47 protein-coding genes (1 of these 47 running past the window's edge) are annotated in these 57,671 nt (G+C 49.8%); 30 read left to right on the forward strand and 17 right to left on the reverse strand.

What is annotated here, in order from left to right; genetic code table 11:
* Positions 1–93 precede the first annotated feature (93 nt).
* From rsxD to nth, 4 genes are all read left to right on the forward strand, one after another.
* Positions 94–1,140 carry an electron transport complex subunit RsxD gene (gene rsxD, locus ABT56_RS16645; protein WP_047880036.1) on the forward strand — a complete coding sequence of 349 codons (1,047 nt, stop codon included), beginning with the start codon at positions 94–96 and terminating at the stop codon, positions 1,138–1,140.
* Positions 1,141–1,149: 9 nt separating this feature from the next.
* Entirely contained in the window at positions 1,150–1,782 is a 633-nt protein-coding gene (gene rsxG / locus ABT56_RS16650; protein WP_047880037.1) for an electron transport complex subunit RsxG, read from the forward strand.
* 2 nt (positions 1,783–1,784) lie between these two features.
* Positions 1,785–2,477, forward strand: coding sequence for an electron transport complex subunit E (locus ABT56_RS16655; RefSeq protein ID WP_047880038.1), 693 nt, complete (start codon positions 1,785–1,787; stop codon positions 2,475–2,477).
* 113 nt (positions 2,478–2,590) lie between these two features.
* A complete protein-coding gene (nth, locus tag ABT56_RS16660) occupies positions 2,591–3,232 on the forward strand; it encodes an endonuclease III (protein WP_047880039.1) in 642 nt (213 codons plus the stop codon).
* A 60-nt stretch (positions 3,233–3,292) separates the two neighbouring features.
* On the opposite strand, the gene ABT56_RS16665 is transcribed toward nth, so the two are convergent.
* Together ABT56_RS16665 and motY are read right to left on the reverse strand one after the other, a co-directional pair.
* The gene (locus tag ABT56_RS16665; protein ID WP_240478340.1) at positions 3,293–3,649 is read right to left on the reverse strand and encodes a hypothetical protein; all 357 of its coding nucleotides are present in this window, start codon (positions 3,647–3,649) and stop codon (positions 3,293–3,295) included.
* Between the two features lie 149 nt (positions 3,650–3,798).
* Positions 3,799–4,656 (reverse strand): flagellar protein MotY, encoded by an 858-nt coding sequence (motY, locus tag ABT56_RS16670; protein ID WP_047880148.1) that lies wholly within the window; start codon positions 4,654–4,656, stop codon positions 3,799–3,801.
* A 231-nt stretch (positions 4,657–4,887) separates the two neighbouring features.
* Here motY and rnt point away from each other — a divergent pair, with 231 nt between their 5' ends.
* The 4 genes from rnt (at position 4,888) to ABT56_RS16690 (ending at position 11,527) form a co-directional block, all read left to right on the forward strand.
* Complete coding sequence (gene rnt, locus ABT56_RS16675; RefSeq protein WP_047880041.1) at positions 4,888–5,556, forward strand: ribonuclease T; 669 nt, start codon at positions 4,888–4,890, stop codon at positions 5,554–5,556.
* Positions 5,557–5,947: 391 nt separating this feature from the next.
* Entirely contained in the window at positions 5,948–7,207 is a 1,260-nt protein-coding gene (locus ABT56_RS16680; protein WP_047880042.1) for an outer membrane protein transport protein, read from the forward strand.
* Positions 7,208–7,240: 33 nt separating this feature from the next.
* Positions 7,241–9,682 (forward strand): VolA/Pla-1 family phospholipase, encoded by a 2,442-nt coding sequence (locus ABT56_RS16685; RefSeq protein ID WP_047880043.1) that lies wholly within the window; start codon positions 7,241–7,243, stop codon positions 9,680–9,682.
* Between the two features lie 522 nt (positions 9,683–10,204).
* Positions 10,205–11,527, forward strand: coding sequence for a Na+/H+ antiporter family protein (locus ABT56_RS16690; protein ID WP_047880044.1), 1,323 nt, complete (start codon positions 10,205–10,207; stop codon positions 11,525–11,527).
* Positions 11,528–11,658: 131 nt separating this feature from the next.
* Here the strand turns inward: ABT56_RS16690 and ABT56_RS16695 are convergent, their stop codons facing one another.
* Entirely contained in the window at positions 11,659–11,994 is a 336-nt protein-coding gene (locus tag ABT56_RS16695) for a Grx4 family monothiol glutaredoxin (protein ID WP_047880045.1), read from the reverse strand.
* A 295-nt stretch (positions 11,995–12,289) separates the two neighbouring features.
* Between ABT56_RS16695 and sodB the strand changes: the two genes are divergently transcribed.
* Positions 12,290–12,874, forward strand: coding sequence for a superoxide dismutase [Fe] (gene sodB / locus ABT56_RS16700; protein ID WP_047880046.1), 585 nt, complete (start codon positions 12,290–12,292; stop codon positions 12,872–12,874).
* Positions 12,875–13,055: 181 nt separating this feature from the next.
* Here sodB and asd read toward each other — a convergent pair whose 3' ends face one another.
* Positions 13,056–14,171 carry an aspartate-semialdehyde dehydrogenase gene (gene asd, locus ABT56_RS16705; protein ID WP_157037888.1) on the reverse strand — a complete coding sequence of 372 codons (1,116 nt, stop codon included), beginning with the start codon at positions 14,169–14,171 and terminating at the stop codon, positions 13,056–13,058.
* 895 nt (positions 14,172–15,066) lie between these two features.
* On the opposite strand from asd, the gene nhaC reads away from it, so the two are divergent.
* From nhaC to fldA, 7 genes are all read left to right on the forward strand, one after another.
* Positions 15,067–16,509: a Na+/H+ antiporter NhaC gene (nhaC, locus tag ABT56_RS16710; RefSeq protein WP_047880048.1), complete on the forward strand. Its 1,443-nt coding sequence runs from the start codon at positions 15,067–15,069 to the stop codon at positions 16,507–16,509.
* Between the two features lie 616 nt (positions 16,510–17,125).
* Positions 17,126–17,854, forward strand: coding sequence for a nucleoside recognition domain-containing protein (locus tag ABT56_RS16715; RefSeq protein ID WP_047880049.1), 729 nt, complete (start codon positions 17,126–17,128; stop codon positions 17,852–17,854).
* Entirely contained in the window at positions 17,854–18,315 is a 462-nt protein-coding gene (locus ABT56_RS16720; protein ID WP_047880050.1) for a YjiG family protein, read from the forward strand. Before ABT56_RS16715 ends, ABT56_RS16720 begins: the two co-directional genes overlap by 1 nt.
* Before the next feature lie 76 nt (positions 18,316–18,391).
* Positions 18,392–19,513, forward strand: a complete 1,122-nt coding sequence (locus tag ABT56_RS16725; protein ID WP_047880051.1) for a M20 family metallopeptidase — start codon at positions 18,392–18,394, stop codon at positions 19,511–19,513.
* Positions 19,514–19,730: 217 nt separating this feature from the next.
* On the forward strand, positions 19,731–21,080 hold the full coding sequence (gene hcp, locus ABT56_RS16730) for a hydroxylamine reductase (RefSeq protein WP_047880052.1): 1,350 nt from the start codon (positions 19,731–19,733) through the stop codon (positions 21,078–21,080).
* A gap of 106 nt (positions 21,081–21,186) precedes the next feature.
* Positions 21,187–24,813, forward strand: coding sequence for a pyruvate:ferredoxin (flavodoxin) oxidoreductase (gene nifJ, locus ABT56_RS16735; protein ID WP_157037882.1), 3,627 nt, complete (start codon positions 21,187–21,189; stop codon positions 24,811–24,813).
* A 69-nt stretch (positions 24,814–24,882) separates the two neighbouring features.
* Positions 24,883–25,377 carry a flavodoxin FldA gene (gene fldA / locus ABT56_RS16740; protein ID WP_047880053.1) on the forward strand — a complete coding sequence of 165 codons (495 nt, stop codon included), beginning with the start codon at positions 24,883–24,885 and terminating at the stop codon, positions 25,375–25,377.
* An 83-nt stretch (positions 25,378–25,460) separates the two neighbouring features.
* On the opposite strand, the gene ABT56_RS16745 is transcribed toward fldA, so the two are convergent.
* From ABT56_RS16745 to yejK, 3 genes are all read right to left on the reverse strand, one after another.
* Positions 25,461–25,820 carry a nitrous oxide-stimulated promoter family protein gene (locus ABT56_RS16745; protein WP_047880150.1) on the reverse strand — a complete coding sequence of 120 codons (360 nt, stop codon included), beginning with the start codon at positions 25,818–25,820 and terminating at the stop codon, positions 25,461–25,463.
* Between the two features lie 110 nt (positions 25,821–25,930).
* Positions 25,931–27,115, reverse strand: a complete 1,185-nt coding sequence (locus ABT56_RS16750) for an Hpt domain-containing protein (protein WP_047880054.1) — start codon at positions 27,113–27,115, stop codon at positions 25,931–25,933.
* A gap of 270 nt (positions 27,116–27,385) precedes the next feature.
* Positions 27,386–28,399 carry a nucleoid-associated protein YejK gene (gene yejK / locus ABT56_RS16755; RefSeq protein WP_047880055.1) on the reverse strand — a complete coding sequence of 338 codons (1,014 nt, stop codon included), beginning with the start codon at positions 28,397–28,399 and terminating at the stop codon, positions 27,386–27,388.
* A gap of 84 nt (positions 28,400–28,483) precedes the next feature.
* On the opposite strand from yejK, the gene ABT56_RS16760 reads away from it, so the two are divergent.
* Both ABT56_RS16760 and ABT56_RS16765 read left to right on the forward strand, forming a co-directional pair.
* Positions 28,484–28,702: a YejL family protein gene (locus ABT56_RS16760; RefSeq protein WP_047880056.1), complete on the forward strand. Its 219-nt coding sequence runs from the start codon at positions 28,484–28,486 to the stop codon at positions 28,700–28,702.
* Positions 28,703–28,748: 46 nt separating this feature from the next.
* A complete protein-coding gene (locus ABT56_RS16765) occupies positions 28,749–30,593 on the forward strand; it encodes a DUF3413 domain-containing protein (RefSeq protein WP_047880057.1) in 1,845 nt (614 codons plus the stop codon).
* A gap of 96 nt (positions 30,594–30,689) precedes the next feature.
* Here ABT56_RS16765 and ABT56_RS16770 read toward each other — a convergent pair whose 3' ends face one another.
* The gene (locus ABT56_RS16770; protein WP_047880058.1) at positions 30,690–30,974 is read right to left on the reverse strand and encodes a hypothetical protein; all 285 of its coding nucleotides are present in this window, start codon (positions 30,972–30,974) and stop codon (positions 30,690–30,692) included.
* A 461-nt stretch (positions 30,975–31,435) separates the two neighbouring features.
* Between ABT56_RS16770 and ABT56_RS16775 the strand changes: the two genes are divergently transcribed.
* Positions 31,436–33,061: a GGDEF domain-containing protein gene (locus ABT56_RS16775; protein WP_047880059.1), complete on the forward strand. Its 1,626-nt coding sequence runs from the start codon at positions 31,436–31,438 to the stop codon at positions 33,059–33,061.
* 100 nt (positions 33,062–33,161) lie between these two features.
* Here the strand turns inward: ABT56_RS16775 and ABT56_RS16780 are convergent, their stop codons facing one another.
* The gene (locus ABT56_RS16780; protein WP_047880060.1) at positions 33,162–35,156 is read right to left on the reverse strand and encodes a DNA topoisomerase III; all 1,995 of its coding nucleotides are present in this window, start codon (positions 35,154–35,156) and stop codon (positions 33,162–33,164) included.
* 179 nt (positions 35,157–35,335) lie between these two features.
* Between ABT56_RS16780 and ABT56_RS16785 the strand changes: the two genes are divergently transcribed.
* Positions 35,336–36,103 (forward strand): glucosaminidase domain-containing protein, encoded by a 768-nt coding sequence (locus tag ABT56_RS16785; protein WP_053062532.1) that lies wholly within the window; start codon positions 35,336–35,338, stop codon positions 36,101–36,103.
* A gap of 72 nt (positions 36,104–36,175) precedes the next feature.
* Here the strand turns inward: ABT56_RS16785 and mnmH are convergent, their stop codons facing one another.
* From mnmH to ABT56_RS16805, 4 genes are all read right to left on the reverse strand, one after another.
* Positions 36,176–37,264: a tRNA 2-selenouridine(34) synthase MnmH gene (gene mnmH / locus ABT56_RS16790; RefSeq protein WP_047880061.1), complete on the reverse strand. Its 1,089-nt coding sequence runs from the start codon at positions 37,262–37,264 to the stop codon at positions 36,176–36,178.
* A 2-nt stretch (positions 37,265–37,266) separates the two neighbouring features.
* Positions 37,267–38,307, reverse strand: coding sequence for a selenide, water dikinase SelD (selD, locus tag ABT56_RS16795; RefSeq protein WP_047880062.1), 1,041 nt, complete (start codon positions 38,305–38,307; stop codon positions 37,267–37,269).
* Positions 38,308–38,451: 144 nt separating this feature from the next.
* Entirely contained in the window at positions 38,452–39,000 is a 549-nt protein-coding gene (locus tag ABT56_RS16800) for an NAD(P)H nitroreductase (RefSeq protein ID WP_047880063.1), read from the reverse strand.
* An 83-nt stretch (positions 39,001–39,083) separates the two neighbouring features.
* A complete protein-coding gene (locus ABT56_RS16805; protein ID WP_047880152.1) occupies positions 39,084–41,096 on the reverse strand; it encodes an NADPH-dependent 2,4-dienoyl-CoA reductase in 2,013 nt (670 codons plus the stop codon).
* 249 nt (positions 41,097–41,345) lie between these two features.
* Here ABT56_RS16805 and sppA point away from each other — a divergent pair, with 249 nt between their 5' ends.
* The 3 genes from sppA (at position 41,346) to ABT56_RS16820 (ending at position 45,140) form a co-directional block, all read left to right on the forward strand.
* Positions 41,346–43,202 (forward strand): signal peptide peptidase SppA, encoded by a 1,857-nt coding sequence (gene sppA, locus ABT56_RS16810; protein WP_047880064.1) that lies wholly within the window; start codon positions 41,346–41,348, stop codon positions 43,200–43,202.
* 85 nt (positions 43,203–43,287) lie between these two features.
* On the forward strand, positions 43,288–44,298 hold the full coding sequence (gene ansA / locus ABT56_RS16815; protein ID WP_047880065.1) for an asparaginase: 1,011 nt from the start codon (positions 43,288–43,290) through the stop codon (positions 44,296–44,298).
* 173 nt (positions 44,299–44,471) lie between these two features.
* Entirely contained in the window at positions 44,472–45,140 is a 669-nt protein-coding gene (locus tag ABT56_RS16820; protein ID WP_047880066.1) for a glutathione S-transferase family protein, read from the forward strand.
* Between the two features lie 29 nt (positions 45,141–45,169).
* Here the strand turns inward: ABT56_RS16820 and ABT56_RS16825 are convergent, their stop codons facing one another.
* Positions 45,170–45,469 (reverse strand): YeaC family protein, encoded by a 300-nt coding sequence (locus ABT56_RS16825; protein WP_047880067.1) that lies wholly within the window; start codon positions 45,467–45,469, stop codon positions 45,170–45,172.
* A gap of 202 nt (positions 45,470–45,671) precedes the next feature.
* On the opposite strand from ABT56_RS16825, the gene ABT56_RS16830 reads away from it, so the two are divergent.
* Positions 45,672–46,514: a DUF2989 domain-containing protein gene (locus tag ABT56_RS16830; RefSeq protein ID WP_047880068.1), complete on the forward strand. Its 843-nt coding sequence runs from the start codon at positions 45,672–45,674 to the stop codon at positions 46,512–46,514.
* 112 nt (positions 46,515–46,626) lie between these two features.
* Here ABT56_RS16830 and msrB read toward each other — a convergent pair whose 3' ends face one another.
* Positions 46,627–47,025, reverse strand: coding sequence for a peptide-methionine (R)-S-oxide reductase MsrB (gene msrB / locus ABT56_RS16835; protein WP_047880069.1), 399 nt, complete (start codon positions 47,023–47,025; stop codon positions 46,627–46,629).
* A 347-nt stretch (positions 47,026–47,372) separates the two neighbouring features.
* On the opposite strand from msrB, the gene gapA reads away from it, so the two are divergent.
* Together gapA and ABT56_RS16845 are read left to right on the forward strand one after the other, a co-directional pair.
* Entirely contained in the window at positions 47,373–48,368 is a 996-nt protein-coding gene (gene gapA, locus ABT56_RS16840; protein WP_047880070.1) for a glyceraldehyde-3-phosphate dehydrogenase, read from the forward strand.
* A 401-nt stretch (positions 48,369–48,769) separates the two neighbouring features.
* On the forward strand, positions 48,770–49,648 hold the full coding sequence (locus ABT56_RS16845; protein WP_047880071.1) for a D-hexose-6-phosphate mutarotase: 879 nt from the start codon (positions 48,770–48,772) through the stop codon (positions 49,646–49,648).
* Between the two features lie 48 nt (positions 49,649–49,696).
* Here ABT56_RS16845 and ABT56_RS16850 read toward each other — a convergent pair whose 3' ends face one another.
* Positions 49,697–50,077, reverse strand: coding sequence for a VOC family protein (locus ABT56_RS16850; RefSeq protein ID WP_047880072.1), 381 nt, complete (start codon positions 50,075–50,077; stop codon positions 49,697–49,699).
* A 560-nt stretch (positions 50,078–50,637) separates the two neighbouring features.
* Between ABT56_RS16850 and ABT56_RS16855 the strand changes: the two genes are divergently transcribed.
* Genes ABT56_RS16855 through ABT56_RS16865 form a run of 3 tightly spaced genes read left to right on the forward strand, consistent with a single transcriptional unit; the run spans position 50,638 to position 55,431 of the window.
* The gene (locus ABT56_RS16855) at positions 50,638–52,572 is read left to right on the forward strand and encodes a PrkA family serine protein kinase (protein ID WP_047880073.1); all 1,935 of its coding nucleotides are present in this window, start codon (positions 50,638–50,640) and stop codon (positions 52,570–52,572) included.
* 35 nt (positions 52,573–52,607) lie between these two features.
* A complete protein-coding gene (locus tag ABT56_RS16860) occupies positions 52,608–53,879 on the forward strand; it encodes a YeaH/YhbH family protein (protein ID WP_047880074.1) in 1,272 nt (423 codons plus the stop codon).
* 22 nt (positions 53,880–53,901) lie between these two features.
* Entirely contained in the window at positions 53,902–55,431 is a 1,530-nt protein-coding gene (locus tag ABT56_RS16865; RefSeq protein ID WP_047880075.1) for a SpoVR family protein, read from the forward strand.
* A gap of 141 nt (positions 55,432–55,572) precedes the next feature.
* On the opposite strand, the gene fadR is transcribed toward ABT56_RS16865, so the two are convergent.
* Complete coding sequence (gene fadR, locus ABT56_RS16870; protein WP_047880076.1) at positions 55,573–56,424, reverse strand: fatty acid metabolism transcriptional regulator FadR; 852 nt, start codon at positions 56,422–56,424, stop codon at positions 55,573–55,575.
* Between the two features lie 557 nt (positions 56,425–56,981).
* On the opposite strand from fadR, the gene nhaB reads away from it, so the two are divergent.
* A protein-coding gene (gene nhaB / locus ABT56_RS16875; RefSeq protein ID WP_047880077.1) for a Na(+)/H(+) antiporter NhaB crosses the window boundary here: on the forward strand, positions 56,982–57,671 show its 5' end (the start). The gene runs 903 nt beyond the window's last position; only the first 690 of its 1,593 coding nucleotides appear in the window; it begins with the start codon at positions 56,982–56,984; its stop codon lies off the right edge, out of view.

A 57,671-nucleotide genomic window follows, 5' to 3' on the forward strand; every position in this document is an offset into this window, starting at 1 on the left:
CCCGAAAAAAGCGGCCGTCGCTGCTGCGGTTGCCCGTGCCAAGGCTCGCAAGGCGGAGCAGCAAGAACAAGAAAAAAATGAGGAAAATTAACTGTGGCTTTTAACATCGCAAGCTCTCCCCATGCCCACAGTCGCCGCAGTACAAGCAGCCTGATGCGTACTGTGATTCTATGTTGCTCACTGGGCGTTGCCGCCCAGTGGTACTTCTTTGGCTGGGGCGTGCTAATCCAGATAGCATTGGCAGGTATTGTTTCGGTCATGGCAGAAGCACTAGTGCTAAAACTACGCCACCGTCCTGTTGTCCCTTATATTCGCGACAACAGTGCCTTGCTAACCGGTGTCCTTATCGGACTTTCAATCACACCTCTGGCACCGTGGTGGATCACAGTTATCGGCTGTCTTTTTGCCGTTATCATTGCCAAACATCTGTACGGTGGACTAGGTCAGAACCTGTTCAACCCAGCAATGATCGCCTATGTGGTGCTGCTGATCTCATTCCCTCTGCAAATGACGACCTGGCTGCCGCCTTCGTCACTTTCTGCTGAGCCACTGAGTATCGCAGATGCCCTATCGGCTATCTTTACCGGCTTCACCACTGATGGCTTCAGTGTCCATCAACTACGCCTGTCTGTCGATGGCGTCACAATGGCGACACCGCTAGATACGCTCAAGACATCACTGACAACGGGTCATACCGCAACTGAAATCCTGTCTGGTCCAGTATTTGGTATCGTCGGGGGGATCGGTTGGGAATGGGTGAATCTCGGCTTCTTGATCGGTGGCCTTATTCTTCTGAAGCAGCGTGTTATCCAATGGCACATTCCGGTTGCCATGCTTGCGGCACTGTTCGCCTTCAGCTCAATTGGCTTTTTGGTCAGCCCAGACAGTACAGGCTCTCCGTTGTTCCACCTATTCTCGGGAGCCACTATGCTGGGGGCGTTCTTTATTGCCACTGACCCGGTTTCGGCCTCAACCACGGTAAAAGGCCGCTTGGTATTTGGCGCAATGATCGGGGCACTCGTATACCTAATCCGAACCTTCGGCGGGTTCCCTGACGGTGTCGCTTTTAGCGTGCTCATTGCCAATATGTGCGTGCCGCTAATCGATTACTACACTCGTCCACGTACGTTTGGCCACTAAGGAACAACCATGATCAATGCAATGAAAAAAAACGGCGGCATTTTGGCAATCTTTGCCTTGATGTCGACCTTGCTGGTTGCCCTTACCCATGTAATGACGGCCGACAGAATTCAAGAGCAACAACAAAAAGAGCTGCTCAAGGTACTCAACCAAGTCATTCCGGCAGATAGCCATGACAATGTACTATTCAAAAGCTGTACTTTAGTGCAGAACGAGCAATATCTTGGCACCAGCAACCCGATGCCTGCCTACATTGCCAAAAAAGACGGGCAAGACACAGGTATCGCCATAGAAGCTATCGCACCAGACGGTTACAGCGGTGCAATCAAACTGATCGTGGGGCTTGATAAAGCCGGCGTTGTTAGCGGTGTACGAATCCTAAGCCACAACGAAACGCCTGGACTGGGCGATAAAATCGAAACACGCGTCAGCGACTGGATCTACAGCTTCACCGGCAAGCGTATTAATGGCGACAAGGATCCCCGCTGGGCCGTTCGCAAAGACGGCGGCGAGTTTGACCAATTCACCGGTGCGACCATTACACCACGCGCAGTTGTCGGGGCAGTCAAAAAAGTCGCCCTGCTTTACCAACAGCAGCAAGCCCAGCTCTACAGCCAGCCGCTGAACTGTGAGGGAGAGTAATCATGAATAAAGAATTGATGAAAAATGGCCTGTGGGTCAATAACCCAGCGATAGTCCAGCTTCTCGGGCTCTGCCCGCTGCTGGCCGTCTCTTCGACCGTAACCAACGCCCTTGGTCTCGGTCTGGCCACCACAGCCGTGTTGGTAGGCTCAAACCTAACAGTCTCTCTGGTACGTCAATGGGTCCCTTCTGAGGTCCGAATCCCGGTTTTCGTGATGATCATCGCGGCGCTGGTGACCTGCGTACAATTGCTCATGAATGCCTATACGTTTGGCCTGTACCAGTCATTGGGTATTTTCATCCCGTTGATTGTAACCAACTGCATCATCATCGGCCGGGCAGAAGCCTTTGCCTCGAAAAATGATCCTGTACCCGCTCTGCTAGATGGCTTGTGGATGGGACTCGGCATGACCGCTGCACTGGTTGTGCTCGGCGCGATGCGTGAATTACTCGGAAACGGTACGTTATTCGATGGTGCAGATCGCCTGCTGGGCGATTGGGCCTCAGTACTGCGAATTGAGGTCTTCCACTTCGACAGCAGCTTCCTGCTTGCAATTTTGCCACCGGGTGCTTTTATCGGTGTTGGCTTCATGATTGCGCTGAAAAATGTTATTGATAAGAACCGGGAACGTAAAGCGACGAAGCCAGATGATAAACCTGTTATCGAGCGCGCCCGAGTCACGACAACAAACTAAGTACGACACACGGTCAAGGATGGCCTGTAGATACTTATTACCCTAGCGGCTGGCACCACAGAGCGAGTCGCTAGGGTACACAATAACAATATTAGCCATACTGGAAGTCATATATGAATAATGAAAAACGCGTCCAGATCCTGGAACGTTTACGAGCACAAAATCCCCACCCTGAAACAGAGCTCAACTGGAGTACCCCGTTTGAATTGCTGATCGCCGTACTGCTATCGGCACAGGCGACGGATGTCAGCGTCAACAAGGCCACCGACAAGCTCTACCCCGTAGCCAATACCCCACAAGCCTTGCTTGATCTCGGCGTCGACGGGGTGAAGGAATATATCAAGACAATTGGCCTGTTCAATTCCAAGGCCGAGAATGTCATCAAAACCTGCAGAATCCTTGTCGAACAGCATGGCGGCGAAGTGCCGGAAAGCAGAGAGGCTCTAGAGGCCTTGCCGGGAGTAGGCCGAAAGACCGCCAACGTGGTACTCAATACAGCCTTTGGCTGGCCGACAATCGCCGTGGATACCCATATTTTCCGCGTATCCAACCGTACCAAATTCGCGGTGGGCAAAAACGTCGACCAAGTGGAACAAAAACTACTGAAAGTAGTGCCAAAAGAATTCAAAGTCGATGTTCACCACTGGTTGATCTTGCACGGCCGCTATACCTGCATCGCACGAAAACCCCGCTGCGGCAGCTGTGTGATTGAAGATCTGTGCGAGTACAAAGACAAAATCTACCCCGACGAATAAAACAAAACAGGCTACTTTTCAGTAGCCTGTTTGATTTTCACCATAATGCACAACAATACACTATTCGACCTTGCCAAAATATTCGGTCACAACGGCCTTATAGCTCTCATCGTCACTGGTAGGATCATTAAACTCAATGGAATAATACGGCATGATGCTGTCTTTGAGTTTCTCGGAAATTTGCATCCCAAGATTATCAACGCTCACCGTACTGGTCACCTCATATGTCTCAGCTCGATTAAGCTCCATCTCTTTGGCCTGCTCCACCGTGATCCGCTCAGCTTTTACCTCAGCAGCCAACACCTGAGTCACTTTGGTTACATCACTGTCAACAACAACGTCATTACCTGCAGCTACACTACCTGCCACCAGTAATGACCCTGTAGCCAACAGTGTCATCCATACTCTTTTTTCCATTGCCACTACCCTTCTTTTGATTTCGTTGCTATGTCTATTTCTTCCCTTCTAACTCTAGCCAGTTTATGGCGGTGGCAAGGTTCAAAAATTAGACTGTATAAAAATCAAACTAGTAGCAACAAAGCGGCAAATAAACTGTGTACGGTAAACTACATAACCATACGTCCCAGCGAGATCACAACCCGGCGGTTGCGGTTCTTACCAATCGGCGTTGAGTTATCAGCAATCGGGCGACGTTTACCGAAAGCATGCACCTGAATTCGGTTTTTCGGTAATCCCATCGCCATGAAGTACTCTTCAAGCTTTTTGGCACGCTTATCGGAAAGCGCCTGATTGACATTTTTGCTCCCCGACGAATCGGTAAATGTAGCCACCAGCACCAGATCGACATCATCGCTATAACGTACGAAGTCCGCAATCTGTGCCAATCTCTTCTGCGAAGATTTATTTAGCTCTTCACTGTTAATATCATAATGCAAAACGGTAAAGGCGATATCATCAAAGCTGTAAGGCAACAGATTATTAATACAGGTACTAAATTGGTTATAAGCAGACTGGAAAGCCACCGCAGACAGCGCGACATCAATCCGCTTATCACTATGCTGCCAATCCTGATAACTAAACGTCGGATAACGGCCGACCTCTAGCTCCGAAAGCATTGACCATGAGGTTTGTCCACCTACGTAACCATTGAACTGCTTAAAAAATTTCAGTTGGGTAATCGGCTCCGCGGCTTCACCGGGCATCCAACGCGGCGGCATGGAAACCAAGCTCACGTTGCGGGTCTGACCCATAGGCCGTTTCATCTTCAGCTCAAAATCCAGATTGATTTTCTTACTGGCACGAGATGTAAACTGAGCCTCTCCAAAATTGGGGATGGTATGAAGCATACGGCATTCAAGTGGCGTATCGACTGCAACCTTCCACTGTGAAAGTTCAGGTTGCGCTACATAATTCACTTGCGAGGCATACACCGATCCCGCTGCCGCTAGGAATAACACAGCCATCGTGGAACGAAAAAAAGGGTTAAGGGCCATAAAACACTCACTGTATGCCTAAATCAATCATCTGCGTGCCGGATTAACCTCTCTATCTTGGTGATCAACGGGCTAACGCTTGGCTATTGTATCGTAAAAAGCGGAAAAAACTTTAGTTTATGAAGACATTTCTTCCCAGAGGTTTAGGTGAGGGGGCGAATCTGCGATAATAGCCAATTGTCTTTTTTTCAGCACAGTCTTATGAGCCAAGATAACGAACTCAATACTCTAAAACGTCGCTTTCGCGGCTACTTCCCCGTCGTCATTGACGTCGAGACCGCAGGCTTTAACGCAAAAACCGATGCACTGCTAGAGATCTGTGCCGTCACGCTCCAGATGGACGAGGAAGGCTGGATCAAACCCGCGACAACCATGCATTTTCACATCACCCCGTTTGAGGGGGCGGTGATCCACAAAGAAGCATTGGAATTTAACGGTATCCGTGACCCATTTAGTCCGCTACGCGGTGCGGTGTCAGAAGAAGCCGCATTAAAAGCGATCTATAAGCAGATCCGCAAAGAGCAGAAAGACACTGGTTGCTCACGCGCAATCATGGTTGCCCACAATGCTAACTTCGATCACAGCTTCGTGATGGAAGCCTCAACCCGAGCCAAGCTCAAGCGCAACCCTTTCCACCCATTTGCCACCTTTGACACCGCAGCACTGAGCGGCTTGGCCTTCGGCCAGACTGTTCTGGCCAAAGCCTGCACGACCGCAGGGATCCCGTTCGACAATAGAGAAGCTCACTCTGCACTTTATGATACCGAGCGGACAGCAGAGCTTTTCTGTGAGATTGTTAACAAATGGAAAACATTAGGTGGCTGGCCACTTATTGATAATCAAACAGAAGACACTGACGGCAGCGTTTAATTCAAACAAAGAACAACTCATCAGACCTCTGACCAAGCCTAGATAAAACGGGCTTGGTCACAGTTTGAAACAAACATATCAGCCGATTTAAACGTTTAATTAAAACATTCCTTAATTGAACGGCGAACAATAACGCTATTTCTTATAAAACAACATGTTACACTAGGTTAACATTTCTAAATCCTCGCCATATACTGCTTCCATCTGTTTCATACAACGTCTTGGCAACGCAGTTTTAACATCGTGAGCTGGCTATTCTGCCGCCGTTACCTATTTTGTCCGAAACATATCGAGATAACGGCACCAAGGCGCACCGGTGAAGCAGGTTTCATTTGTTTTTCTCCATGGATTGAAGAACGAGAAGCAAATCAACCTAAGAGGTACCATAATAATGTCCAAAAAAATCACCTACACTGCCCTCGCCGTCTCAGCTGCCCTTCTTAGCCTACAAACTCAGGCGGCTGGCTTTCAGGTCAACGAGCACTCTGCCTCAGGCCTAGGACGCGCATTTGCTGGCGAGGCTGCGATTGCAGACAACGCATCGGTTATTGCCCGTAACCCGGCCGCCATGACCCGTTTCGACCGAATCGAAATTTCAGGCAGCCTCTCTTTTATCGAACCATCCGTCGATATTGAAACCGTCGGCTCCTCCCCGGCACAGCAATACAATGATGTTGCGCCAATCGCCTTCGTACCCGCCGGTTACTTTGTCATGCCAATCAATGACCAGTTAGCCTGGGGTGTTGGCATGTTCTCCAATTACGGCTTTGCCACCGACTACCCGACCAATGCAAACTTTGGCGCATTAGCCGGCATGACAGATCTGCTGACTCTCAATGTCAATCCAAGTATCGCATGGCAGATCAACGACCAATTTAGCGTGGGTGCCGGTGTTTCTCTCGTCTATGCCGATGCAGAGCTCAACCGCCACTTTGGTAGCCTAGCTCCACTGTATGGCACAACACCGGATAAAACACTGCTCAACCTACAAGGTGACACATGGGAATTTGGCTGGAATATCGGTGCCTTGTGGGAGCTTAACGAAAATAACCGCTTCGGCCTTAGCTACCGGGCAAAAGTCGACCTCGACTTCGATGGCAAATTTACCGACTATTCAGGCACCGGCGTAAGCGGCTCAAACCCGATGGCACCAAAAACCGTTGACGGAAAACTCTCCGTACCCCTGCCTGCGATTGCAGAATTTGGCGGCTTCCACCAGCTCAATAATCAATGGGCTATCCATTACGGTGTCCAGTGGACCCAGTGGAGCGACTTTACCGAGCTCAAAGCCACCAGTGAGGACTGTATTAACAATACCTGCCTGCTAAAAGAAGAAGAGTTCGATGACAACTACCGCTACTCTATCGGTGCCACCTATACCCTTTCCCAAGAGTGGGAATTGCGGGCCGGTTTTGCCTTTGATGAACAAGCTGGCAAGGCAACCCTCAGCATCCCAGATACGGATCGCTACTGGTACTCAGCAGGCTTCACTTACACCTATAGCCCTGATCTCACCGTTGATGTCGGCATCACCTACCTATACGGCAAGAGCAGCCACTTCAAAGAAGAATACGTAGACATGCGTGAATATGACTTCTACGCCAAAAACTTCGCTTGGCTCGGCGCCGCCCAGCTCAACTACCGCTTCTAACCATTTGAGCTGAATAGGAATAAGGACATCAATATGAACAAGACATTACTAGCAATCCTAATCGGCGCCTCGCTGACCCTTGCCGGGTGTGGCGACGATACCAATATGGGCGGGGAGCCTACGCTGGATCCTTCCATTGGTGAGAGCCTGAAAGCCGAAACCAAAATCAATTTCGATTTGGTCAGCGACCCAAGCAACCCAATCATCGTAACCCCAACTTACTTGGCCATGGACTCTGCCGACGGCACGATCAAGACAGATGGAGATGTCGGCATGCCGGGTTACTCAACCGATATCGCCGATCCGTCAATCGCTCTCGGCAAAACGGATGGCTGGAGTACCAACCAGCCAATCATCATTGAATTCACGGGCAATGATCTGGATCCGACCAGTGCGGCAGCTGGCTTCTACCTACTGGAAACCGGTGATCCAACATCATCAGACTACGCTAATATTCCTCCCGTTCCATTAAGTGCTGCCGCTGGCGACTTTTTGGTGACGGCATCAGGCAAAAAACTGATTGTCACCTTGTTGAAGCCACTCAAACCGGCTAGCCAGTATCAATTTGCCGTGACTTCCGATCTCAAAGATAGCAAGGGCAATCCAGTGGGCATGAGCAAGACCTATGCCCTGCTCAAGTCAACATCCCCGACCCCTGATGCTGCCCTTGAACCCGCCCAGCAACTGGCACACCTTGGCGAAGCCACCTTTGCCGCTATAGGTGTCGACAAGGACAAGATCATTTTCTCCAACTGGTTCACCACCGCTTCTGCCGGCGATGCCATGTACGCCGCCAAAGCCGCCACGGCGCTAGCACTGAAAAACGGGGCAGAAAACGTCTGGCAAGGCACCGCAATTAGCAGCGATGTCCAACCAGCCGAACTCGACAAGCTATTTACCATGAGCGTCAACTCGGAGACTTCCGCCACTCCTGCCGGCAACCTTGTTATGACCGGCACCGTCTCGCTGCCATACTACCTCGAAAACGATGCGGCAAGTTTTGCTTCGACACCTTGGCAAAGTGCAATGCCGAGCTTGGCAGCTATCACGTTCGTACTGGAAAATGGCTCTGATGCCGACAAGTCCATCGTCATGGCCAAACTGACCGAGCTAGGGATCACCCTTGAGGATTTGGCTAACATCGCAACGGATCCAGCCACCCAGCTGCGCGTCCTGCCTTTGCTAACAGGCCAGCAAATCATTCTGTCCAACGGCAAACCGCTCGATGAAGAACGCCTGATCACCCGCTATAGCCCTGTGCCGATGCTCAAATCAGTTGAGGATGTGGAATACACCCTGATCCTGCCGCAAAATGCGGCCTGCCAGAATGTAGCGGCCAACACGGTGACTATTTTCCAGCATGGTATTACGTCTAACAAAGAGACCCTCAAAGAGAGCACATTGCCTGATGAACTGATTGGCACGGACTGCCGGGCGATATTCGCGATTGACCTGCCTTTGCATGGTACGCGCGGGATCGAAATTCCGGGACAAGGTATGGTCAATGCGTCTGACGACCCAAGTATCTACCTGAACTTGAAGTACCTTCCCGTGGCTCGTGACAACGTCCGCCAGAGTGTTACTGACCAAATCAACCTACGCGCTGCCATCGGCCGTCTGTTCATTAACATTGCGGCAGGCAACGGTGGTGCAATGGGCCCCCTCGGCTGGCTGAACCCGGCACAGGGCGTGGACTTTGTCGGCCACTCACTCGGTGCTATCACGGGTATCGATCTCGGCTACGTGGCCAACCGTACCGTCGACCCTGACAGCGACCCTGTACTGTTCAACATCAACAAGCTTGCCTTGGCCAACCCCGGAGCAGGGATCCCATACCTACTACTGGAATCCAAATCATTCGGCAACTTCGTCAAAGGCAGCCTGCTTGCTGCAACCAGCAAAGAGTTTGCCGCCGTATGCAAAGACCCTGGGCTAGTTGAAATGACAGTGTGCTATGGCCTGTACGAGAAAAGTCTGGCTGATAACGGTAGCGAGGCGTCACTCACCCAGCTTTCGACTATCTATGGACTGTTCAGCGAATTCGCGTTCGCTTCCCAGACCATCCTCGATACTATCGACCCTCTCAACCACGCACCGCTGGTAAGTGACAGCACTCCGGTCTATCTCTCGCTCACTGAGGGTGACGCGACGATTCCGAACGCGCTCGATCCAACCGCAACGGTCGCAGGCACAGAGGTACGTAAACCTTACTCACCGTTCGGCGGAACACTGAATCTGATATCAGATAGCCAACTGGCTCTAACGCCTACTACCGCATCGGTGTCAGGCAACGGCCCGGTCAAGGCTGCCGCCTTCTTTACCGTTGGCGATCACTCCAGCTTCATGCGGGAGACATTCGGTGCCACCGGCAAGCCTGCCACCACCGAAATGCAGGGACAGGCTGCCAGCCTTCTTGCCGGTGACGGTACTGTCTTGACGGTGACGAATGATTCGATTCTGACGACCACCCTGTAACAGGCACACATGAAAACAAGGCCAGCCGATCAAGGCTGGCCTTTCTTTTATACAGAGCCGTAAACGCGGTAACCTCGCAATACCTGCAGCCTAAGACTTATCTCCAACCTGATAAAAATGACGTTCCCCTGTGTCTTCAAAAGACTGATGCCAGCACACTATGAAAATGCTGTCTTGAGATGACTTGAGTATATAGCGGTCGTTTGCACTCATTTTATGAGCCCAAGCCCAATTATTAACAGACTGCGCATCCAGCAAGAGCAAATATATGCCCGTACAACTTAACAACAGTTAGGATGGTAAAAAGCAATAGGTTGCGGCGAGGCACGCAAAAACGCAGACATGGGGAATGGAAATTCCCAATCGGAATGAAATTTTTCCTCGACTTCTGACAAATAATAAGGAAACTGGAGAGATTAGACAAAACAGTTCAAATATATAAGAAACATCACACTTATGCGCTTTACAAACAGCAGTAAATGTGACTTCTTGCAACATAACACAACGGACGGATCTTAGTTTATGAACCCTGTAGTAATCTCGGTTTGCGTTATGCTTTTGCTCGCATTGATGCGGGTAAATGTCGTCGTTGCGCTAACCTTCAGTGCCATTGTTGGCGGCCTTCTTGGCGGGATGCCTCTTTCAGAAACCATTGCTGCTTTTGAAGGCGGCCTTGGCGGTGGTGCTACCACAGCACTTAGCTATGCGATGCTGGGCACCTTCGCGGTTGCGATCTCCCGCTCTGGTATCACCGATGTTCTAGCACAAAAAGTTATCAAACGTATCAGCGGCCATGAAAATGCTGCTGCAGCCACTGGCGTAAAGTATTCTGTTCTAACTATTCTTGCTCTGCTAGCCATTTCTTCTCAGAATGCTATTCCAGTTCACATTGCGTTTATTCCAATTGTGATCCCGCCCCTACTTCATGTTTTCGCCAAGCTGAAAATTGACCGCCGCATGATTGCCTGCGTACTGACATTCGGCTTGGTTACCCCATATATGGTACTGCCTATTGGCTTCGGCGGGATCTTCCTGAACAACATCCTGCTTAAAAACCTGCACGACAATGGCCTTGATGTCAGCGCCTCGCAAGTTCCTTACGCAATGCTTCTGCCAGCGCTTGGCATGGTCTTCGGCCTGCTCGTCGCTATCTTCTTTAGCTACCGCAAACCGCGTGAGTATTCGGAGGAGAAAATCCTGGCTTCCGAACCTGAGCGTAAAAGCATCGATATGCGCCATGTTTACATTGCCATACTGGCTATTATCGCGGCGCTCGGCGCACAAATTTTCAGTGGCTCCATGATCGTGGGTGGCCTGATGGGCTTTATGGTGTTCACCTTCGGCGGCGTCATCAAGTGGAAGGAAACCCACGATGTCTTCACCAAGGGTGTCCACATGATGGCCATGATCGGTTTTATCATGATTGCGGCAGCTGGCTTTGCCGCCGTAATGAAAGCCACTGGCGGCGTTGAAACTCTGGTTAACTCATTGGAATCCATGATCGGCAATAACAAGCCACTGGCAGCGTTGCTGATGCTGGTTGTTGGCCTGCTCGTAACGATGGGAATCGGCTCGTCGTTCTCGACCATTCCAATCCTTGCGACTATCTATGTACCGCTCTGCCTCAACTTCGGTTTCTCGCCAATGGCAACGATTGCCATCGTAGGTACCGCAGCAGCATTGGGTGATGCAGGCTCACCGGCGTCTGACTCCACCTTGGGCCCAACATCTGGCCTGAATGCAGACGGCCAGCACGAACACATCTGGGATTCAGTTGTACCGACATTTATCCACTACAACCTGCCCCTGATCGCCTTCGGCTGGATAGCATCCATGGTGCTATAACGTAATAGGCAGGCCACGGCTTACCGCCGTCTCTGAACCATAAAAAAGCCCCGGCCAGTTGGCCGGGGCTTTTTCATTCATTTGCATCTGGCTTACTGCTGCTTTTTGCAACCAGCAAGGCTTACAGGGAATTACTCTGCAGCCGCATCACGGCGCTCGGCCGCTTCTTTTACCAATGGCTGTAGTTCGCCTTTCTGGAACATCTCGATAATGATGTCACAACCACCGATCAGCTCGCCTTCAATCCAAAGCTGAGGGAAAGTCGGCCACTGAGCGTAAGCTGGTAGCTCAGCACGGATATCTTGGTTCTGCAGGATATCGACATAGGCAAATTTCTCACCACATGCCATCAGCGCTTGCGCCGCCTGAGAAGAAAAACCACAGCTTGGCAGTTTTGGGGAGCCTTTCATGTACAACAGAATTGGGTTTTCAGCGATCTGTTGTTTGATTTTGTCGATAGTTTCCATAGCTTCCTCGTAGGACTGTTGCTTTAATACTTTTCATTTTACTGTGCCTGCCTCTATAAAGACAGACCTTATGTTGACACATTGTTTCATCCAACTTTTTTTGACGCAAGGCTTTTAATAAAGAAAAAACTTGCTAAAATGGTTTCACAGTCACAATTCATTCATCAATAACAGGTTATAGTTAACCAGTAATAAAAGATGAAGTGACATTAGTCAGTTTCAAAGAATAAGTTGGCCCAAGCCAACTGGAAGCAATGTCGAGGGGTTACCCCTAACCAATATGGAGAATCGAGCAATGGCATTCGAACTACCAGCTCTACCTTACGAAAAAAATGCACTTGAGCCACATATCTCTCAAGAAACGCTTGAGTACCACCACGGCAAACACCACAACACATACGTTGTTAAGCTAAACGGTCTGATCGCTGGTACTGATCTGGAAGAAAAATCACTAGAAGAAATCATCAAGACTTCTACTGGCGGTATCTTCAACAATGCAGCTCAAATCTGGAACCACACTTTCTACTGGCACTGCCTAGCGCCAAACGCTGGTGGCGAGCCAACAGGTGACGTTGCAGATGCAATCAATGCGGCATTCGGTTCTTTCGAAGAATTCAAAGCAAAATTCACCGATGCAGCAATCAACAACTTCGGTTCTTCTTGGACTTGGTTGGTGAAGAAAGCTGACGGCTCTCTAGATATCGTGAACACCTCAAACGCAGGTACTCCACTAACAGAAGAAGGCGTAACACCGCTACTGACTGTTGACCTGTGGGAACACGCTTACTACATCGACTACCGCAACCTACGCCCTGACTACATGAACGGTTTCTGGGCGCTGGTAAACTGGGACTTCGTTGCGAAGAACCTAGCCGCCTAATAGCAAATCGTGATACCCGTCTTGTAACGGGTCATGAAAATAGAAAAACGCCTGCTGTTGCAGGCGTTTTTATACCAATCACCGTCTGCCATTGGTCATAAGTCGCATTGGAAAAATAGCAGCTTTAAAAAAACACCGATACATGTACCGGTGTTTTGATCGGATATTAACCTGCTTTTACTTAGCGTTTTTCAGCAAGAATAATGCGCAGCGTACGGCGCAACGGCTCTGCTGCACCCCATAGAAGCTGGTCACCTACCGTAAACGCATTGAGGAAATCATCACCCATCGCCAACTTACGCAGACGACCAACCGGCACAGATAGCGTACCCGTTACTTTTGTCGGGCTCAGTTCTTGTACTGTCGTATCACGATCGTTCGGGATCACTTTGACCCAGTCGTTGTGAGAGGCAATCATTTCTTCGATTTCATCCATCGGTACCGCTTTTTTCAGCTTCAAGGTCAACGCTTGGCTGTGGCAGCGCATCGCACCAATACGGACACAGGTACCATCAATTGGAATTGGCTGGTTATCAAGCCCCAAAATCTTGTTGGTTTCAACGGAGCCTTTCCACTCTTCCTTGCTCTGGCCGTTATCACGCTTCACGTCGATCCACGGGATCAGAGAGCCCGCCAGCGGCGCACCGAATTCCTGTGATGGGAAGTCAGCAGAGCGCATAGCCTCAGCCACTTTACGGTCAATATCCAAAATTGATGTTGCCGGGTTGGCTAGCTCGCTCGATACCGCATCGTTAATCACACCCATCTGGCTGATTAGCTCACGCATATTCTTAGCACCCGCACCCGAAGCCGCCTGATACGTTTGAGAGGTCATCCACTCAACCAGACCCGCTTTATACAAGCCACCCACAGCCATTAGCATCAAACTAACGGTACAGTTACCCCCAGCAAACGTACGAGTACCATTGTGCAAGCCCTGAACCATTTGATCGTAGTTCACAGGATCCAACGCGATAATCGTGTCATCGGCCATGCGCAGCGTAGAAGCGGCATCAATCCAATACCCTTTCCAACCTGCTTGGCGAAGCGCCGGATACACCTTCTCGGTGTAACTGCCGCCCTGACAGGTAATAATTGCATCCAGTTTCTTCAATGCTTCCAAATCGAAAGCATCCTGAAGCATACCGGCATCCTTACCGAAGTTAGGTGCTGGAATACCAACCTGAGACGTCGAGAAAAAGACCGGCTCAATAACATTGAAATCGCCTTCTTCCACCATGCGCTGCATCAGGACTGAACCCACCATGCCACGCCACCCAACTAAACCAACTGTCATCATGTTCACAACTCTCCCTGCGTCATTGTCTATCGCTATAATTACAGCAAAGGGCCACCCCAAATGGCACAACATCTTTGCATGATATAAATATACCCAAATCACCTCCGGAAGCCCTGTCACTGTGCCTCTAAAAAGGTAGCTTGGGTATATAGCAATAACCGACCCCCATCTATAGTAATTTCAGCGCATAAAAACAAGTCTTTAATAGCAAAAAATCGTCAAAAAAATCACGCTAGCTATTGAATGTAAGCCGGCCTCTCTGCCTTTTCGCCCTCTACATCAAACCCTTTCTCAAGAGAAAATCGGTTAATTTTCGGGCTAGAACAAAAATAAAAGTTCTCGTTTTAGCCTCTAAACCTATGCAAAACAACCGAAAATCAACCGTAATTTAAAGTTTCCACCCAACCCGCAGTAATTTTCTACTGTCACTAATTTTGATCATTTCATCACAAATTGATAGCCTATGCCGTCCGCTTAATGCGGCATAAATAACTACTCAAATGCAATCACACATGACAAATCATCCACAAAACTGGATACATTTACGAAAGGTAACATATTTACAAAACAGACAGAAAACACCCAAAACACAACATCGACACTAAAAATTAACATCATTTTAAATAGTTAATATGTTTTTTTAAGCGTTTGGCTGTTCTAAATGGCAGCGGTCACAGAAAGGGACATTATCTATCGCAGGCTAGTTTCCGATCTTATACAGTAGCCGCGATTCGGTGCTTTGCCACGTGCCACATACCAATGTGTGCAGGCAAACTAGATTCGTACCCTATTCAGACCCCTGTGGTTAAGACAATTATTAGAATACGCCTCTGCCAAGAATGGCTTAAAGGGGCTTTGATATTTACAGGCTCGAACTTACAAGGTTAGAAGTATGAATAAACAGACTGTAAAGCTACCATCACTGACACAAGTTACTGTGGCACTTGGTATATTTCTAGCGATGGCATTTTCATTCACTGCCCAGCTAAATCTTCCGATCCAGCTTGCACTATACATCGGTTGGTTTGTCATCATGGTACTGGGTGTTAAACTCGGCCACGATTACAAGTCACTAGAAAAAGCAGCCACCAAGGGCATCGCCAATGGTCTGGGTGCCGTGCTTATCCTGCTTGCCGTTGGCGCACTAGTCGGTACATGGATCGCCGGCGGTATCGTTCCAACCATCATTTACTATGGCCTAAAAGCCATCCACCCATCCATCTTCTTACTGGCAACCATGCTGATCTGTTCCATGACAGCACTGGCTACCGGCACATCTTGGGGTGCGGCTGGTACTGCGGGTATCGCAATGATGGGGATCGGCCAAGGTCTGGGTATTCCAGCACCAATGACGGCAGGTGCCGTTCTGTCTGGCTGTTACTTCGGTGACAAAATGTCTCCGCTGTCTGACTCAGTTATCCTCGCCTCTTCAATGTCTAACGTTGAAATTGTTGAGCATATCAAAGGCATGCTACCGATTGCCCTGATCAGCTACGTGATCACCGGTATTCTATTTACCGCTGTTGGCTTCCACTATGCTGGCAACGTCGATATGTCTCAGGTAGAAAGCGTTATCGCTGCGATGGATCAACAGTTTGTTATCTCTCCATTCTCCTTTGTTCCAGTCATCGTCGTCCTTGCCCTGCTGGCAATGCGCATGCCATCATTCCCTGTGATCTCATTCGGTTCGCTGCTGGGTATTATCTGGGCTGTGCTGGTTCAGGATATGGATCCGCTAGCGGCATTCAACACTGCTTGGGCACCGTTCTCTATCAGCTCGGGTGTGGACTTCATCGACGCGATCCTAAACCGTGGCGGTATGTCTTCAATGCTGGGCTCTGTGGCTGTTATCGTCTTCGGTCTGGGCTTTGGTGGCCTGCTTGATAAAGTAGGTGTACTGCAAACTATCGCCAAGCTGTTCGAAAAACGCGTTAACTCTGCAGGCAGCCTGTCTGTATCGACCATTGCGACAGCATTCCTCGGTAACGTATTCGGCTCTGCCATGTACGTGTCGCTGATCCTGACGCCAAAAATCTGTGCGAAGAACTACGACCGTCTGGGCTTCCAGCGCAAGAACCTGTCACGTAACGCCGAGTTCGGTGGCACGCTGACATCCGGTATGGTGCCTTGGAGTGACAACGGTATCTACATGGCGAGTATCCTAGGTGTTGCTACCTTCTCGTACGCACCGTTCATGTGGCTCAGCTTTGTTTGTATCTTGGTCACCATCGTGACCTCCTATATGGGCTGGTTTGTCGACCGTTGTCCACCACAGGCTATTAGCGAAGAAGAAACCGACGAAGCGACAGCTGTTACACAGCAGCAAACCGCCTAATCAACCGTTTCTAACACCATACAAAAGAGCACCTTAGGGTGCTCTTTTTGTTTTAGAGATAGCAGAATTCTTATTGCAGCAAGAGTCTTAGCCTCCCGTCAGTATTCCATACGAACGACATCGTAGATCAGCATCCATCCAGCTCCCCCCTCCAATCTGCCACCGTTCCAATTCACGCTTTGTTTTTCGGGAAATTACTTTTCCCCCATAAGTTCATAAAAAAACATTAATAACTGAAATCCAATACCAACTGCAGAAAAACCAATTTAAATGTACCACCCAATGAATATTGAGTATTTTTTAAACAGGATAGGCTTAGCTCAGAACCTATTAATTTAACTATAAAAAATAATTTTTATTGTGAAAAACAAACATCATGATTATTAATCATTGTGAATAAGATATTAATGCAGATCCAGATCACAAATATTCACTTATTATCATTACGGGTTAGATTTCAGTAGCACATATTGACCCCAGTCAATTATTTAGTGGGATAAATAGCGACAATGACGTTGATTTCTATTTTTCAGCTGCGTTAACCACTTTTTATTTGTGAATAAATGTTAACAAAGCCACTTGGCCACTTGGCCTTTTGATTCCAAAGAGGTTATACATGAGCAATCCAGCGGAGCAGGGCCGCAAGGTGACAGTAGGCAGCTATATTGCCCTCGCCTTTGCAGTCGTTTTTTTCTCAGGTCTTCTACAGTCCAACCAGTGGTACGGTGTTTTTGACTTCACCACCCTAAACGGTTCGTTCGGTAGCCTAGTCCATTCGGTTAATGAAACAGCTGATGGCGTTCAGACAGCTAGCACCAGCATGCGCGGTAAAGGCGGTAGCGGTGCGCGCGACGGTTTTATGTTCGCCCTGACCCTGATCCCTACCGTTATGTTCGCATTGGGTATGATTAATGTACTCGAGCATTACGGCGCACTTGATGCGGCACGCAAGCTGCTGACTCCTCTGCTACGTCCTCTGATGGGTATTCCTGGTAGTACTGGTCTGGCCCTGATTGCCTCGCTGCAAAGTACTGATGCGGGTTCGGCAATGACTCGTCAGCTTAAAGACGAAGGCCACCTCAACAAACGGGAAACAGATGTCTTCACTATGTTCCAGTTCTCAGCCGGTGCCACCATTGTTAACTTCTTCTCTTCCGGCGCAGTTCTTTTCACCCTGTCTAACAGTGACGGTACCCCAGCGGTAACCTCGTCTATCGGTCTGGCTGTTATTGTTATGTTTGCCTTTAAGTTCGTCGGTGCCAACTTGTTCCGCGTTTACCTGAACATTACAGAAGGTAAAGAAGGCCAAGACGACAACAAAGAACTACAGAAGGAGACAGCATAATGAGCACTGCCAAGAAACCAATGGTTACCGATATTTTCGTTGAAGGTGCCAAGAAGGGCTGGGTTATCGCAACCACCTCGACCGTTCCTAACGTTCTTATGGCTTTCGTTATTATCAAAGCCCTGCAAATCACCGGTGCCCTTGACCTAATGGGTCAGGTATTCTCCCCAATCATGGCCCTATTCGGCCTACCAGGCGAAGCCGCTGCGGTACTTATTGGTGCGTGGATGTCGATGGGCGGTGCTGTTGGCGTAGTTATCTCCCTATTCGATGCGGGCATTCTAAACGGTGCACACATTGCGATTTTGGCACCAGCTATCTACCTGATGGGCTCTCAGGTTCAGTACCTTGGCCGTATCCTTGGCCCAATCGGTACTGAAGGCCGTTACATCCCAATTATGATTGCCATCTCTGTGCTTAACGCCTTTGGTGCAATGCTGGTCATGAACCTGTTTGTATAATTTCAAGTAAAGGAGGCCCAGTGCCTCCTTTTTCCTGTCGCTATTCACCCCATATTTCGGGGCACCAGGAGCTACTATGAGTTTTTCACTAGAACAATACCTAGACGAGCTACGTCCTCTTATCAACGTTGACTGCGGTACGCTGACCAAAGAAGGTATCGAAGTCATTGCCAACCAGATGGCTGAGAAATACACCGATCTGGGCTGGAACGTAAAACGCGTTGATTGCGGAATTGCCGGAACCGGCCTTGAAGTTCGCAACAAACCAGAAGCGGAAGAGATCGATGTGATGCTGATCGGCCACATGGATACCGTATTCCCTGTCGGTACGGCGGCAGCTCGCCCGATGACTGTCAACAACGAGCGCGCATACGGCCCTGGCGTTTCTGATATGAAATCTGGCCTGCTGAATATTGTTTACGCTCTGCGTAGCATGGATCAGGAAACACTGGACAAACTGTCTATCTGTGTTTGCATGAACCCAGACGAAGAAATCGGCTCTCTGCATTCAGAAGCATGGCTGAAGAGCGTTGCCGTTAATGCCAAGAACGTACTAGTTGCCGAAGCGGCCCGTGCCGATGGCTCACTGGTGAAAGCCCGTAAAGGCATGGCACGCTACCGCCTGACTTTCGCAGGTAAAGCAGCTCACGCTGGCAACGAGCCGCAAAACGGCCGCAGTGCTATCACCGAGATGGCTAACTGGATTCTGGCCATCAACAACCTGACCAACTTTGAAACGGGTACAACCCTGAACGTAGGTATCGTCAAAGGCGGTGCGGGTGCCAATATCGTACCTGACCATGCCGAAGCCGTTGTTGATGTACGTTTCTGGGACAACGACGAATACGCGGAAGCCGATGCTAAAATCCGCGCGATGACAGAAACCCCATTCGTTGATGGCGTCTCTATCACAGTCGATCGCGAAGCACACAAACCTTCGATGGTCCCTTCAGAGAAAACGGATGCCCTGATGGCGCTGGTTGAAGAGTCCGGTAAAGAACTCGGTATTGATATCACATGGCAATCTGTAGGCGGCGGCTCTGATGCCAACCTAACAGCAGTGCTTGGTATCCCTACGCTAGACGGCCTAGGCCCTATCGGCGCCGGTTTCCACAGCGCAGACGAATACTTGGATCTTGCTTCTATCGCTCCGCGTATCGAGCTATTGAAAAAAGTACTTGGCAAACTGGCAGGCTAATCCCCCAGCCTATTCAGTGTTCAGACATAAAGGGTGCCTATCGGTACCCTTTTTTTATACCTGCCATTATCTGTACTCCTCCTCAATACCATATACTGCATTTGAAATGCATGTTTATATTTAAAACACATGATCCTGATCAATGACGAGATGAAATAGGGGGACTATCCTCCTCTCTTATAAGTTGCACTATAAATACATCTTTAAGGAAGCAATCATGTCGAACCTAGCAATGTTCTGCCACCAGTGCTCTATGGCACAATCCGGGGGCTGCGGCAGCACTGGTAAAACCCAAGGCACCTGCGGCAAAGACGACACCTTGTCACGCCTGCAAGACATCATGATTTTTGGCCTGAAGGGCCTGTCTGCCTACCGAACACACGCCAACGACTTGGGTGCCGACACGAAATCTGTGGATGACGTCATTGCCGAGACCCTTTACTTCACCCTGACCAATGTTAACTTCAGCTTTGATCAGCATATTGCCCAGCTGATGAAAATCGGCGGCGCGGGTAGCGAAATGATGTCCCGTCTTGGCGAGGCCCATCATAGCCGCCTTGGCGTACCGACACCGGTTTGCGTTCCTCAGAACAAAGCGGAAGGCAAAGGTATTCTGGTAACAGGCCATGATCTCGATCTGCTAGAACGCCTGCTTATTGCCACCGAAGGAACCGGTATCAATGTCTACACCCACTCAGAAATGCTGCCTGCACACGGCTACCCGGAGCTACGCAAGTTCAGCCACCTGAAAGGCAACATCGGCAAAGCATGGTTCGACCAAAAGCAGCTATTCCAGAAATGGAACGGCACCATTATCGTGACCACCAACTGCATCGTGCCGCCAACGGGGCGTGCTGATTATGCCGATCGCCTCTACAGCTACGGTATCGTCGGTATCGACAACTGCCGCCAGCTTGGTGATGATTTCGCACCGCTCATCGAACAGACCTTGAGCCTGCCGGATATCGAAGGTTTTGACAGCGATGAAACCCTGCCTACCGGCCACAACTACAAAACCATTCTTGGCTTGGCACCGCAGATCCTCGACGCGGTTAACGCAGGCAAAATCAAGCAGTTCTTCGTGGTAGCGGGCTGTGACAAACCAGGCAAGGCCAATGACTACTTCCGCGAGCTTGCGCTATCGATCCCTGATGACTGCATTATCCTGACTTCGTCATGTGGTAAGTTCCGCTTCAACGACCACGATTTCGGTACGGTTCCGGGCACAGAGATCCCACGCTACCTCGATCTGGGCCAGTGCAACGACAGCTATGGCGCAGTCATGATCGCCCTTGCTCTGAGCGACGCAATGGGCGTGCCGGTCAACGAGCTACCGGTCAATATCGTACTGTCTTGGATGGAACAAAAAGCAGTCTTGATCCTGCTTGCCCTGTTCAACCTTGGTATCCAGAACATTTACCTTGGTCCAAACCCACCGGAGTTTGTCAACGAGGCGATTTTCGGCTTCCTTCAGCAGCAATTCAACCTGCACCTGACCGGTAATGCCGCAGACGATCTGGCTAAAATGCTAAACCCACAACCACAGCTTAACGTGGTAGAGGTATAACACCTCCCCCGGCCAGCCTCTGCATCCAGCCGGCTGGCCGAAACCGTACACCGCCGTTCCACCCCATATTCAACAAACCTACAGTGCCCGTTCGCTGGAGTAAGTCATGCCTATTGAACAGCAAAATGCCGCCTTGGCCTCCCCTGCCGATCCCGCAACATCCATTGCGACCGTACCGGTAATTGCCACAATGGACGGCAACGATGCCGCCGCCTCGATCGCCTACCGCTGCAATGAAGTGATTGGTATCTACCCAATTACCCCGTCATCACCGATGTCGGAAGCCTGCGAAGTCTGGGAATCACAAAACAAGACCAACCTATGGGGCCAGATTCCACGGGTTATCGAAATGCAATCAGAAGGCGGAGCAGCGGGCGCTGTTCACGGTGCCCTCATGGCAGGAGCTCTGGCAACAACCTTCACCTCATCGCAGGGGCTTCTGCTCAAGATCCCTAACATGTATAAAATTGCCGGTGAACTCACGCCGTTTGTCATGCACGTCGCCGCTCGAACACTGGCCACCCATGCCCTCTCTATTTTCGGCGATCACTCCGATGTCATGGCCGTTCGCCAAACCGGTTTTGCCATGCTTGCTGCTAGCAGTGTCCAGCAGGCACATGATTTTGCCCTGATCAGCCAAGCGGCAACGCTTGAGAGCCGTATTCCCTTTGTCCATTTCTTCGACGGTTTTCGCACCTCGCATGAAATCAACAAAATCAGCCTGATCGACGACAATACCCTCCGTGCTATGATCAATCAGCAACAGGTCGATGCCTTCCACCAACGCGGCCTGACACCGGATGCCCCAAGTATTCGCGGCACAGCACAAAACCCTGATACCTTCTTCCAGGCACGCGAAGCCGCCAATGGCTTCTACCAAGCCTGCCCAGGTATTGTTGCCGACCAAATGGCCAAGTTTGCTCAGCTGACCGGCCGCCATTACCAGCCATTCGACTACTACGGCCACCCAGAAGCACGCGATATCACGGTCGTGATGGGATCGGCAGCATCCACCGTCCAGCAGGCGGTTGACCACCAGTTGTCACTCGGCAAGCAAGTCGGTATGGTCAGTGTGAACCTGTACCGCCCGTTCTCACTGACGCATCTGATCGACATCCTGCCAACAACAATCGAACGCATCGCGGTACTGGACCGAACCAAAGAGCCGGGCGCGCCGGGCGAACCGCTGTATCTTGATATCGCCGCGGCCTTGCAACAGGCTGTCAGCCTTGAGCGCTACCCGCAGCTACCCGCCATTGTCGGCGGCCGTTATGGGCTATCATCAAAAGAATTTACCCCAAGCCATGCCAACAGTATCTTCGAGGCAATGGCAGAACAGCGGCTTTCACACGGCTTCACCGTCGGGATCACCGATGACATAAGCGGATTATCACTGCCTACCCCCGCCCACCTCAACACAGAGCCGGACAATCGACTCAAAGCCCTGTTCTATGGCCTTGGTGCCGACGGTACGGTCAGCGCCAACAAAAATACGATCAAGATCCTCGGCGAAAATACCGCACTGCATACTCAAGGCTACTTTGTCTACGACTCGAAAAAATCAGGCGGAATCACAACCTCGCACCTTCGAATCGGCAGCGATCCGATTGAAGCGCCATACCTGATTGAAAGGGCAAATTTCATTGCCTGCCACCAATATCAGTTCATTGACCGGTTGGAAATGTTCGAGAAAACCGCTCACGGGGCGACGGTGCTGCTCAACAGCCCTTATAGCGCAGATGAAATCTGGCAATACTTACCGCTGGAAGTTCAACAGGTTATTATCGACCGAGAGCTTCAACTTCATATCATCAATGCCGTCGAGCTTGCCCGTGAACTGGGGTTGAAAAACCGAATCAACACCATTATGCAAACCGGCTTCTTTGCCCTATCTAACCTAATGCCGCTCGAACAGGCCATCGACCAACTCAAGCAGGCGATAGAAAAAAGCTATGGCAAGCGTGGCCCGGCCATAGTGGCTGCCAACCATGCAGCCGTTGATGCCACGGTGTCAAAACTAGCCAAGGTTGCCGTCCCTGCACAGGCCACCAGCCTGCTCCGCCGACCGCCAATTGTCAGTGACAAAGCGCCTGACTTGGTCAAATACGTCAGCGCGATGATGATGGCCGACAAGGGTGATCACCTGCCAGTAAGTGCTTTCCCCGTTGATGGCACTTGGCCAACAGCCACCAGCCAGTGGGAAAAACGCAACATCGCCCAAGAAATTCCGGTATGGGAAGAGGATCTCTGTACCCAATGCAATATCTGCACATTAGTGTGCCCACACGCCGCAATCCGTGCCAAAGCCGTTGCACCGGGTGATCTCGCTGAGGCTCCGGATAGCTTCAAGCATACGGACTACAAGCAGCGGGACTTCAAGGGGCAAGCCTATACCTTGCAAGTGTCACCGATGGACTGCACCGGGTGCAACCTGTGCACCACCGCATGTCCTGCCAGCGACAAGAACAACCCGGCACGCAAAGCGATCAATATGGCACCCAAGCAGCCGCAATTGGCAGTACAACAGGAAAACTACGATTACTTCCTGTCGCTACCCGAACTTGAGCGCATTGATATCAAACGTATTGATGCACGCACAAGCCAATTGCTACAGCCGTTATTCGAATATTCAGGTGCTTGCTCAGGATGCGGTGAAACATCTTACGTCAAAATCCTTACCCAGCTGTTTGGCGACCGCCTGCTCATTGCCAATGCCACTGGCTGCTCGTCCATTTACGGCGGCAACCTACCAACCACGCCTTACAGCGTCGATAAGTTTGGCCGAGGCCCGGCATGGGCCAACTCACTGTTCGAAGACAATGCCGAGTTTGGCCTCGGTATGCGGTTGGCACTGGATAGCAAACGAAACACCGCGCTGGCATTGCTGGGTCAAGCCCGCGATATCGTACCGACCGAGCTGGTTGATCAAATAAACCATGACGCCTTCGATAGCAGTGAACAAAGTGTGGTACGCCAACGCAGCAATGTCGCCAAACTGAGAGCCATGCTGCCTTACTCGCACCGCGAACTGGACAGCAAGGCAGATGATCTCGTCGCAAAGAGCAACTGGATCGTCGGCGGCGACGGCTGGGCCTATGACATCGGCTTTGGCGGCCTGGACCACGTTCTGGCAGGTAGCGACAACGTCAATGTGCTGGTGATGGACACCCAAGGCTACTCCAACACCGGTGGCCAGCAATCAAAAGCAACCCCTACTGGCGCAGTGGCCAAATTTGCCACTCAGGGCAAATCGAGCAACGGCAAGGATCTCGCACTGAATATGATGATGCACGGCAATGTCTACGTCGCCAAGATTGCCCTCGGTGCCAACATGAACCACGCCATCAAAGCGCTGCAGGAGGCCGAAGCCTACCCAGGGCCTTCACTTGTGATTGCCTACTCTCCGTGTATTACTCACGGCTTCGACATGGCTGAAGGGGTGGAACACCAGCAGTTATTGGTTGATACCGGTTTGTGGCCATTGTTCCGCTTTGATCCGCGCCGGACTGAAAAAGGCCGTGCCGCCTTGCAAATGGATTCAAAAACGCCACGCAAAGACGTCGTTGAACTGATCAGCCGTGAGGGACGCTTCACCCAAATCCAACGCAAAGATCCGGCTCGCTACCAAGCCAACATACAGCGGTTACGCGATCAGGTTCAGCACAAACACCGCCTGCTTGAGCAACTTAGCCAGTGGACACCGGCACCAAACAACGATCCCGCTCAGGCATAACCCGTCACTGACTTAACAATGATTTGCCTGGGGCTCTGACCCCGGGCCTGAAACAACGAGGACACAACTATGGCTAACATCGGAATTTTCTTCGGCAGCGATACCGGCAACACAGAAAATGTTGCCAACAAAATAGCAGAACAACTGGGCCTTGAAGCGCAGGATATTGCTGGCAACGACAACAGCGTATTTGATGACTACGAGATTTTGATCCTCGGTACGCCGACGGCGAACTACGGTGAAATGCAGCCAGACTGGGACTACTTCGTTCCTGAGCTGGAAGACGCCGACCTCAATGGAAAAAAAGTGGCGTTGTTTGGCCTTGGCGATCAAGTCGACTACCCAGACAGCTACCTTGATGCAATGGGGGATCTCGCCGAGCTGGTGCAGGCCGCTGGCGGCGAACTGATTGGCGCTTGGTCTACCGAGAGCTATACCTTCAACCATTCGCGTGCCGTCGTCGATGGCCAGTTTGTCGGCTTGGCTCTGGACGAGGATCGTCAGCCAGAACTGACCGATGAACGTATCACGGCTTGGCTTGGCACACTTGGCCTTGGCGCATAAGAAAGGAATAAACAGAAGGCCCAGCCCACAAAAGTACCTCGCCAGATTTGATATCTCGGGGGGTACTTTTGGCAGAGCGGGAATTACTGGGTAGTGGATGTCGAATTGTTTTCGCCATCATGGCTACGAAACAGGTCAAACTTAAATTTGATAGCCTGCAATGGATTTCGCCAAGCAAACTTGGGCATCGCCCAGCGCAAGACATGCGATAACTGCAAGCGCTTAGCTGGCTGGTAACAAGGGCTTTGGCACCTCAGGCAATGGGGTTTTTCGTTTCCCATCCGGCACTGCCACATTCGATCTTCGATATATTGAATCAGTCCTTCACATTCAGGACAGACAATCGCACCACGGTGCAGCGTTTTACAGTAAAGGCGAATCATCGCTTTTGCAGTATTCAGTTCACGCTGCTGTCGAACTGAATCGTTGGTTTGAAAGATCATAATGGCGGTATTATCCACCGCTCGCGCCGCATTCCATTGATCTTGATCAATCTTGGCGTATGAAAGTGATCCCCCCCTGCAAAGGCATCCTGAATATTCCCTGGGGTCTATTAAGCATTGACCCCCCATGAATGCAGGTAATACCGGGCTGATTCTACCGTTTGCTCAAGCACAATGGCCAGACGGTGAGCATCATCCAATGGGACGGGTTGCTGCTGCTTCAATCGCATTTCCAATGCCGTGGCAATCTCTTGCAATGTGTTTGCCCCCAAGTTCGCCGCTACCCCTTTCAGGCTATGAACCAAGCGTAGTGTCTGCTCATCAATACAGCCACTCGATACCATTTCAACAAAAACCTTACCATCATGCTGGTGCTCTTCGACGAAGACTCCCAGTAACATTTGCACCATTTCCGCATCATCATCAAGGGCATTAAGCATCACTGAAATATCAATCGCCGCATTCACACCATCCATTGGCAGCGCTTTATCGATTGAGGGCCGCGAATCTACCACCTCTGCCGGGCGGGCGGTAGCAGCCAAGTTCCCCGCACCTTCTTGCCCGTATTGTCCGCTTTCGGTTTCAGCCTGACTTACTACGGTAGCCTGCCGCTCAGGCGACACCGCTCGAAGCCCCGCCAAAGCTTCGTTAATCGCCACCTCCAGCACCGTGATCTCTTGGTTTAGCCGAAGCAATGACTCACGCTCTAAACGACCATGACTCAACAAATCACCTTCCACGGCAACAATGTGAACGTGCAATGCATCGGCACCTATACTGCCTGCCACGCCTTTGAGCGTATGCAGGGTTTTCTCCACGCCCGACCATTCCTCGTTATCAGCAAGACGCAGCAACACCTCGCCATCGTCACTATGTTCGTCAAGAAAGATTTCCAGCAACATCGCAGCAGAATCGCGGTCGCCATCCATACTGTCGAGCAAATGGCTGGGAGCAAAGACAGGGGGCTTAGCCTCTACGGATGCACAGACTTCACTTTGCTCAGATTGCTCTGACGGATCGTCTCCCCCCGATACATCAACCTCCTCGCCGTGCCGCGATAACATCTCCGGGTCAGGACCCTGAACCACATCCCGGGATTGATAATAGAATCCCATTGCAGCTACCAATGCCATGCCCCCCACTACCGCAATGGCGTACCCTGGCGTCACAGGCAATACCACCGCCAGCACCAACAGGACACAGCCAATACACAGGGCTATAACCGCTTTGCGGCGGCTAATATAACTGGCTCGATCTTTGTCGTCCTGACCAGAAAATTGTGAAGAACCACCCATGATCCACTCCTCCTGTTATAAACCAGCCGCCTTCAACACCGTAGGGGCATTGCCTTAGACTACAGACAATGACAACTAAAATACTTGGCGCCACTCTAAAATTAGACAAGGAACAAAATGGTCACAACTCTTTATACCCGTGACCTTTAGAATCACTGCCGAAGGACGTCCTAAAGTAAGTATCTACGGGTGGAAGGGAGTAAAATACAGAGGTGAAGAGCGCATACAAAAACGGCCCCTTGCGGAGCCGTAGAATGGAAACAGTATCAATTAAGAATCGCTATTCAGGCGGCGCTGTAGCTGATCTTTCAAATTTGGCGGCGTCCCTTTGATAGTCAGAGTATCAGTGTCCGCATCATAAAAAATACGCTCGCCAAGCAGCATGCTGTCAAAGTTAATCGTCAAACCGCCGCCAGAGCCGACAAATTTGGTTAGCTTGCGCATTGCGGTACGGTCCGCGGGGAAGCTATCTTCCAATTCATAGCCTTGCTGAGAGGTAAACTGGTAAAAATCTGTGCCGTCATCGGCCGCAGGCAGTTCAGCCGCCAGCTCCTTGACCGTCACTTCTTCACCGGCTTGTAATTGACCATTACAGTAATCATAAACCTGCTTGCGGTATTGCTGCTTTTCTTCTTTATCAAGACGAGAATCAGCGCAGAAGTCCTCGACAGCCTGCATCAGCACCTGATTTTGCTCTTTCACATCCAAACCGACTTCGGCTTGGAGGAAGTCGAGGAAGAAATCAGCGATCTTACGGCCGACACGGCCTTTGATGTAAGTCAGATAACGGTTCGATTCGCTGTCCGTCTCCCATGAAGACAGGTCAATACGGGCTACGATATCCATTTTGGCAACATCAAGGTAATCTGTTGCGCTGATATCAAGCTGCTCGGTAACCTTCATGCTGTGGCAAGTAGGCAACAAGCCGATCAGCAGATAATCCGTTGCCAGCGACTGGTATTCCGCCAGTACCAACGTTCCCACTTCGGCAAATGGATATTTTGCCAACTCAACCTGCAGCCGTTGTGCAGATTGGTTAGAAAACGTCAGAAAATCCAGTTCCCCACGTCGTGCTTGTTTCAACCAGTGGCCAAACTCGCTATCTTCAGCGAAATGACCAAAGCCCTTGGCCCCCTTGCTGCTGTAGACTCGGTGAAGTTCTGCGACCAATTCCTCAGTCGATGCATCGTTTTCAAGCGTTTGTTTTCTAAGATGAACCTCAAGTTCATCATTACCATTTTTCACCAATTGGTGAAGGATTACATTCGATAGCGTCAGGCTCATAACGGAAATATTTCAGTAAATCTTGAGTGTAGGGTATTATAAGTCGCTTTCTTTAACATTAATCAAGATTAAACAAGACTTCCTATGCCAATTACTTCAAAATACAGCAATAAAAAAATTGAACAAATCATTGAAGATATGTTCGATGTATTAGAGAAGCACGATGCTTCAGCAGAACTCGCGCTGATGATTGTAGGCAATATCGCCACCAACATCATCAATGCCGATGTTCCAGCATCGCAAAGGAAGGCAATCGCTGAAAAATTCTCACAAGCTCTGCAATCTTCAGTCAAAGAAGATTAATCTGATTAGCGCCACAGCGGTTTAAGACTGGGAAACACTGACACCTATGGTCTCCAGCAGTAACAATTACAAAGAAAAAGTCTCCCAGCTTATCAGCTGGGGGCACTGGTTCAGTTTCTTCAATATTATCGCGGCCATGCTACTTGGCACCCGCTATATTGTGTATTCTGAATGGCCTACCACCCTGTGGGGGCAACTTTACCTTGTTTTCAGCTGGGTTGGTCACTTCGGTTTCCTGGTCTTTGGCTTCTATATTCTGATCCTGTTTCCGGCCAGTTTCCTGATCCCCTCGCAACGACTGATGCGGCTATTTGCCGTACTGGTTGGCACCGTCGGACTCACGGCACTCCTGCTGGATACCTATGCCTACGAGTCATTGGATCTCCACCTCAGCCCGCTGGTCTTTGACCTGCTGTTGAGCGGCGAACGCACCGAGCTCAATGCCCGGTGGCAGTACCTGTTTGTTACAGTACCGATTATCTTCCTGCTGCAACTGGTACTGTCAGAATGGCTGTGGCGCAAATTACGCAAGCTCACCCGCAAACATGTAGGTGTGCCGATTGCGGTTGTCTTCGGGATCTGCTTTGTTAGCAGCCACCTGATGTACATCTGGGCCGATGCCAAGCTATATCAGCCTATCACCGCCCAGCGTTCGAATTTCCCGCTGTCATACCCGATGACGGCGAAGACCTTCATGGAAAAGCATGGCTTGCTTGACCGTGAAGAATACAAAGAAAAACTCAATGCCCAAGGTGTCGAGACCAGCAAGGCAATCCGCTATCCGTTGGAAAAAGTCACCTTTAGCAACCCTGGTACCGGCCAAAATGTTCTTATCATCATGATTGATGGCCTCCGCAGTGACATGATCACCCCGGAAAACATGCCGTATCTGGATGCCTTCGCGGCTCAAAACCTGAATTACAGCAACCATTACAGCAACAGCAACGACAACAGCAATAGCGTATTTGGCCTACTCTACGGCCTACCGGCTAACTACCTCAATAGTGTTCGCTCTTCAGCAGCATCACCGCTACTGATCACTACGCTTGAAAAACGCGGCTACCATTTCGGCTTATTCGGTAATGAACGTATGGCGGAAGATCCGCTCTATGCCGATGCGATGTTTACCGGCCTGCCGCTTAATATCAGTACCAAGGGTGGCGACGGCGCTATCATTGATAGCTGGTCAACATGGATGGAAGAACAAGCCGCACAAAACGAACCTTGGTTCAGTTTTATCGAGCTGACTTCCGTTGAAAACTTCGAAGAAAGCGGTGACTACAAGCCCCGCTTCACCCCGTCATTGGGCTCCCCAAAAACCCAAGGGGTCAGCACAGATACCTTGCTGAAAAACAGCTATAAAAATGCGGTATACCATATTGATGAGCAGCTAATTGCGATATTTGACCAACTGGTTGCCAACAAACAGCTTGGTAACACTATCGTGGTAATCACCGCCAACCACGGCACCGAGTTCAATGAAACCGGTACCAACAGCTGGGGGGCGAGCAGCAACTACAGCAAATACCAGCTTCAAGTGCCAATGATCATCCACTGGCCAGAGAGTGTCGCATCGGTGACCAACCGCCTGACCAGCCACTTGGATCTAGTACCAACGCTGATGGAATCACTGCTGAATGTATCAACGCCGGCATCAACCTACAGTAGCGGTGCCAGCCTATTCGAAGCAACACCAAAACGGCGCTGGCTGCTAGCTGGTAATGACAGCGATATTGTCATGATCCAGCCAAAGAGCACGACCGTTGTCGACAAATACGGTAATTACCGGGTTTATAATCAGCGTTATCAGAAACTTAACTCCGAAAAACCCAAGCTATCAACATTGATGCAGGCGATGCACGAGATTAAACGTTTCAACCAGCCAGACTAGGCATATCTCGCCAAACCGTCATCAAAAAGGGCAGCGTCATCGCTGCCCTTGCTGTTTCGGCCGCCCACCACTGTGGCTACCCTCGTGAATAAAACACTATAGATAGTCTTGATTGGCGGCATAGCAGTGCTCATAACCATCCTGCCAGCCATTCGCATACTTGCCATCACTGTACATTCGCTCCGGATCCTGACGGAACCCATCATGGTAAGTGTCCGCCTGCTGCTCCCGGCTAGAGCAGCCATCTTGATAACCCTCTAGGTATGGGCGGACAAAACCCAGCTCTTTCAATGTTTGATGTCGGCTATCTGCGCACCCTGTTAGCCCAACAGCCACAATGCTAGCAATCCACCACTGCCTTGCCGATCCATTACTTATCATCTCGCCTCCTATGCTCACCGTTACACTACAATACCAATCGTAGTAAATAACAGGTCATTCAAGCCTGTGAATACGCTCAATAACTACCTTAGACTTTCTGATTGTAAAATAACCACTTCTCGAAAAACCCCGCCTTGTTCCCCGGCATTTCCCACCTGACTATTTCTGCTATCTCACTGTAATTGATAGAACCTATCTCCTTAAGTTAAAAGTGATAACACCCAGAATGCAGTCTCAGTTTCAATATTTTGCTAATTTTTTGACCAATCAATGTCTTTCTAATTAGGCTTTAATGACCAAAATAGAGTGCAAAGCGTGATGTGTTGCAAATTATTTCGATGCATTTCTCAATTTCAATAAGTTAGAGAGTGCTAACTCCCTGTTTTGCGTGAGCTATAACCATTTTAGTTTGAAAAATCCGTAACAATAGGCAACGGCTAGAATAAAACGGATGGTCAGCCTTGGCTCAGCAACAACTCAACACTTTTTACCAACGCCTTTTGTCCCAATGGGGAAAAGCACATGGATTACGCTCAATAACTGAAATTACCTGCCGCAACTTATCTTTAAGTTTTGCAACAGAGCGGGCATGGCTAGTTATCGCCTATAAAGCACGATGGAAGATCTTGGTTGAAATGAATAGCAATGGCATTTTCTTCCAATATCCGCCGTCAGAGGTCAGCGATCAAGACGAACTTCCCTTTTTTCAAATATCCAAAGCCGTACGTCAACGTCAACTCACCATAGAGCCGGAATCCGATCATTTCCGCTTATGGCTCCCTCTTGAGCGCCGTTCAATGATTATTGGATGTATCGTCGTCGACCTGCCCGACAACGAACAATGCCGGCAGTTACGGGGGGAGGATTTTCAACCGCTGGCTAGCCTTGTGGCCTCCGAGCTTGACGCGTTTATTCTCAATGCATCGATTCAGGACGAACATGCCGGACGCCGCTCGGCAGAGCGCGAACTGGAAATCAGCCTCACAGAACAGCAGCACCTCCAGCAGCAGCTTCAAGCACTGCATGATATCTCTTTCGATATGTGGCGAACCAATTCGCTCAAGGAGTTACTGTTTACCGCCATTGATCAAGCCAAGCAAAAATTGCATGTCGACCGTATGGCAATATTCCTGATCAATGGAGACAACAAAATTCAAGGGACATTCGGTACCGATATCCACGGCAATACCGTGGACGAGTCCTATTTTGAATCTGATATTCCCGACCTGTGGTTCACCCACCAAAGTTTGATCACCAAGGGCGAATACTTGGCTATCGAGCAAGATACCCCGTTGTACCACGACCTAAAACAAGTTGGATTTGGCTGGAGTGCTTTTGTCTCGCTATGGGATGAGGATACCCCCATCGGCTGGATAGCCTGCGATAACCTACTCAGCGGTATGCCGGTACAAAGCTATCACCGTCAAATCCTCAAGCAATTTGGTTTTATCGTATCGCAGCAATATGTCCGTCGGCAGGCTGAAGAACAGCTCCGCCAGCTTAATACGGAACTCGAGCAACGGGTCGCCGAACGTACCGAAGCCCTGCAGATTGCAAACAAAAACCTCAAGATGATGTCGAGCCAGGATGCCTTGACCAAGGTTGCTAACAGGCGTGTATTTGATGAACGCTTCATTGATGAATGGCGTCGGGCCGAACGCCACCAGATGCCGATTTCACTCCTGATCATCGACGTTGATCACTTCAAACGCTACAACGATCATTACGGCCATGCGGCCGGTGACCAATGTCTGTTTGATATTGCCCAAGCCCTCTCAACCCTTGAAAGGCGAGCTGGAACGTTATTTGCCCGCTACGGCGGTGAAGAATTCGTTCTGCTGATGCCCGGCCAAGACAAGCATGCCGCCCAATACACGGCTAAGCGCGCCCTCCACACAATTCGCTCACTGGAGCTACCCAGAACGGATGGGGCTGATAGCGCACCGAATATCGTTACCATCAGTATCGGGGGCTATACCGTCATACCATCAACCTACACCACCCCACGCCAGTTCTTCCAACAGGCCGACGAAGCCCTGTATGCCGCCAAGGATCAGGGCCGGAATGACTTTGTTATCAAGGGGTGAGTAGACGGCTCAAACTCAGCGGCGACTACAAAACACTAACGACAAAACCACAATGGCTACCTCTCTGGGCAGCAGCCACTTCGGGCATCGAGGTTTGCGTTCAGCTGTTTTTCTTTGGCGCTTGTTTTTTGGTTGCGGTTCTGCGCCCGGCTCCTGCTGATTTTGCCGATTTCGCCGTTGATGATTTACGGTAGCGCCGCGCACCTTTGGCCGGTTCCAGCGATTTCAAATCTCGCAAACTCGGCGGGATCTCGCTGTTCTTTACTTTATCCATCAAAGCGGTAACCTGACTCTCCAGCGCTGCCATAAATGGTGAGTAGGCACATTTTCTATCAGCCATATCCTGCAACTGGTGTTCCCAATGAGCCGTCATATCCGGGTATGTTGATTCATCAGGCAATGCGTATACCAACCCCCGTCCTGCTTCGCTGGCATGAATATTCTTGGCCTGACGTACCAATAGCTGGCGCTTGAACAAGGTATCGAGAATGCCCGCCCGCGTCGCCTCTGTTCCAAGGCCATCGGTGTCACGCAATATTTTTTTCAGTCCGCTATCGGAAACAAAACGCGCAATACCGGTCATCGCCTGCAGCAAGGTGGCCTCGGTAAATGCCTTTGGCGGCTCGGTCATCTTGTCTTTGATCTCGCCGTCGCGACACGTCAGCACCGTTCCTTTACGCAGAGGAGGGACTTTATCGGCCAAGTCGGCATCGTTATTCTCTTTGCTGTCATCTCGCCCTAGCAGTACTCGCCATCCCTGCACCATCAATTGACGGCCACGGGCAACAAACTCCCCGCCGGCAATAGCGAACACCAGTCGGGCTTCGCTGTACACCGCTGCCGGGTAGAACTGCATCAAATATTGCCGAGCCACCAACTGATAGACTTTCTGTTCTGCACTGCTCAAACTCGTCGGATTGACAGCCTTCGGGGTTGGGATAATGGCATGGTGGGCATCCACCTTCTTATCATTCCACGCCTTGGACTTGAGCGAAGTATCGCTGTTTGCCACCGCTGTCGCGAGTTGCGGGTCTGTCGCGGCAACCGCTTTGCTAACCTCATCGGCCTGTCGGAAATGATCCATTGGCAAATAACGGCAATCTGAACGTGGGTAGGTAATCACTTTATGCTTTTCATAGAGTGACTGACAGGTGGCCAGTACATCAGCAGCACTCATGGCGTAGCGTTTGGCGGCATCAATCTGCAACGCCGAAAGAGAGTATGGCAAGGGAGGTGCCTGACGGCTCTCCTTGCGCTCGGAATCGGTCACTTCGGCTGGCTGGCCCTTGATCCGGCTAACCACGTTCTCGCAAAGTTTGCGGTTAAGTACCCGCCCGTCTTCATCCTGCCAAGGCTGGCACGCCTCGCTTGGCACCCAGCGGGCTCGGATCTCCATGTCCTGATAGGGGATCAGAGCAAACACTTCGTAAAATGGCTTAGGAACAAAATTGGCGATCTCATCATCACGCCGGGTCACCAACCCAAGAACTGGCGTCTGCACCCGACCGACTGACAATACGCCCCGGTAGCCGCCTTTTTGGCCAAGCAGCGTATAGGCGCGGGTCATGTTCATACCGTACAGCCAATCTGCGCGCGACCGTGCCAACGCCGATACCGACAGGGGAATAAAATCACGGTTGCTGCGAAGTTTATCCAACGCCCGCTTGACTGCTGCAGGGTTCAAGTCAGAAATTAACAAACGTTGAATAGTCGCCTTCTTGCTCTGCGACACCTTCACATAATCGATGACTTCATCCACCAGCAACTGGCCTTCCCGGTCAGGGTCACCGGCATGGACAATTTCGCTCGCCTGCTTACACAGCTTGCGTACCACAGAAAGTTGTTTGCTCGCTGATTTTCGCGGCTTCAACTGCCACTGTTGGGGGACAATGGGCAGATCAGCCAGATTCCATTTTTTAAATCGTTCATCGTAAGCATCCGGCTCCACCTGCTCAAGCAAATGGCCAATACACCAGGTCACCACATCACCATTTCCAACTTCAATATAACCATCATGGTTTTTGTGCGGACGGGGTAATACGGCAGCAATTGCGCGACCAAGGCTTGGTTTTTCAGCGATATAAAGACGGCTCATTACAGTATTCTGATCACTCATTTAATGCCGAGACTGTACCGAAAAGTCCTCAATGCAGCAACCAAAACACTGGATATATACACAGATACCCACCCTCAGCATACCTGTAGAGAATGCAACAGCTTGAAGTGCTGCAAAGTTAGGCGTAAGGTGCCTAAAAAAACAAGGGATATCCAAATATGAGAAAAAATCCTTCTCTTGGCGCTGTTACGCTAGCCATCACCATCGGCATAGCCGCTATGCACCCGGGTGTGAGTATGGCAGCCACCACACACTCTCAAGCACAACATCAAAATGAAAAACCGGATTTTGCCACCATGACGAATGTCATCGAAAAGAAGACCGCGTTTTTTGCCTACCTCGCCCCAGCCATCAAACAGATCAACCAACGTATTGAGGCTGACAGGGCTAAATTGCATTGCGCCTTCAAAGCTGCAGGCCCGATCGCCCCTTCTTCGTTTCTCAACGCAATGGCCAAGCAGTACGACGTACCTATGCCAGCCGGCGGCCCAGATCGTGATTGGCAGCAAGCCGTCCTCAAGCGAGCTGATATCATTCCTGCTCCGCTGGTAATGAGCCAAGCAGCCATTGAATCGGCTTGGGGCACCTCGCGCTTTGCCACCGAGGGCAATAACTATTTTGGCCAATGGTGCTATACCCAAGGCTGCGGTATTTTCCCGCATAAGGAAAATGGCGGTGCATTCCACGAAGTGAAACGTTTCGCGAATGTCGAAGCCGCAATCAACGCCTATTTTGATAACGTCAATACTAACCCGGCCTATCAAACCCTACGGGATATCCGGGCACAACGCCGCGCTGATAATCTTCCAATCACCGCTGATGCACTGGCAGCTGGCCTGCTCCACTACTCGCAAATCGGCGAGAAATACGTCACTGAAATCCGTGACATGGTACGAGACGATAGCAAGTACATGCCGCAATCCTAGGCAATACATGACTTACTGACAAAAAAATACCCGGCCAGAGACCGGGTATTTTTTAACTTGGGTTAGCTGTACTTAACGCTCAGCAAGCCAAGCTTTAACCTCATCATACTGCCCACGGAAGACAATACGCTCAGCCTTCTTGCTCAGCTGATAGGTGTACATAGGATCATAATACTGCTCAAGCAATATGGTCAGCCAATCATAGTGACCGGTTAGATCGCCCGTTGCCTGCATCTGTCTAACAGCCTGTTGTTGGATATTGAGCACCTCATCATAGCGCTCATTGCCTAGGCGTTTGCGAATACTGAACATGCTTCGTTCTAGATACTCGGCGAAACTCACCCAGCCCGCATCCTCGCCATATTCAGTGCAGAAGTCACGCTGCATCCGAATAACATAGTCGGCCAACAGACGCTCAAGACGCACATCCAACGGGTCATCCACAACCGCAAGCTGTGCCAGCTGCATTGCATGATGAATAGGCAACGGTACGCTGGCAGAGCCGATAGCTTTACCTTCATCCTCTAGGACGAAACTCCGCTGGCCTGCATCAAGTTTTTTGAGGATCTCTACCGCCAGCACATTTTCAAAATCAATCTGAGTGCGCTGAGCCGAGACATAACGACCAAACGAAGAGCCACGGTGATTTGCCGCACCTTCCAGATCGAGGCCGTTGGCTAGCTCATTGACCATAATGGTCTTGCCGCTACCGGTATTACCACCCACCAGCGTCACTGGCATTGCCGCAGCCTGCTCGATGGTATCAATAAGGAAGCGGCGCAGAGCCTTGTAACCACCAACAACAAACGGGTAGTCAATACCTACCTCACGCAGCCATTGCTGACTGATCTGCGAGCGCAAACCACCACGGAAGCAATAGAGATAACCGTTCGGGTTCGCTTCACAAAAAGCCTTCCACTGAGCGACTCGAGCCGCTTTGACCTCACCATTGACCAATTCATGGCCCAGTTCAATCGCAGCCGCCTGACCTTTTTCTTTATAACAAGTCCCCACCGCCTTACGTTCATCATCTTCCATCAACGGATGACTCACCGAGGTTGGGAATGCGCCTTGACTAAACTCAACAGGGGCTCGCATGTCCATCAACGGCGTATCGTTAAGGAATAATTGGCGGTAATCTTCACAATTTGGACGTGTCATAATTAGCGGATCTCGATCAATACAGTCTCGCCATCCTCGGCTTTATGCAACTCACCAATAGCATTAAGCACAATCCCGTGCTTCTCGGCTACAGCCTGTACTTCGCTTTCAGCATCAGGAGATACGGCCAGCAACAAACCACCAGATGTCTGAGGATCACAAAGCAGCGATTTCTGTTGTTCAGTGATCTCTGCCACACGGTGCCCATAGCTCGCATAGTTGCGGCCTGTGCCACCCGGAACACATCCTTGCTCAATATAATCAAACACATTAGGCAAGTGTGGAACCTGATCAAAATCCAGTGTCGCTTTAAGGCCGCTACCTTCACAAATCTCATTCAGGTGGCCCAACAAACCAAAACCGGTTACGTCCGTCATCGCCTTCACGCCTTCGATATCGGCAAAATCAGCACCCGGCTTGTTCAGTTTGCACATCCAATCACGAGCCAAGCCCTGGTGTTCCGGCTTCAGTTGAGATTTTTTCTCCGCTGTCGTCAGTACGCCAATACCCAATGGCTTGGTCAAAAATAGCTTGCAGCCAGCCTCAGCACAGTTGTTGCGCTTCACGCGGTCGGTATCAACAATACCGGTCACGGCCAAGCCGAAAATTGGCTCAGGCGCATCAATCGAGTGGCCACCCGCTAGGCTAATACCTGCTTCACGGCATACGGCACGACCGCCTTCAATCACTTGCTGGGCAATTTCAGGTGCCAGTACATTGACCGGCCAACCAAGGATAGCAATCGCCATGATCGGCTTGCCGCCCATCGCGTAGATATCACTGATGGCATTAGTCGCTGCGATTCGACCGAAATCATAAGGGTCATCGACAATCGGCATAAAGAAGTCGGTGGTACTGATAACAGCGGTGCCGTTACCCAAATCATAAACTGCCGCGTCGTCTTTGCTTTCATTGCCGACCAGCAGGTTAGGATCAGCGAACGGAGCGATCTGGGTACGAAGAATGGTATCCAGAACTTGAGGGGAAATTTTACAGCCACACCCTGCACCGTGGCTGTATTGAGTTAGGCGAACATTATCCATGACACGCTCCGATATTATTCAAAAGAGCGAAGGATTCTACTCCTGCGGGATCAGGCTGTCACGTAGCTTGATCAAAAAGCCGCGCGTTAGCACCTTTGCAGCTGGCATTTAAACAGGGATAGCAGCTGTACAAAGGACTATCGACTATAGATATTCAACATAGCGGCTGACATCGCGCTCTGGCACTTTAGCCTCACGGCAGGCGGCAGTGCCAAGATACAAAAAACCGACTATCATATCGTCGCCTCTAACCCCAAGCGCCTCGCGAACCACGGAATGGTAGGCCCAACTCCCCGTCCGCCAAAAACCGGCATATCCCTGCGCAATCGCAGCCATCTGCATGGCCTGGGCAGCACAGCCGGCTGAGAGGTATTGCTCTATCTGAGGCACTTTGTCATGCTCAGCCACTTTCGCCACCACGGTGATAACCATAGGCGCCCGAAACGGAGCCTTGTTGGCTTTATCTATTACCTCGGGACTAGCTCCATCAGCCCTTGCGGCCTCAGCTAAGATATCAGCCAACTTTTGGACTCCGTCGCCGTGCGAAACAATAAACCGCCACGGAGTCAAACCGCCGTGGTCAGGGGCTCGCAGCCCAGCCCGGAGGATATTGTCAAGATCCTCGCCCAACGGTGCAGGAGAGGTCATCTTTGGCAATGACCGACGATTTAGCAAAAGGGTTAGTGCATCCATATCAACCTCATTTTCCTTTTAACAACCCGTCAACCATAGCACACACTACCAACCAAGGCATTGCCACCAACCAGCACTTAAGATCAAATACGGGCCGCTAATTCAATACCTTGTCGAATAACCCGCTTAGCATCGACTTCACCGGCCACATCCGCGCCGCCAATCACATGCACCGAGACATTCATCGCTTTTAACGCATTCGACAGCATTTCAACAGAAGTCTGCCCGGCACAAACCACTATGTGGTCAACATCCAGCACCCGCGACTGACCCTCAACGGTAATGTGCAATCCCTGATCATCAATCTTGTCGTAATTGACCCCGCTGAGCATCTCCACGCCGCGCTTTTCAAGCACTCGCTTGTGGATCCAACCGGTTGTCTTACCCGGCCCCTTGCCCATTTTTCCCGCCCGGCGCTGCATCAACCAGACCTGTCGCTGGCTCACATACTCATCATGGGGATAGAGCCCGCCGGGATGGGAAATCGCTTTATCGATCCCCCAATCTTTAAGCCAATCATCAAGATCCTGATGTTCGGGCTCAGTCAGCATGGTCGAGACATCAATCCCTATACCACCAGCGCCAATCACAGCAACTCGCTGACCCAGTTTGATCTGATCACGGATCAGCGTCTGGTAATCGATCACCTTGCTATGCTCGATGCCTGGAATATTCGGCATCCTCGGCTGAACCCCAGTTGCCACAATCACCTCGTCATAATCCTTCAGCTCGTCGGCCTGCACGGCATGGCTTAACTTAACGTTGACCCCGGTCTGCTCCAGACGACGACTGAAATAACGAATTGTTTCCTTGAACTCTTCCTTGCCGGGGATCTGCATCGCCAAATTGAACTGACCACCAAGATGGTCATTCTTCTCAAACAAATCCACCACAAAACCCCGTTCTGCCGCCGCAACAGCCGTTGCCATCCCAGCCGGACCCGCACCAACAACCGCAACCTTACGTTTGCCCGCGGCAGGCGTCAGAACCAATTCCGTTTCATAGCACGCCTGCGGGTTGACCAAACAGCTGGCACGTTTACCAACAAATACATGGTCTAAACAGGCTTGGTTACAACCAATACAGGTGTTAATGTCATCCGCCCGATCCTGCTCGGCTTTGAGCACAAAGTCCGGGTCGGCCAAAAACGGTCGTGCCATCGAGACCATATCCGCCTGTCCCGACGCCAGAATATCTTCCGCAACTTGCGGAGTATTGATTCGGTTACAGGTCACCAACGGAATAGAGACTTCGGATTTGAGTTTTTCCGTTACCCAGCTAAAGGCCGCCCTTGGCACTTGAGTCGCAATGGTTGGTACTCGCGCCTCGTGCCAGCCAATCCCGGTATTAAGGATCGTCACACCGGCCAACTCAAGCTGCTTGGCCAATTGGACAACCTCATCATGGGTACTGCCCTGCTCGACCAGATCCAACATCGACAATCGAAATACGATAATAAAATCACGACCGGCACGTGCCCTAACCGCCTTGACCAATTCAATCGGGAAGCGAATTCTGTTTTCATAGCTGCCCCCCCACTCATCATAGCGATGGTTGGAACGCTTACAGATAAACTGGTTGATGAGATAGCCTTCCGATCCCATCAGCTCTACCCCATCATAGCCAGCTTCACGAGCTAATTCCGCGCTCTTGGCAAAGGCCTCGATGGTTTTTCGGATCTGGCGGTGGCTCATTTCACTCGGGGTAAATTTGGAAATTGGCGATTTGACCGCCGAAGCACTGACCGCAAAGGGGTGCAGCGCATAACGGCCAGCATGGAGCAGCTGAAGGGCTATTTTACCCCCCTGCTCATGGACGGCATCAGTAATGGCCCTGTGCGCCCGAGCGGCTCGCGCCGAGCTAAACTCCGCGCTCAGAGGATGAAGCCTGCCGCGAAAATTGGGAGAAAAACCACCGGTCACAATCAGTCCCACACCACCTTTCGCACGGGCCGCATAAAAGGCCGCCAGCTTCTTGAAACCATCTCGGGCTTCTTCCAAGCCAGTATGCATCGACCCCATCAAGACACGGTTGCGTAATGTTGTGAAACCAAGATCCAGCGGTGCTAATAGGTGAGAGTATGATTTATCTTCCATGGCATCCATTCTTCTTTTGGTATGGTCTGACCAGTATACGAAGCAATCTTACTTTTTTCAAACAACCGTTTACAACAACTTAACAATAAATTGATTTAGATCTAACCAGCCACATCATGAAACCCATTAGCCATTGTTGCAAGCCAGGCCGCAATTGCCTTTCGGTTCAGTTGGCTAAGAGCGATTTGTTACTGTAATTCCACGTTTACTACGTTAGGATAAGCGCATCGTAAACAGTCAGGAACAATCATGAAAACCATCTTCAAAGGAATTGGAAAGCTATTCCGAGGGATATGGAAACTGATCAGCTTTGCCCGCCAATTGCTGATCAACCTGTTCTTCCTTATCTTTATCGGCATTATCATTTTTGCCTTCTCTGAAAGCGACAAACAACCGCTATTACCAGAAAGCGCAGCATTGGTACTCAACCTGCAAGGGCCTATCGTTGAGCAACGCACTCCAACCAACCCAATCGACAACCTGACCAGCAGCGCGCTGGGCGGTGAGCAAGTACAAGAAAACGTACTGTTCGATATCGTTGACACACTGCGCACAGCTAAAACCGATGAACGAATCACCGGACTCGTGCTCGACCTGCGCAATATGCCAGAAACCAATCTGACCAAGCTGCGCTACATTGCCAAGGCCATTACCGAGTTCAAGCAATCAGGCAAGCCAGTTATCGCTTTTGGCGAGAACTTCCGCCAGAGCCAGTACTACCTATCGTCTTTTGCTGACAAAATCTACATGTCGCCAGACGGCGGCGTGCTGCTAAACGGCTATGGCACTTACAGCCTGTACTACAAAACGCTACTTGAGAAGCTGAACATCAACACCCACGTCTTCCGTGTCGGTACGTACAAATCGTTTGTTGAACCGTACACCCAAGACGGCATGTCAGAAGCTGCGCGTGAGGCCAATACCGCATGGTTGAATCAACTATGGACCGCCTACACCAACGACGTTGCAAGCAACCGTAAGATTGATGCCGCGGCCCTGACACCGGAACTCGATAGCTTTGTTGAAAAATTCAAGGCTGCAAACGGCGATTTTGCAAAACTCAGCCTGCAAATGGGCCTCGTCGATGAGCTGATCAACCGCCCTCAGCTGAGCGCTAAATTGATTGAGCAGTTCGGCAGCGATGGCGATCACAGCTTCAACCATGTCAGCTACTACGACTACATGCCTCTAACCAAAGCCCCTACTCTGCCGGGAGACAATGAAATTGCCGTTGTGGTTGCCAGCGGCGCGATCATGGACGGCGAGCAGCGTAAAGGCACCGTCGGGGGCGATACAACCGCTGCACTTCTACGTGAAGCCCGCAACGATGATAACGTTAAGGCCGTTTTGCTTCGCGTAGACAGCCCAGGGGGCAGCGCCTTTGCCTCAGAGGTTATCCGCAACGAAGTTGATGCCCTGAAAGCAGCCGGCAAGCCCGTTGTTGTCTCTATGTCGAGTGTCGCAGCATCAGGCGGCTACTGGATTTCGGCCAGCGCCGATAAGATCATGGCCAACCCTACGACCATCACCGGTTCAATCGGTATTTTTGCTATTTTGACGACCTTTGAAAAAGGCCTCGAAAAAATGGGGGTATATAGCGATGGTGTCGGCACCACCCCATTTGCTGGCGTTGGTGTAACCCGTGAACTGCCACAGGGCGTGGCAGAGATTTTCCAGCTCGGCATCGAAAATGGCTACCAGCGCTTCATCGGGCTTGTCAGCCAATACCGCAACATGTCACTGGAAGAAGCAGACAAAGTTGCTCAAGGCCGAGTTTGGACTGGCGAAGATGCTCTCAAGCTAGGCTTGGTTGATCAGCTAGGTGATTTCGATGACGCCGTTGCGGCCACGGCTGAACTGGCGAATCTTGGTGATAATTACCAAATTCGTTGGATGGAACAACCACTTAGCCCTACTCAGCTATTTATGCAGCAACTAAGCGGCGGTGCCAAGGCACTCATTGCCCAAGCACTGTTTGATAACGTACCTGCAGCACTCCAACCTGTTTCACAACAGGTTGTAACAGACTTGTCTACGTTGAGTAACTTCAACGATCCAAAAGGGCAATACGCATTCTGCTTGAACTGTATCAATAACCAAAAGTGAGACTCAGCCCGGCATTGCCGGGCTTTTTTTACCCGCTGTAGACCGTATAATGCCCCCACTCCAAACCGACATTCTGTACCCACATATGGAAAGAAAACATATTTACATTGCCTATACAGGCGGCACCATCGGCATGCAAAAGTCTGATCACGGTTATATCCCAGTATCTGGCTTTATGGAAAAACAGCTTGAGAGCATGCCTGAATTCCATCGTGCAGAAATGCCAAAGTTCACTATCCACGAATACGATCCACTGATCGACTCTTCGGATATGACGCCAGCGGATTGGCAGCGCATTGCTGATGATATCAAAGCGAACTACGACAAATACGACGGTTTTGTCATTTTGCATGGTACGGATACCATGGCATATACCGCCTCAGCCCTGTCGTTCATGTTCGAAAACCTAGACAAGCCGGTCATTGTGACAGGCTCACAAATTCCACTGGCAGAACTGCGTTCTGACGGCCAGAGCAACTTGCTCAATGCCCTGCATATTGCCGCTAACTACCCGATCAACGAAGTCACTGTATTCTTCAACAACAAATTGATCCGTGGTAACCGCAGTACCAAGGCACATGCTGACGGGTTTGGTGCATTCATTTCCCCAAACCTGCCACCATTGTTAGAAGCCGGGATCAACATCCAGATCAACAATGTCGAAATCGACAAGAAACCTGATGGGCCATTCAAGGTACACAACATCACGCCGCAACCTATCGGCGTCATCACCATGTACCCGGGGATATCACCAGAAGTGATCCGCAACACCCTGCGTCAGCCCGTGAATGCGATGATCCTGCTAACCTTTGGTGTCGGCAACGCGCCGCAAAATCCTGAGCTGCTTGCACAGCTCACAGAAGCCACCAACCGTGGCGTTGTCGTGATGAACCTAACCCAGTGCCTATCTGGCAAAGTCAACATGGGTGGCTATGCGACAGGCTGTGCCCTTGCCGATGCCGGTGTCCTGAGCGGTTATGACATGACCCCCGAAGCCGCACTGGCCAAGCTGCATTACCTACTGAGCCAGAATCTGCCGATCGAAACCGTCCGCAGCCTGATGCAGCAGGATCTACGTGGCGAGCTTACCCACTAAGCCAAGTAAGCCAAGTAAGCCAAGCGAGTCAGTCTCTCCTCGTCGCAGTGACACAAAACGCATCAAAAAACGGAAGTGACTCACTTCCGTTTTTTTATACAACCAAACGACCTCATCCACAGCGGGGACTACACTATCTCTATATTCACCGATCACTAGAGGTACGCTACGCCATGATCCTTCACGGTTCGTCAATTTCACCCTTTGTCCGCAAAATCATGCTTGCCCTCGCTTACAAGGGGATCAATTACGAGCTAAAACCCCTCAACCCCTTTCTCGAAAAAGAGCTGGCCCAAAAACGCCACCCTATGGGCAAAGTTCCGGTACTTGAACATAACGAACACAACGTCATCGACTCCACCGTTATCGCCCATTATCTTGACGATCTGATGCCCGTGCCGCCACTCTACCCGGGAGATGCCGCAACCAGGGCACAAATCCGATGGCTAGAAGAATACGCCGATACCCGGCTGACATCGCTCGTTGGCGGTGTACTGTTCTACCAAAAAATACTTAGGGGGAAAATGCTCGGCAAAGAGGTTGATGACCAAGCCGTAGAGCAATGTCAGGGACAACACCTACCATTGGCGTTGACCTACCTAGAAGAGCAGATCCCCGCTCAGGGTTTTATTGGGTCCCAGTTGTCGATGGCCGAAATCAGCCTTTGGAGTGTATTGCGCAGTGGCTGGATGGCTGGAATAAGGCTCCCTAATTACCCTCGACTCCATGCTTATCTGGCACGGATAGAACAAGAGCCGTGGGTTGCCAATCTGATGGCCGAAGAAGATCACGAACTTGCAGGGTTCTACTGCAAGCCCATTATCTTGGGGACATACGAATAGACACACAAAGCGCCATCAATACATGAAAACTAGAGCTGGCGGTGATCAAACCGAGCAATCTCGACCGCCTCATCCTCTTTCTCGTCAACAGAAAAATCCCGCTTGAGTTCGGCTTTTGACTTAAACTTGAGCTCCCCACCTTGTGCAACTGTCATATGTTCTGCCTCAGTATTATACCGAGACTGGTACAACATCACCGCTTGCAAGGCTGAGTCCTTCTGAGCATCCGTCAGCGGCGTTCCATCTGGCCACTTACCCGTTTCAACGGCTTGGCACATTCGCAGGTACACCTCTGGCGTCATTGCGTTCAATAGCTGTTCTAATTCCACGCAGGCTTTCCTTCTCTGTATTGTTATCAAGGAAATAGTGCAGTTTCCCATTAATCACCGCAATGAAACGTCTCTGTTTTGTTCTCAGGATCACATTACCAGAACAACAGCTGACTGCCTGCAACCCTATATAGTCTGATAAAATAAAACTTCATCTCTGCAGTCGCCGCTTGCCGAAACCTGACCAATAGCAAACAACACAATGAACAGAACAGCGTTATACATTACCACCATTCTCGCTACCGCGACCCTGACAGGCTGCTTCGATCGGCCCCGAACGACCGAAAGCCTGTGCGAAAAGCATCCCGAAATCTGCCAAGACACCAATCTCAGAGATAGTCAGTGTCGCCTGCCGCGCACGCATTTGATTTGGCAACGCTATGATGTACTGAATACGCCAAGCGATCTGGAAAAGTTCAAAGAGCTCAAACTCACCTACGACTATCAGGAATGCCTTGAGTATGCTGCACTCATCGAGCCTCGGGAAGAAAAAGAACGTAAAAGCCGGCGTACACAGGCCCTTATTAATGCCTACACAGCCATTGAACGCCTGTTGCAAGAACTGAGTGACTCAACCGAGCCTGAAATCCTGTATTTCCGCTGGGGTCAAGGTGATCATAAAGCGCTTGATCAGTTTCTCTCCAAAGAAGGGCTTCCAGAGATGGAGACCCCCGAGATCCAATTCGCCCTTGCCAGTATTTATAGTGCCAAGGACCAAGACAAGACCATCAGGCTGCTCAACCATGCTCTGGAGCTCTATTCCCCGGATCAACCGATTAAGCAGGAGATAATCCAAAGTCTGGCAACTCACGCCCACCAGCGGGGTCAGTCGCAACAAGCATTTTTGTGGGGTCGAGTCGGCATTGAACTGGGAATGGCAGTTAGCAGCACGGAAAAACTAAATGCCTTCTACCCGATGGACGACGCGCTACGCATGCACTTGGAGAAACAAGCTGTCGAGATCGCCAAGGCCATCAAGCAAGGCAGATACCGAGAGGATATGTCCATTCCTGCCCCGCTACCCGAGCCAGAACTAGCCTCCTAATCTCCTAAGGCAAGGATACGAAATAAAAAAACGGCGCTGTGTAGACAGCGCCGTTTTACATTCATTACGGATCAACCGAGTAAGGCCGGAATACAACGCATACCAGCTTGCGCTACTCGTCCGTATCCTTCTGACCAAAGATCAAAGAAACCGAATTGACACAATACCGCTCCCCTGTCGTCACTGGACCATCAGGAAAAACATGTCCAAGGTGACTGTCACACTGGGCACAGCGAATTTCAACCCGCTGCATACCATGACTACGATCATCTAGGTAGATAATGGCATCTTTTTGAATCGGGGCATCGAAGCTCGGCCAGCCACAACCAGAATCGTATTTACTTTCAGAATGAAACAGCGGGGCCTCGCAACATGTGCAGCTGTAGACACCTGTTTCACGGTTATGAAGAAGCTTGCCAGAAAACGGAGCTTCTGTGCCGCGCTCACGGCAAACCCGATATGCCTCATCGGAAAGTCGTTCGCGCCAGTAAGCATCTGTTTTTTCAAACATTACTATATCCTTATATATTGTTCGTATATTTCGTGCAGAAAATAGGTTGCGTTTGATGCCTCGTGTAGCACATACTTTCTGCTCGAAAGGATTTTACATCTTCAACGTCCATTTAAGCATATTTTGCCTAACTGAGTGTTGATATTAAAAGTTAATAACGGTAATGGTGGATATTCATACAAACCCTGCTCAAATTTGCAGCGTTGTATAGGGAATGTAAAAAAAATCCGAACTTTTTTTTGACCTTACGCAATTTAAGTTCGTTTTTCACTTGCAGGGTCACGCTAGATTCTGTAATTTTACTACCAGTTATCTTTCATTAGAAATTAAGTTGTGGAGCAACTGTAATGACTATCAAAGTAGGTATTAACGGTTTTGGCCGTATCGGTCGTTTTGTATTTCGTGCTGCTCAAGAGCGCGCTGACATCGAAGTAGTAGGTATCAACGACCTAATCGATGTTGATTACATGGCTTACATGCTGAAGTACGACTCAACTCACGGTCGTTTCAACGGCACTGTTGAAGTTAAAGACGGCAACCTAATCGTTAACGGTAAAACTGTTCGCGTAACAGCTGAGCGCAACCCAACTGACCTTAAGTGGGACGAAATTGGTGTTGACGTAGTTGCTGAAGCAACTGGTATCTTCCTAACTGACGAAACTGCTCGTCAGCACATCACTGCTGGTGCGAAGAAAGTTGTTCTAACTGGTCCTTCTAAAGACGCAACTCCAATGTTCGTTATGGGCGTGAACGATTCAACTTACGCAGGTCAGGATATCGTTTCTAACGCTTCTTGTACTACTAACTGCCTAGCGCCTATCGCTAAAGTTCTTAACGACAAGTTCGGTATCGTTTCTGGTCTTATGACTACAGTTCACGCTACTACAGCGACTCAGAAAACTGTTGACGGTCCTTCTGCTAAAGACTGGCGTGGTGGTCGTGGTGCTTCTCAGAACATCATCCCATCTTCAACTGGTGCTGCTAAAGCTGTAGGCGTTGTTCTTCCTGAGCTAAACGGCAAGCTAACTGGTATGGCTTTCCGCGTACCAACTGCGAACGTTTCTGTTGTTGACCTAACAGTTAACCTAGAGAAAGGCGCATCTTACGAAGCTATCTGTGCAGCAATGAAAGAAGCTTCTGAAGGCGAGCTGAAAGGCGTTCTAGGCTACACTGAAGATCAAGTTGTATCTCAGGACTTCATCGGTGAAGTACAGACTTCTGTATTCGATGCTAAAGCTGGTATCGCTCTAACTGACAACTTCGTTAAAGTTGTATCTTGGTACGACAACGAAATCGGTTACTCAAACAAAGTTCTAGACCTAATCGCTCACATCTCTAAGTAATGTAAGCTTTTAGCTAGGATTAAAAAGGCGGCGCTACGGTGTCGCCTTTTTTGTATCTGCTATTTGCGTAACAGGACGGGCTACAGAGCTACAAAACCCGCCTATACCATAGCAAATTAAGTCAAACCAAACGTGAGGATGTAAGCAATACGATTCAAGGCATCTCACCAATTTGTTTGAAAAACAAACAGACCAAGGCATTAACGACAGACTTGGATAAAATTACCAGAAATAATTACGTGACCGTCATCACAAAACAAGTCACAAATTTAACAAATAAATTTTAATAGTCGCAGATAATTTTTAAATAAAAATAAGTATTCCTATGCCTGAACGCTCCCCGCTATAACATTGCAAGCAAGTCTTCAGCCATAGTCGTATTGTTTATCAAGGAGCGCATGATGGATCGTCATAACCTTACTCCCCTCACCGTACTTTCTGATGCTGTAACTGTTTGCGAATACCAAGGGCTAAAAATAGTCCGCGTGATCCACGATACTGCCGAGGCTGGAATTTCCCTCCACGGCGGCCACCTGATCTGGTTCAAACCTGCAGGAGAAAATGATGTTATCTGGCTCAGCGAAAAAGCTGAATTTGATCCGGCAAAAGCTATCCGTGGCGGTATTCCGGTTTGCTGGCCGTGGTTTGGCAAGGCAGGTAACCCGTCACACGGTTTCGCCCGCACCTCAAAATGGTCGCTGAAAGAACACCGTGAAAACGAACACGGCGTTATCGTTGCCCTAGAGCTGACAGACTCCGAAGCAACACGTGCGGTTTGGCCTCATGCCTTCCATAACCTGCTGACATTTGAAATAGGTGCAGAGCTAAACGTTACGCTTACTTCAACCAATACAGACAGCTCCGCTTGGGATTACTCCGGCGCATTGCACACTTACTTTGATATCGCCGATATCCGCCACGCCCAGATCACCGGCATGGGTCCTAGCTACCTAGATAGCACCCAAGGTGGGTTGGAATGCCAAGGCGAAGAAGTGCTGACATTTACCGCAGAAACCGACCGGGTCTACACTCAGCCAGATGAGAATGTGGTTATCACCGATGTAAACGGCCAGCGTAAAATTAACGTCAGCAACAATGGTCACAACGCCGCTGTGATCTGGAACCCTTGGCAAGAGCTGTCAATCAGCATGGGTGACATGGCGGACAACAGCTTTGAAACAATGGTATGTGTTGAATCGACCATTCGTAGCGACCGACCGATTACCCTTCAGCCTGGTGAGTCACATTCACTTAGCACCAGGGTTGCAACCCAAAACTAAGCTGCATACTTGTAATACTGTTCGGGGCAGCACTTGCCCCGAACAGTATTACGCAAGCATCTGACCATTGGCTTCAATCAAGACCCAGCCATTACCGTCCGGATCGGCAAATGTCGCAAAGCGCCCGCCAATAATACTAACGATCTCAGATAACGGCACACCTCGGTTTACCAGCTCGGTATGGGTCGCATGGATATCTTCCGTCTGCACCACCAACCCCTGCACTGAACCCGCCTCCATACCACCGAATGGCGTTACCAAGCTAATCGTCGTTTCGGCGCCTTTCGGGGCCAATTGGATCCAACGCTTATGGTTATCGGCATGATGGTCTCGTATCAGTTCAAATCCAAGAGCATCTCGATAAAACGCCAATGCCAGTCCCTGATCTGAAACCGGTATCGACACCGTATCTACACGCGAAATCCCCATAAATCACCCTCCCCTTAATGAGCATTTGAAAAGCTTATGCCATAGCTTTTGATTTAGCTCACAAAATAAGCGCATGTCGCATAAACTCGACACTTTGATGCAGCCTATTCAAACAGTCATCATTAGGATTCCTTTCATTTACAGCTCTTGTAAAAAGCAGGAAAAGGCCTAAAAAGCATCATTCTCCGGATAACCAGCAACAATTTGCAATTTCAATGCATGAAATCCTTTTCATTTGGCTTATATAGCCAGTATTGGAATAAATTCCATTGAATTCGACTGACTATTTTTTCAGCTGCATTGATCACATTTTTATTACAACTTGGTTAAAAAAATTTAAAGAGTAGTACTTGCAGAACAAAGAGGATCAGAGGATAGTGGATGAATGTACCAAAGGTACTAAGCTCATCAGGTAAAGGGGTACAAGGAAATTTAGTTTAGAAACCAACAACTCAGTCACGCAATTTAATCAGTTAGGTCTAGTCTTAGAACTAAGGGATGTGAAAGTAATTTGTTTTCGTCCTTTCTAATTGATTGAAGAACGATTCAGGGGGCATACCATGAGTATTTTTGACCACTATCGTCAGCGCTACGAAGAAGCCAAGGATGAAGAGCTTTCATTGCAAGAATTCCTTGAGATTTGTCGTAACGACCGCAGTGCCTACGTCAACGCAGCAGAACGTCTGCTTATGGCAATTGGCGAACCAGAAATGATCGACACTGCACAGGATCCGCGTTTGAGCCGTTTGTTCTCAAACCGCGTCATCTCCCGTTATAAAACCTTTGAAGATTTTTATGGTATGGAAGAAGCTATCGAGCAGATCGTTTCATACCTAAAACACGCCGCTCAAGGCCTTGAAGAGCGCAAACAGATCCTTTATTTGCTCGGTCCGGTAGGTGGCGGTAAGTCATCGCTCGCCGAAAAGCTCAAGAGCCTAATGCAAAAAGTCCCCGTGTACGTTCTAACGGCAAACGGCGAGACAAGTCCAGTCAACGATCATCCTTTCTGCCTATTCGATAAAGTAGAAGATGGCGATATTCTAAAAAAAGAGTACGGCATTCCCGAGCGCTATCTCAATACCATCATGTCGCCATGGGCAGCCAAACGTCTCCATGAATTTGGCGGTGACATCACCAAATTCAAAGTCGTTAAGGTTCGACCTTCTATCCTCGACCAAATCGGTATTGCCAAAACAGAGCCGGGGGATGAAAACAACCAGGATATTTCATCACTGGTCGGTAAAGTCGATATTCGCCAGCTTGAGCACTTCTCACAAGATGACCCAGATGCCTACAGCTATTCAGGCGCACTTTGTAAGGCCAACCAAGGTCTGATGGAGTTCGTTGAGATGTTCAAGGCACCGCTCAAAGTGCTCCACCCGTTGCTGACGGCCACACAGGAAGGTAACTACAACGGTACCGAAGGGCTCTCTGCGCTGCCGTTTGACGGGATCATCCTCGCCCACTCCAACGAATCGGAGTGGCAGACATTCCGTAACAACAAGAACAACGAGGCCTTTTTAGACCGAGTGTTCATCGTGAAAGTCCCTTACTGCCTGCGCGTTTCGGAAGAAATCAAAATCTACGAAAAACTGCTTCAAAACAGTGAGCTATCTGCCGCACCATGTTCACCAAGCACATTGGAAATTCTTGCGCGCTTCTCTGTTCTTTCCCGCTTGAAAGAACCAGAAAACTCCAGCATGTATTCCAAAATGCGAGTGTACGACGGCGAAACGCTCAAAGACACCGATCCAAAAGCCAAGTCATACCAAGAGTACCGTGACTACGCCGGTGTGGATGAAGGGATGGCGGGCCTGTCTACCCGATTTGCGTTCAAGATCCTCTCTCGCGTGTTCAACTTCGACCACTCAGAGGTTGCTGCCAACCCAGTACACCTGTTCTACGTACTTGAGCAGCAAATCGAACGCGAGCAGTTCCCGCAAGAGCTGGCCGAAAAATACCTTGAGCACCTCAAAGGTTACCTGACGCCGAAGTATGTCGAATTCATCGGCAAGGAAATTCAGACCGCCTACCTAGAGTCCTACTCCGAGTATGGCCAGAATATCTTTGACCGTTACGTCAGCTATGCTGACTTCTGGATTCAAGACCAAGAGTACCGTGATCCGGAAACAGGCCAGCTATTTGACCGTGCCGCCCTGAACAACGAGCTGGAAAAAATCGAGAAACCAGCAGGGATCAGCAACCCGAAAGATTTCCGAAACGAAATCGTCAACTTCGTATTGCGAGCCCGCGCCAACAACGCAGGCAAAAACCCGAATTGGACCAGCTACGAGAAACTGCGCACCGTGATTGAGAAGAAAATGTTCTCAAACACTGAAGAGTTGCTGCCTGTTATCTCCTTCAACGCCAAAACATCCACCGACGAGCAGAAGAAACACGATGACTTCGTTGCCCGTATGATGGAAAAAGGCTACACACGCAAGCAGGTTCGCCTGCTGTCCGAATGGTACTTACGTGTCCGTAAGTCATCGTAACCAGTGTGGATAAGGACGAATGAGAGGGGGAGCTTATGGCGCATTTCATTGACCGCCGGCTCAACGGTAAAAATAAAAGCACGGTAAACCGTCAGCGTTTTCTGCGCCGTCATAAGCAGCAGATCAAAGAATCTATTGCCGATGCGGTAAACAAACGCTCAATTACCGATGTGGAAAGCGGTGAGGATATTTCAATTCCTTCTCGCGATATCCGTGAGCCAAGCTTTCATCAAGGACGGGGCGGACAACGTGAAGTTGTCCACCCAGGCAATGACCAGTTTACCCCCGGAGACCGAATTGAACGCCCCCAAGGAGGGGGCGGCCAAGGCGGAGCTGGGGAAGGACAAGCCAGCCCTGATGGTGAAGGCCAAGACGAGTTTGTATTCCAAATATCAAAGGACGAATACCTTGATCTCCTGTTCGAGGATTTGGAACTACCTAACTTGGAGAAAACCCAACTTAACAAGATTGTCGAATGGAAGACATTCCGCTCAGGTTACAAGTCATCTGGGGTTCCGGCCAATATTGCTATCGTAAAATCGTTGCAAAACTCATTGGCACGCCGTACCGCCATGACTGCCGCCAAGCGACGTCATTTGCGAGAGTTAGAGCGCGAGCTCGATCTCCTGATGAATACGGAACCGGCTCAACCCTTCGAAGAAGAGCGGGTGAAAGGCGAGATCCGGGTGCTTCGCGACAAAATCAGCAGCGTGCCGTTCATCGACACTTTTGATTTACGTTACAAAAACTACGAACGTCGGCCACAACCCACCAGCCAAGCAGTCATGTTCTGTCTGATGGATGTATCAGGTTCGATGGACCAAGCCACCAAGGATATGGCGAAACGCTTCTATATTCTGCTGTACTTGTTCCTAAACCGTACCTACAAGAATGTCGATGTTGTTTTCGTTCGTCACCATACCCAGGCTAAAGAAGTCGACGAACACGAATTTTTCTATTCACAGGAAACGGGCGGCACCATTGTATCCAGTGCACTGCGCTTAATGGATGAGATTATCAAGAAACGCTACTCACCGGCCGAATGGAATATTTACGCAGCCCAAGCCTCTGATGGCGATAACTGGGCTGACGACTCGCCGGGATGCCGTGAGTTGCTGGACACACAGATTCTGCCTGTTACCCGCTATTACTCATACATTGAAATCACTCGCCGGGCACATCAAACGCTTTGGCGAGAATATGAGGCACTGCAGGCGAGCCACAGTAATTTCGCGATGCAGAACATAAGGAGTGTGGAAGACATCTTCCCTGTATTCCGTGAGCTATTCAAAAAGCAAGTGAGTTAATTCGCTTTAGGGGGAGTGTGTTATGGAGACAACCGCAAAGTCTAAGACACTCAGTGATGGTCCAGATTGGACATTTGATTTATTGGATAAATACCATAAGGAAATCAAACGAGTAGCTGAACACTACCGGTTGGACTCCTACCCCAATCAAATTGAGATCATCACTGCCGAACAAATGATGGATGCTTATTCCAGTATCGGTATGCCCATCAACTACCATCACTGGTCGTTCGGTAAACGCTTTATCGAAACCGAGCGGGGCTACAAACATGGTCAAATGGGATTGGCCTACGAAATCGTAATCAATTCCGATCCATGTATTGCCTATCTGATGGAAGAGAACACCATTACCATGCAGGCATTGGTCATGGCCCACGCCTGCTATGGGCACAACTCGTTCTTCAAGGGAAACTACCTGTTCAAGGCGTGGACCGACGCCAGCTCGATCATCGACTACCTACTTTTCGCCCGCAAATACATCACTGAATGCGAGGAAAAATACGGGGTCGACGATGTCGAACGCCTGCTCGATTCATGTCATGCACTAATGAACTATGGCGTAGACCGTTATAAGCGACCACAGAAAATTTCCATGGTCGAAGAAAAGGCTCGGCAAAAAGCACGGGAAGACTACCTGCAAACGCAAGTTAACTCCCTGTGGCGAACCCTGCCCATTCAAGCGGAAAAAGAAACTGTAGAGGAAGAGCTCCGCTTCCCGTCCGAACCACAGGAAAACATCCTGTATTTTGTCGAGAAGCACGCACCGCTACTAGAGCCTTGGCAGCGAGAAGTGGTACGGATTGTCCGCAAGGTCAGCCAGTATTTCTACCCGCAAAAACAAACTCAGGTCATGAACGAAGGCTGGGCGACATTCTGGCACTACACCATTCTCAACCATCTGTACGATGAAGGATTGGTTACCGATCGCTTTATTATTGAATTCCTGCACAGCCATACCAATGTGGTGGCCCAGCCGGATTACAACAGTCCGTACTACAACGGGATCAACCCGTACGCGCTGGGGTTTGCAATGTTTCAGGATATCCGCCGGATCTGTGAAAACCCAACCGAGGAGGACAAATACTGGTTCCCTGATATCGCAGGCTCAAATTGGCTTGATACTGTCCACTTCGCTATGGAGAACTTCAAAGACGAAAGCTTTATCAGCCAATTCCTATCACCTAAGGTGATCCGTGACTTCAAGCTGTTCGCCGTCAACGACGACGACCGTCACAACTATGTTGAAGTCAGTGCTATACACAACGAAGAAGGCTATCGCCAGATCCGCGAGAAACTCTCTTCACAGTACAATCTCAGCAACCACGAACCGAATATACAGGTATGGAACGTTGCACTGAAGGGTGACCGGTCACTAACCCTACGCTATGTACCGCACAACAGGATCCCTCTTGGAAATAGCTACCACGAGGTCCTCAAGCACATGCATCGGCTATGGGGGTTTGATGTCACGCTCGAAGAAGAAATGGCCGACGGACGCAGTCAGATCCTCGCGGCCTGCCCGACCCGAGCCCAGTACAACACCGAGATCTAAAAATCTCGGCTATCCACGAGTAATATGGATAAACAAAAAGGAGATGCCGAGGGCATCTCCTTTTTTAATTTGGTCTATCGACTACTGAACTATTGCTGAGAGTACAATTCTCTCATCAGCAAAACTGTAGGCTGCAACCTGTTACTGCTCTTCTTCGTGCAGGTAACGGGCAATCTCAACGCGGTTGGCATACCAAATCTGACCACTCTCTCGGCCATATTGGCGAATTCGGTCAGAAACCAATTCCGGCTGCTGGTTGTCACAGTACGATTTAATGTCACGGTAGAAATTCAGTGCCAATTCGCACGCTTCTTTTGACATGAAGTAGTAGCCGCCCACTCGGGTATAAATTTTACGCAGGCCATTGATCGTCAACACATATAGCGTATTGCCCGATTTTGCCGCCATACCTTGGAACATGCGGTAGTCGTAGTAGTTGAATGCACGGGCAAGACAGATCTTTTCACAAAGCTCCGGATCTTCTTTCCCATATTTATCAACGATCTTCTTCACTTCCTGCATCAGTTCAGTCTTGTCGTCACTGTTTTCAATATAGTCAGCGAAGCTGTTGACCTTCAGCAGGGCTTCACACTCTTCAATAACATGAGCGATCAGCTTAGATGCCTCTTCATGGCGACCTTTAATGGCATAGCGCATGTACACGCAACTGATATCAGTACGGGCTGACAGCAGATCTTCCAATACGCGCTGAACGTCCTGACCGTCAAGGGTGATCAGGGTATCCAGGATATTCAAGCCTGAGGTTTCCATGTAGTTATTGACCCGGGTAGGCTTACCATGTTGAATGGTCAACCAGCCATCTCGCGCCAGACGCTGCAATACTTCACGGAGCGTAGTTCGAGTAACACCAATCAACTCGGACAGCTCGCGTTCTGCGGGAAGGATTGAGCCCTGCGGGAAATGATTATTCCAGATACTCTCAATGATGTATTTCTCAGCAAATGTTGCTGGGCTATCAGCCTTTATAACCATCTAACTTATTTTCCAATTGCTTCTTGCTCTGCTTGTTATCAACTCATCATACCACCAGAGCTGAAAGATTGCCTACCTTCTTGCGAAAAGAAGCATCTAACAGATATCTTTTTTATGAAACACCTATTATATACAGCCATGTAACAATTTCGTTTTATTCCCAACAAGAATCAACATTTACCCGCTCTTGCCAAACCTTTGACCTAGCGCAACGCATTATGAAATTTGTAAGCATATATTTCATAAAATCGAGAAAATACCGTATTAACACCTCGTTTCTTGATCAAGTTTCACAAAGTTAAATAAGTTCAACTATAACCGCTTGACTGATCAAGATCACACGGTAGAGTTAGCTCGATCTATCACTGGGAGCTGTATGGATGCTGCTGCCTGCTTTAAGTTAAACACCATTATGGACATGGTTTTTAGCTTAGAGGGTCTCTAAAAGAACACATAACCAAGCTGAACACTCTCTTGGTCGATGCTCTCGGACTAAAAAGGCAAAGTAGCTCGCAGCCATCCCTTTTGCACTTTTTATTTTTTTAAGAGACTCAAAAATGGCAATTTCGCTAAGGAACGCCTTTATCAAGAACTTTCTGGGCAAGGCCCCTGATTGGTATAAGGTAGCAATCATTGCATTCCTCATTATTAACCCTATCGTATTTTTCCTTGTCGACCCTTTTGTAGCAGGATGGCTACTGGTCGTTGAATTCATTTTCACCTTGGCAATGGCGCTGAAATGTTACCCGCTTCAGCCAGGCGGCCTACTCGCAATAGAAGCTGTTGCGATAGGCATGACCAGCCCGGAAATGGTTAAACACGAAATCGTTGCCAATATCGAAGTACTTTTGCTGTTGATCTTCATGGTTGCCGGCATCTACTTCATGAAGCAACTGCTACTCTATATCTTCACCAAGATACTGATCGGCATTCGCTCAAAAATCCTATTGTCGCTAGCGTTTTGTGTCATGGCGGCCTTCCTGTCTGCATTCCTTGATGCCCTGACAGTTATCGCCGTTGTAATCAGCGTTACTGTTGGCTTCTACAGCATTTACCACAAAGTGGCATCTGGTCAGGAACCACACGCAGCCCACGACCATACTTCTGACAATCACATCCTCGAAGTCAGCCGTGATGATCTGGAAAACTACCGTGCCTTCCTACGCAGCCTACTCATGCATGCTGGTATCGGTACCGCCCTTGGCGGCGTAACCACTATGGTCGGCGAACCTCAAAACCTGATCATT

It is taken from the genome of Photobacterium aquae, assembly GCF_001029445.1.
GTDB classification, from domain to species: domain Bacteria; phylum Pseudomonadota; class Gammaproteobacteria; order Enterobacterales; family Vibrionaceae; genus Photobacterium; species Photobacterium aquae.

What these genes read in the sequence shown, in the direction of transcription:
- yejK (WP_047880055.1), bottom strand. Translation starts at nt 28,399, where the DNA reads ATGAGCCTGACGCTATCGAATGTAATCCTTCACCAATTGGTGAAAAAT.
- ABT56_RS16800 (WP_047880063.1), bottom strand. Translation starts at nt 39,000, where the DNA reads ATGGATGCACTAACCCTTTTGCTAAATCGTCGGTCATTGCCAAAGATG.
- ABT56_RS16855 (WP_047880073.1), top strand. Translation starts at nt 50,638, where the DNA reads ATGAGTATTTTTGACCACTATCGTCAGCGCTACGAAGAAGCCAAGGAT.
- ABT56_RS16725 (WP_047880051.1), top strand. Translation starts at nt 18,392, where the DNA reads ATGAGTTTTTCACTAGAACAATACCTAGACGAGCTACGTCCTCTTATC.
- nifJ (WP_157037882.1), top strand. Translation starts at nt 21,187, where the DNA reads ATGCCTATTGAACAGCAAAATGCCGCCTTGGCCTCCCCTGCCGATCCC.
- gapA (WP_047880070.1), top strand. Translation starts at nt 47,373, where the DNA reads ATGACTATCAAAGTAGGTATTAACGGTTTTGGCCGTATCGGTCGTTTT.
- selD (WP_047880062.1), bottom strand. Translation starts at nt 38,307, where the DNA reads ATGGATAATGTTCGCCTAACTCAATACAGCCACGGTGCAGGGTGTGGC.
- ABT56_RS16845 (WP_047880071.1), top strand. Translation starts at nt 48,770, where the DNA reads ATGGATCGTCATAACCTTACTCCCCTCACCGTACTTTCTGATGCTGTA.
- ABT56_RS16715 (WP_047880049.1), top strand. Translation starts at nt 17,126, where the DNA reads ATGAGCAATCCAGCGGAGCAGGGCCGCAAGGTGACAGTAGGCAGCTAT.
- ABT56_RS16780 (WP_047880060.1), bottom strand. Translation starts at nt 35,156, where the DNA reads ATGAGCCGTCTTTATATCGCTGAAAAACCAAGCCTTGGTCGCGCAATT.
- nhaC (WP_047880048.1), top strand. Translation starts at nt 15,067, where the DNA reads ATGAATAAACAGACTGTAAAGCTACCATCACTGACACAAGTTACTGTG.
- ABT56_RS16760 (WP_047880056.1), top strand. Translation starts at nt 28,484, where the DNA reads ATGCCAATTACTTCAAAATACAGCAATAAAAAAATTGAACAAATCATT.
- rsxG (WP_047880037.1), top strand. Translation starts at nt 1,150, where the DNA reads ATGATCAATGCAATGAAAAAAAACGGCGGCATTTTGGCAATCTTTGCC.
- ABT56_RS16655 (WP_047880038.1), top strand. Translation starts at nt 1,785, where the DNA reads ATGAATAAAGAATTGATGAAAAATGGCCTGTGGGTCAATAACCCAGCG.
- ABT56_RS16865 (WP_047880075.1), top strand. Translation starts at nt 53,902, where the DNA reads ATGGAGACAACCGCAAAGTCTAAGACACTCAGTGATGGTCCAGATTGG.
- ABT56_RS16770 (WP_047880058.1), bottom strand. Translation starts at nt 30,974, where the DNA reads ATGATAAGTAATGGATCGGCAAGGCAGTGGTGGATTGCTAGCATTGTG.
- ABT56_RS16860 (WP_047880074.1), top strand. Translation starts at nt 52,608, where the DNA reads ATGGCGCATTTCATTGACCGCCGGCTCAACGGTAAAAATAAAAGCACG.
- ABT56_RS16665 (WP_240478340.1), bottom strand. Translation starts at nt 3,649, where the DNA reads ATGGAAAAAAGAGTATGGATGACACTGTTGGCTACAGGGTCATTACTG.
- ABT56_RS16850 (WP_047880072.1), bottom strand. Translation starts at nt 50,077, where the DNA reads ATGGGGATTTCGCGTGTAGATACGGTGTCGATACCGGTTTCAGATCAG.
- rnt (WP_047880041.1), top strand. Translation starts at nt 4,888, where the DNA reads ATGAGCCAAGATAACGAACTCAATACTCTAAAACGTCGCTTTCGCGGC.
- ABT56_RS16765 (WP_047880057.1), top strand. Translation starts at nt 28,749, where the DNA reads ATGGTCTCCAGCAGTAACAATTACAAAGAAAAAGTCTCCCAGCTTATC.
- ABT56_RS16820 (WP_047880066.1), top strand. Translation starts at nt 44,472, where the DNA reads ATGATCCTTCACGGTTCGTCAATTTCACCCTTTGTCCGCAAAATCATG.
- mnmH (WP_047880061.1), bottom strand. Translation starts at nt 37,264, where the DNA reads ATGACACGTCCAAATTGTGAAGATTACCGCCAATTATTCCTTAACGAT.
- ABT56_RS16805 (WP_047880152.1), bottom strand. Translation starts at nt 41,096, where the DNA reads ATGGAAGATAAATCATACTCTCACCTATTAGCACCGCTGGATCTTGGT.
- ABT56_RS16830 (WP_047880068.1), top strand. Translation starts at nt 45,672, where the DNA reads ATGAACAGAACAGCGTTATACATTACCACCATTCTCGCTACCGCGACC.
- msrB (WP_047880069.1), bottom strand. Translation starts at nt 47,025, where the DNA reads ATGTTTGAAAAAACAGATGCTTACTGGCGCGAACGACTTTCCGATGAG.
- ansA (WP_047880065.1), top strand. Translation starts at nt 43,288, where the DNA reads ATGGAAAGAAAACATATTTACATTGCCTATACAGGCGGCACCATCGGC.
- nth (WP_047880039.1), top strand. Translation starts at nt 2,591, where the DNA reads ATGAATAATGAAAAACGCGTCCAGATCCTGGAACGTTTACGAGCACAA.
- ABT56_RS16720 (WP_047880050.1), top strand. Translation starts at nt 17,854, where the DNA reads ATGAGCACTGCCAAGAAACCAATGGTTACCGATATTTTCGTTGAAGGT.
- ABT56_RS16690 (WP_047880044.1), top strand. Translation starts at nt 10,205, where the DNA reads ATGAACCCTGTAGTAATCTCGGTTTGCGTTATGCTTTTGCTCGCATTG.
- motY (WP_047880148.1), bottom strand. Translation starts at nt 4,656, where the DNA reads ATGGCTGTGTTATTCCTAGCGGCAGCGGGATCGGTGTATGCCTCGCAA.
- sppA (WP_047880064.1), top strand. Translation starts at nt 41,346, where the DNA reads ATGAAAACCATCTTCAAAGGAATTGGAAAGCTATTCCGAGGGATATGG.
- fadR (WP_047880076.1), bottom strand. Translation starts at nt 56,424, where the DNA reads ATGGTTATAAAGGCTGATAGCCCAGCAACATTTGCTGAGAAATACATC.
- asd (WP_157037888.1), bottom strand. Translation starts at nt 14,171, where the DNA reads ATGACAGTTGGTTTAGTTGGGTGGCGTGGCATGGTGGGTTCAGTCCTG.
- ABT56_RS16680 (WP_047880042.1), top strand. Translation starts at nt 5,948, where the DNA reads ATGTCCAAAAAAATCACCTACACTGCCCTCGCCGTCTCAGCTGCCCTT.
- ABT56_RS16750 (WP_047880054.1), bottom strand. Translation starts at nt 27,115, where the DNA reads ATGGGTGGTTCTTCACAATTTTCTGGTCAGGACGACAAAGATCGAGCC.
- ABT56_RS16785 (WP_053062532.1), top strand. Translation starts at nt 35,336, where the DNA reads ATGAGAAAAAATCCTTCTCTTGGCGCTGTTACGCTAGCCATCACCATC.
- ABT56_RS16695 (WP_047880045.1), bottom strand. Translation starts at nt 11,994, where the DNA reads ATGGAAACTATCGACAAAATCAAACAACAGATCGCTGAAAACCCAATT.
- ABT56_RS16745 (WP_047880150.1), bottom strand. Translation starts at nt 25,820, where the DNA reads ATGATCTTTCAAACCAACGATTCAGTTCGACAGCAGCGTGAACTGAAT.
- hcp (WP_047880052.1), top strand. Translation starts at nt 19,731, where the DNA reads ATGTCGAACCTAGCAATGTTCTGCCACCAGTGCTCTATGGCACAATCC.
- ABT56_RS16685 (WP_047880043.1), top strand. Translation starts at nt 7,241, where the DNA reads ATGAACAAGACATTACTAGCAATCCTAATCGGCGCCTCGCTGACCCTT.
- fldA (WP_047880053.1), top strand. Translation starts at nt 24,883, where the DNA reads ATGGCTAACATCGGAATTTTCTTCGGCAGCGATACCGGCAACACAGAA.
- sodB (WP_047880046.1), top strand. Translation starts at nt 12,290, where the DNA reads ATGGCATTCGAACTACCAGCTCTACCTTACGAAAAAAATGCACTTGAG.